The organism is Paraflavisolibacter caeni (genome assembly GCF_025628885.1).
Classification (GTDB): domain Bacteria; phylum Bacteroidota; class Bacteroidia; order Chitinophagales; family Chitinophagaceae; genus Flavisolibacter; species Flavisolibacter caeni.
Genome location: NZ_JAOTIF010000001.1, coordinates 288,357 through 346,027, shown reverse-complemented (window position 1 = coordinate 346,027; position 57,671 = coordinate 288,357). Strand labels below are relative to the sequence as shown.

At 41.9% G+C, this 57,671-nt stretch carries 49 protein-coding genes (2 of these 49 cut by a window edge); 16 read left to right on the top strand and 33 right to left on the bottom strand.

Features of this window, described 5'->3' with window-relative positions:
- The 4 genes in view from OCK74_RS01485 to OCK74_RS01470 are tightly spaced (at most 60 nt apart) and all read left to right on the top strand, a layout consistent with a single transcriptional unit that may run on beyond the window.
- Positions 1–799 carry the 3' portion of an adenylate/guanylate cyclase domain-containing protein gene (locus OCK74_RS01485; protein WP_279295206.1) on the top strand. Its footprint begins 263 nt before the window's first position, so only the last 799 of its 1,062 coding nucleotides appear in the window; the start codon falls outside the window, past its left edge; the stop codon is at positions 797–799.
- On the top strand, positions 799–1,461 hold the full coding sequence (locus OCK74_RS01480) for a peptidase M10 (protein ID WP_279295205.1): 663 nt from the start codon (positions 799–801) through the stop codon (positions 1,459–1,461). The genes OCK74_RS01485 and OCK74_RS01480 overlap by 1 nt, the downstream gene beginning before the upstream one ends.
- Before the next feature lie 60 nt (positions 1,462–1,521).
- Complete coding sequence (locus OCK74_RS01475; RefSeq protein WP_279295204.1) at positions 1,522–2,892, top strand: M16 family metallopeptidase; 1,371 nt, start codon at positions 1,522–1,524, stop codon at positions 2,890–2,892.
- 1 nt (position 2,893) lies between these two features.
- Entirely contained in the window at positions 2,894–4,234 is a 1,341-nt protein-coding gene (locus OCK74_RS01470; RefSeq protein ID WP_279295203.1) for a M16 family metallopeptidase, read from the top strand.
- 15 nt (positions 4,235–4,249) lie between these two features.
- Here the strand turns inward: OCK74_RS01470 and OCK74_RS01465 are convergent, their stop codons facing one another.
- The 15 genes from OCK74_RS01465 to mraZ all read right to left on the bottom strand — a co-directional run bounded on the left by OCK74_RS01465 (position 4,250) and on the right by mraZ (position 23,190).
- Positions 4,250–5,185: a TIGR01777 family oxidoreductase gene (locus tag OCK74_RS01465; protein ID WP_279295202.1), complete on the bottom strand. Its 936-nt coding sequence runs from the start codon at positions 5,183–5,185 to the stop codon at positions 4,250–4,252.
- Between the two features lie 136 nt (positions 5,186–5,321).
- Complete coding sequence (locus OCK74_RS01460) at positions 5,322–5,762, bottom strand: response regulator (RefSeq protein ID WP_279295201.1); 441 nt, start codon at positions 5,760–5,762, stop codon at positions 5,322–5,324.
- A gap of 348 nt (positions 5,763–6,110) precedes the next feature.
- On the bottom strand, positions 6,111–8,003 hold the full coding sequence (ftsZ, locus tag OCK74_RS01455) for a cell division protein FtsZ (RefSeq protein WP_279295200.1): 1,893 nt from the start codon (positions 8,001–8,003) through the stop codon (positions 6,111–6,113).
- A 73-nt stretch (positions 8,004–8,076) separates the two neighbouring features.
- Positions 8,077–9,441: a cell division protein FtsA gene (ftsA, locus tag OCK74_RS01450; RefSeq protein ID WP_279295199.1), complete on the bottom strand. Its 1,365-nt coding sequence runs from the start codon at positions 9,439–9,441 to the stop codon at positions 8,077–8,079.
- A 219-nt stretch (positions 9,442–9,660) separates the two neighbouring features.
- A complete protein-coding gene (locus OCK74_RS01445) occupies positions 9,661–10,719 on the bottom strand; it encodes a cell division protein FtsQ/DivIB (protein ID WP_279295198.1) in 1,059 nt (352 codons plus the stop codon).
- Between the two features lie 74 nt (positions 10,720–10,793).
- On the bottom strand, positions 10,794–12,230 hold the full coding sequence (murC, locus tag OCK74_RS01440; protein ID WP_279295197.1) for a UDP-N-acetylmuramate--L-alanine ligase: 1,437 nt from the start codon (positions 12,228–12,230) through the stop codon (positions 10,794–10,796).
- 97 nt (positions 12,231–12,327) lie between these two features.
- The gene (gene murG, locus OCK74_RS01435; RefSeq protein ID WP_279295196.1) at positions 12,328–13,509 is read right to left on the bottom strand and encodes an undecaprenyldiphospho-muramoylpentapeptide beta-N-acetylglucosaminyltransferase; all 1,182 of its coding nucleotides are present in this window, start codon (positions 13,507–13,509) and stop codon (positions 12,328–12,330) included.
- An 8-nt stretch (positions 13,510–13,517) separates the two neighbouring features.
- Positions 13,518–14,867: an FtsW/RodA/SpoVE family cell cycle protein gene (locus OCK74_RS01430; RefSeq protein WP_279295195.1), complete on the bottom strand. Its 1,350-nt coding sequence runs from the start codon at positions 14,865–14,867 to the stop codon at positions 13,518–13,520.
- 54 nt (positions 14,868–14,921) lie between these two features.
- Positions 14,922–16,259: a UDP-N-acetylmuramoyl-L-alanine--D-glutamate ligase gene (gene murD, locus OCK74_RS01425; protein ID WP_279295194.1), complete on the bottom strand. Its 1,338-nt coding sequence runs from the start codon at positions 16,257–16,259 to the stop codon at positions 14,922–14,924.
- 45 nt (positions 16,260–16,304) lie between these two features.
- Positions 16,305–17,582, bottom strand: a complete 1,278-nt coding sequence (mraY, locus tag OCK74_RS01420; protein ID WP_279295193.1) for a phospho-N-acetylmuramoyl-pentapeptide-transferase — start codon at positions 17,580–17,582, stop codon at positions 16,305–16,307.
- Between the two features lie 53 nt (positions 17,583–17,635).
- Positions 17,636–19,102: a UDP-N-acetylmuramoyl-L-alanyl-D-glutamate--2,6-diaminopimelate ligase gene (locus tag OCK74_RS01415; protein ID WP_279295192.1), complete on the bottom strand. Its 1,467-nt coding sequence runs from the start codon at positions 19,100–19,102 to the stop codon at positions 17,636–17,638.
- On the bottom strand, positions 19,103–21,211 hold the full coding sequence (locus OCK74_RS01410; RefSeq protein WP_279295191.1) for a penicillin-binding protein: 2,109 nt from the start codon (positions 21,209–21,211) through the stop codon (positions 19,103–19,105).
- A 29-nt stretch (positions 21,212–21,240) separates the two neighbouring features.
- Positions 21,241–21,588, bottom strand: a complete 348-nt coding sequence (locus OCK74_RS01405; RefSeq protein WP_279295190.1) for an FtsL-like putative cell division protein — start codon at positions 21,586–21,588, stop codon at positions 21,241–21,243.
- A gap of 45 nt (positions 21,589–21,633) precedes the next feature.
- Positions 21,634–22,647, bottom strand: coding sequence for a 16S rRNA (cytosine(1402)-N(4))-methyltransferase RsmH (rsmH, locus tag OCK74_RS01400; protein ID WP_279295189.1), 1,014 nt, complete (start codon positions 22,645–22,647; stop codon positions 21,634–21,636).
- A 3-nt stretch (positions 22,648–22,650) separates the two neighbouring features.
- Positions 22,651–23,190: a division/cell wall cluster transcriptional repressor MraZ gene (mraZ, locus tag OCK74_RS01395; RefSeq protein WP_279295188.1), complete on the bottom strand. Its 540-nt coding sequence runs from the start codon at positions 23,188–23,190 to the stop codon at positions 22,651–22,653.
- A 218-nt stretch (positions 23,191–23,408) separates the two neighbouring features.
- On the opposite strand from mraZ, the gene OCK74_RS01390 reads away from it, so the two are divergent.
- Positions 23,409–24,632 (top strand): S-adenosylmethionine:tRNA ribosyltransferase-isomerase, encoded by a 1,224-nt coding sequence (locus OCK74_RS01390; RefSeq protein ID WP_279295187.1) that lies wholly within the window; start codon positions 23,409–23,411, stop codon positions 24,630–24,632.
- 18 nt (positions 24,633–24,650) lie between these two features.
- Here OCK74_RS01390 and OCK74_RS01385 read toward each other — a convergent pair whose 3' ends face one another.
- A complete protein-coding gene (locus OCK74_RS01385; protein ID WP_279295186.1) occupies positions 24,651–25,997 on the bottom strand; it encodes a sensor histidine kinase in 1,347 nt (448 codons plus the stop codon).
- Positions 25,998–26,126: 129 nt separating this feature from the next.
- Here OCK74_RS01385 and OCK74_RS01380 point away from each other — a divergent pair, with 129 nt between their 5' ends.
- The gene (locus OCK74_RS01380) at positions 26,127–26,678 is read left to right on the top strand and encodes a YqgE/AlgH family protein (RefSeq protein WP_279295185.1); all 552 of its coding nucleotides are present in this window, start codon (positions 26,127–26,129) and stop codon (positions 26,676–26,678) included.
- A gap of 69 nt (positions 26,679–26,747) precedes the next feature.
- Here OCK74_RS01380 and OCK74_RS01375 read toward each other — a convergent pair whose 3' ends face one another.
- The 4 genes from OCK74_RS01375 to atpD all read right to left on the bottom strand — a co-directional run bounded on the left by OCK74_RS01375 (position 26,748) and on the right by atpD (position 31,844).
- Positions 26,748–28,619, bottom strand: coding sequence for a mucoidy inhibitor MuiA family protein (locus tag OCK74_RS01375; RefSeq protein ID WP_279295184.1), 1,872 nt, complete (start codon positions 28,617–28,619; stop codon positions 26,748–26,750).
- Between the two features lie 247 nt (positions 28,620–28,866).
- Positions 28,867–29,769, bottom strand: coding sequence for an IS110 family RNA-guided transposase (locus OCK74_RS01370; protein ID WP_279295183.1), 903 nt, complete (start codon positions 29,767–29,769; stop codon positions 28,867–28,869).
- A gap of 301 nt (positions 29,770–30,070) precedes the next feature.
- Complete coding sequence (atpC, locus tag OCK74_RS01365; RefSeq protein WP_279295182.1) at positions 30,071–30,328, bottom strand: ATP synthase F1 subunit epsilon; 258 nt, start codon at positions 30,326–30,328, stop codon at positions 30,071–30,073.
- A gap of 16 nt (positions 30,329–30,344) precedes the next feature.
- On the bottom strand, positions 30,345–31,844 hold the full coding sequence (gene atpD / locus OCK74_RS01360) for a F0F1 ATP synthase subunit beta (RefSeq protein ID WP_279295181.1): 1,500 nt from the start codon (positions 31,842–31,844) through the stop codon (positions 30,345–30,347).
- Between the two features lie 405 nt (positions 31,845–32,249).
- Here atpD and OCK74_RS01355 point away from each other — a divergent pair, with 405 nt between their 5' ends.
- A complete protein-coding gene (locus OCK74_RS01355) occupies positions 32,250–32,630 on the top strand; it encodes a hypothetical protein (protein ID WP_279295180.1) in 381 nt (126 codons plus the stop codon).
- 5 nt (positions 32,631–32,635) lie between these two features.
- On the opposite strand, the gene OCK74_RS01350 is transcribed toward OCK74_RS01355, so the two are convergent.
- From OCK74_RS01350 to OCK74_RS01330, 5 genes are all read right to left on the bottom strand, one after another.
- Positions 32,636–33,373: a metallophosphoesterase family protein gene (locus tag OCK74_RS01350; protein ID WP_279295179.1), complete on the bottom strand. Its 738-nt coding sequence runs from the start codon at positions 33,371–33,373 to the stop codon at positions 32,636–32,638.
- A gap of 8 nt (positions 33,374–33,381) precedes the next feature.
- Positions 33,382–34,125: a nucleotidyltransferase gene (locus OCK74_RS01345; RefSeq protein ID WP_279295178.1), complete on the bottom strand. Its 744-nt coding sequence runs from the start codon at positions 34,123–34,125 to the stop codon at positions 33,382–33,384.
- 65 nt (positions 34,126–34,190) lie between these two features.
- Positions 34,191–35,132, bottom strand: coding sequence for an NAD(P)/FAD-dependent oxidoreductase (locus tag OCK74_RS01340; protein ID WP_279295177.1), 942 nt, complete (start codon positions 35,130–35,132; stop codon positions 34,191–34,193).
- 211 nt (positions 35,133–35,343) lie between these two features.
- On the bottom strand, positions 35,344–36,672 hold the full coding sequence (gene ahcY, locus OCK74_RS01335) for an adenosylhomocysteinase (protein ID WP_279295176.1): 1,329 nt from the start codon (positions 36,670–36,672) through the stop codon (positions 35,344–35,346).
- Positions 36,673–36,711: 39 nt separating this feature from the next.
- Positions 36,712–37,908 (bottom strand): GNAT family N-acetyltransferase, encoded by a 1,197-nt coding sequence (locus tag OCK74_RS01330; protein WP_279295175.1) that lies wholly within the window; start codon positions 37,906–37,908, stop codon positions 36,712–36,714.
- Between the two features lie 136 nt (positions 37,909–38,044).
- Between OCK74_RS01330 and OCK74_RS01325 the strand changes: the two genes are divergently transcribed.
- Positions 38,045–40,810: a TolB family protein gene (locus OCK74_RS01325; RefSeq protein ID WP_279295174.1), complete on the top strand. Its 2,766-nt coding sequence runs from the start codon at positions 38,045–38,047 to the stop codon at positions 40,808–40,810.
- Positions 40,811–40,927: 117 nt separating this feature from the next.
- Here the strand turns inward: OCK74_RS01325 and OCK74_RS01320 are convergent, their stop codons facing one another.
- Complete coding sequence (locus OCK74_RS01320; protein ID WP_279295173.1) at positions 40,928–43,582, bottom strand: glycoside hydrolase family 2 TIM barrel-domain containing protein; 2,655 nt, start codon at positions 43,580–43,582, stop codon at positions 40,928–40,930.
- Between the two features lie 352 nt (positions 43,583–43,934).
- On the opposite strand from OCK74_RS01320, the gene OCK74_RS01315 reads away from it, so the two are divergent.
- Positions 43,935–44,822: a dienelactone hydrolase family protein gene (locus tag OCK74_RS01315; RefSeq protein ID WP_279295172.1), complete on the top strand. Its 888-nt coding sequence runs from the start codon at positions 43,935–43,937 to the stop codon at positions 44,820–44,822.
- A gap of 133 nt (positions 44,823–44,955) precedes the next feature.
- Here OCK74_RS01315 and OCK74_RS01310 read toward each other — a convergent pair whose 3' ends face one another.
- Entirely contained in the window at positions 44,956–45,210 is a 255-nt protein-coding gene (locus tag OCK74_RS01310) for a hypothetical protein (RefSeq protein ID WP_279295171.1), read from the bottom strand.
- A 67-nt stretch (positions 45,211–45,277) separates the two neighbouring features.
- On the opposite strand from OCK74_RS01310, the gene OCK74_RS01305 reads away from it, so the two are divergent.
- The 4 genes from OCK74_RS01305 (at position 45,278) to OCK74_RS01290 (ending at position 47,403) form a co-directional block, all read left to right on the top strand.
- Positions 45,278–45,796 (top strand): helix-turn-helix domain-containing protein, encoded by a 519-nt coding sequence (locus OCK74_RS01305; protein ID WP_279295170.1) that lies wholly within the window; start codon positions 45,278–45,280, stop codon positions 45,794–45,796.
- Positions 45,726–46,313 carry a transposase gene (locus tag OCK74_RS01300; protein ID WP_341483171.1) on the top strand — a complete coding sequence of 196 codons (588 nt, stop codon included), beginning with the start codon at positions 45,726–45,728 and terminating at the stop codon, positions 46,311–46,313. The genes OCK74_RS01305 and OCK74_RS01300 overlap by 71 nt, the downstream gene beginning before the upstream one ends.
- Positions 46,314–46,374: 61 nt before the next feature.
- Positions 46,375–46,869 carry a helix-turn-helix domain-containing protein gene (locus tag OCK74_RS01295; protein WP_279295169.1) on the top strand — a complete coding sequence of 165 codons (495 nt, stop codon included), beginning with the start codon at positions 46,375–46,377 and terminating at the stop codon, positions 46,867–46,869.
- A 30-nt stretch (positions 46,870–46,899) separates the two neighbouring features.
- Positions 46,900–47,403, top strand: coding sequence for a transposase (locus OCK74_RS01290; protein WP_279295168.1), 504 nt, complete (start codon positions 46,900–46,902; stop codon positions 47,401–47,403).
- A gap of 296 nt (positions 47,404–47,699) precedes the next feature.
- On the opposite strand, the gene uxuA is transcribed toward OCK74_RS01290, so the two are convergent.
- Both uxuA and OCK74_RS01280 read right to left on the bottom strand, forming a co-directional pair.
- The gene (uxuA, locus tag OCK74_RS01285) at positions 47,700–48,869 is read right to left on the bottom strand and encodes a mannonate dehydratase (protein ID WP_279295167.1); all 1,170 of its coding nucleotides are present in this window, start codon (positions 48,867–48,869) and stop codon (positions 47,700–47,702) included.
- A gap of 24 nt (positions 48,870–48,893) precedes the next feature.
- Positions 48,894–49,706, bottom strand: a complete 813-nt coding sequence (locus OCK74_RS01280; RefSeq protein WP_279295166.1) for an SDR family oxidoreductase — start codon at positions 49,704–49,706, stop codon at positions 48,894–48,896.
- Between the two features lie 199 nt (positions 49,707–49,905).
- Here OCK74_RS01280 and OCK74_RS01275 point away from each other — a divergent pair, with 199 nt between their 5' ends.
- The 3 genes from OCK74_RS01275 (at position 49,906) to OCK74_RS01265 (ending at position 54,473) form a co-directional block, all read left to right on the top strand.
- Positions 49,906–50,973 carry a LacI family DNA-binding transcriptional regulator gene (locus OCK74_RS01275; protein ID WP_279295165.1) on the top strand — a complete coding sequence of 356 codons (1,068 nt, stop codon included), beginning with the start codon at positions 49,906–49,908 and terminating at the stop codon, positions 50,971–50,973.
- Between the two features lie 222 nt (positions 50,974–51,195).
- Positions 51,196–53,814, top strand: coding sequence for a phosphatidylglycerol lysyltransferase domain-containing protein (locus OCK74_RS01270; RefSeq protein ID WP_279295164.1), 2,619 nt, complete (start codon positions 51,196–51,198; stop codon positions 53,812–53,814).
- Positions 53,811–54,473, top strand: coding sequence for an AcvB/VirJ family lysyl-phosphatidylglycerol hydrolase (locus OCK74_RS01265; protein WP_279295163.1), 663 nt, complete (start codon positions 53,811–53,813; stop codon positions 54,471–54,473). The genes OCK74_RS01270 and OCK74_RS01265 overlap by 4 nt, the downstream gene beginning before the upstream one ends.
- Before the next feature lie 32 nt (positions 54,474–54,505).
- On the opposite strand, the gene OCK74_RS01260 is transcribed toward OCK74_RS01265, so the two are convergent.
- The 4 genes from OCK74_RS01260 to OCK74_RS01245 form a co-directional block, all read right to left on the bottom strand.
- Positions 54,506–55,195, bottom strand: a complete 690-nt coding sequence (locus OCK74_RS01260) for a response regulator transcription factor (protein ID WP_279295162.1) — start codon at positions 55,193–55,195, stop codon at positions 54,506–54,508.
- Positions 55,196–55,232: 37 nt separating this feature from the next.
- Entirely contained in the window at positions 55,233–56,513 is a 1,281-nt protein-coding gene (locus tag OCK74_RS01255; RefSeq protein ID WP_279295161.1) for a sensor histidine kinase, read from the bottom strand.
- A 150-nt stretch (positions 56,514–56,663) separates the two neighbouring features.
- Positions 56,664–57,002: a hypothetical protein gene (locus OCK74_RS01250; protein WP_279295160.1), complete on the bottom strand. Its 339-nt coding sequence runs from the start codon at positions 57,000–57,002 to the stop codon at positions 56,664–56,666.
- A gap of 125 nt (positions 57,003–57,127) precedes the next feature.
- Positions 57,128–57,671, bottom strand: the end of a protein-coding gene (locus tag OCK74_RS01245; protein ID WP_279295159.1) for a nitric-oxide reductase large subunit. The gene runs 1,760 nt beyond the window's last position; the window shows 544 of its 2,304 coding nt (coding positions 1,761–2,304); its start codon lies off the right edge, out of view; the stop codon is at positions 57,128–57,130.

Below are 57,671 nucleotides of genomic sequence, written 5' to 3'. Positions count from 1 at the left end.
CTTGTTTTTCATTATTGCCTTCCTATTATTGATGGGCTATTTTGTCTTTCATTACCACCGCGACTTTGATCACTTTATCCATAGCTTTTTTACCAAGATCGTCAGAACACGGACATTCAATATCTTCCTGATAGATATGGGCTTAATGACCCTGCTCTCGATTATCCTCCTTGAGGTCACGGACAAATACGGCCCCGGGCTGTTCTGGAGGATGCTGAGCGGTGAGTACCACAGACCCAAGATTGAAAACAGGATCTTCATTTTCCTGGATATGAATGCCTCTACTACGATTGCTGAACAATTGGGCCACGAGAAATACTTCAGGTTGCTTAGAAACTTTTTTAGCGATATTACAATTTCTGTATTAGCCAACAATGGAGAGATTTACCAATATGTAGGCGACGAAATGGTGCTCACTTGGCTCAATACACCTGAAAACAAAGCGCACAGTCTTAAATTCATCAGGAACTCCTACTTCCTGCTGAAACGAAGAGAAAAATTCTATAAAAGAAAGTATGGAATTGTTCCTGAATTTAAAGTAGGCGTGCATGCCGGGGAAGTCACTTCCGGGCTGATTGGCATTATCAAACGGGATCTTATTTATTGTGGCGACACAACGAACACGACAGCCCGTATTTGTGGTATGTGTGCGGAACTGGAAGAGCCTTATTTATTATCAAAGGACTTTCTGAATGACTTTCAACCTCCAAGTGGCTATAACATTGAAGAAATTGGCAAAATGGAGCTGAAAGGGAAACAGGAACCTATTAAATTATATGCTCTTAAACTGGAAAGCTAATGGGAGAAGTAGAATTAGACGCAGGAAAACAGGTGCTTTTGATTCATTCACACATTATTACGTATGGCAATGCTGCCGACGAACAAATTACCGAACAATTACGTGAAGAAATAGAGACCATGTGGAATGAGCCAGCAGCAACCATTTCCTTTGACAGCACCAACTTCCAGGTGATCTTCAGGATCACCGCTGAACTCAACAAAGACATCCCGGAGTTGGAAGTACTACAGAATGACATTCCCCGTAACAATTATTTCAGGATAGAAGATTTCGCAATTGGTAATATTTCTTTTGTTGATGGCCTTGGTTGCAACAGTGGTTATTTCAAATTGGAAAACTTGTATAAAGGCTCTACCACAGCAGCTCACGAATATGGCCATACTTTAGGACTGGATCACCCGAAAGACCTCGACATCAGGGGAAAAGGAGTGCCCGGTATCATGTATCCCAGGGGCACCCTGGTAGACCCACCTTACCAATACGACCCATCTATACCTGCTGGTGCCAAAGGCGGCACCATGCATCCCATGTTCCGAAAAGTCTTGCCGGAAGACATCCGTAGCCTTAAACTGCATAAACTAAGATTCCACAACCGCTTATCCGTGATTGGAGAATTCTCGAATGTTTACCATTGGCCACATAACCAAAATATGCAGGCGTAAATGCAATAGAGAAGTAATTATCGTAAATTAGGATATATCATTCTCACCTAAACCAATCATATGAAACGAGGTTTCTTTTGCCTTTTGGCAAGTTGTGCCTTGCTCTCTTCCTGGGCACAACCGCGACTCCCTGCAAACTATTATTGGCAAAAATTAAACAATGGACTTGAGGTTGTTGTCATTGAAAACAACCGCGTGCCATTAGCCACCATTGAAATTGCCGTTAAAAATGGAGCTTACACCGAAGGGCCCGAATATAGCGGTTTATCCCACTTGTTTGAACATATGTTTTTTAAAGCCAACAAGGACTATCCCGATCAGGAGAAGTTCATAGAGCGCACCCAAGAGTTAGGGGCTATTTGGAACGGGACCACAGACGTAGAGCGGGTGAACTACTTTTTTACATTTGATAGAGATAGCCTGGAAGCTGGCTTAAAGTTTATGAACGCTGCTATGCGCTTTCCAATTTACCGGGCCGAGGATATGCAAAAAGAAAGACCGGTTGTTGATGGTGAGTTTCAGCGGGCAGAAAGCAATCCCGGATTTCAATTATGGATAGAAAATAGCAAAAGATTATGGGGAGATTTATTTACCCGCAAAAACCCCATTGGAGATCACGAAATCATTAATACAGCTACGCCTGAAAAGATGATGGTGATCAAAGACAAATACTATCATCCAAACAATTCTATTCTGGTCATAACAGGCGATATAAAACACGACCAGGCTTTTGCCCTGGCAAACAAAATATATGGAGACTGGCCCAATAGCGGCTTTGATCCACAAGTGAAGTTTCCTATCCCTGAATTTAAACCATTAACGAAAACAGACTACTTCATTAAGGAATCTTCTATAGCGCAAACACCATTTATAATGCTTACTTGGCAGGGCCCTGAGTATCGTAAAGATTCTGCAGCAACTTTGGCTGCCGACATCTTTTCTACAGCGCTTGAATTGAATGCTTCAAAATGGCAACAGGCCTTGGTCGATAAAGGATTAGCTACTAATGTGAGTGTCAACTATGTCACAAACCGGTATGTAGGACCTATCCAGTTATTTGTTGTTCCCAATCCCGATAAATTAAAGGAATGCTATGCGGAAGTAATGAACCAAATCAACCAGTTTGGCGATCCCAATTACCTGACTGATGAACAGCTGCAAACTGCCAAGGAAGTGTTTCGCCGGAATGAGATACGTCAAAATGAAAAGCCCTCCAGGTTATCCATGCAGTTAACCTATTGGTGGGCGAGTACATCCCTGGATTATTTTACGGACTATGTAGACAATGTAATGAAAGTTACAAGACAGGACATAACTAATTATGTCAATAAATATATGAGGAACAAGCCGTTTGTTGCGGGTATGATCATTAGTCCGGAAATGAATAAAAAATATAATCCTGGCGAATTCTTTAAATCAAAAGACTTGTGACATGAAACATATTCTGAAACATATTATCCTGCTTACAGTATCTGTAGCACCTGTATACCTTTTCGCTCAAATGGGCGAACCATATGAAATGAATATCAATGGGGTTAATGTAATCGTTCAACCCAGCGGCAACGAAATAGTAGAAGTCAGGACGATCATCAAAGGCGGCGTTCAAAATTACCCTGCCTCTAAAGCCGGTATCGAGAGTCTGTCATTAACTGCCCTAACCGAATGTGGTACATTAAAAGACGACAAAAACGCTTTCAAAAACAAACTGGATAAAGCGAGTGCCCAAATGAACGGCTACACAGAAATGGATTATGCCACCTTTAGAATGAACTGTATAAAAAGTGATTTCGAAACAGTATGGCAGTTATATACAGATGCCATGACCATTCCCAAATTTGATACAAAAGAATTTGAGCGCATCAAACAGGATGCTGTTACGGTATTAAGAGCCAATGAATCCAACCCTGATTATGCGATCAGGAGAATGGCACAACAATTGGCTTTTGCTGGTAAAGACTACGCTAAAAACCCACAAGGCACAATAGAGATCGTTAGTAAATTGACATCTGAAGAAACTAAAAAATACTATCAAACCATTTTCAATCGAAATCACTTATTAATAGTGATTGTTGGCGAGATAGATAAAAACGACCTTCAACAAAAGGTACAAAGCTTCTTAGCAAAAATACCTGCCGGAAAACCCTTCACACCTAAAAAAGAATCTTATGCTCCTTCAGCTAATTCAATGAAGTATGAGGAAAAAGAGTTTGCGACCAACTATATTCAGGGTATTACCAGCGCCCCGCAACCGGGTACCCCAGACTATGATGCTTTTATCCTGGCAATGCGTATTTTTTATAACAGGCATTTCGTGGAAATAAGAAGCAAAAATGGCCTTTCTTATGCACCCGCAACCTGGTTTAGTGGAGGGTTAACACCTTACGCCAGTATTTATGTAACCACAACCGATCCCAATAAATACATTGTAATAGCCCGCCAACTGATTGATAAAGTAAAGAAAGAAGGTTTTAAAGAAGAAGAACTCAATAACATAAAAACGGTTTATGTAACCCAAACATATTATCAACAGGAAACCAATAGCGCCCTGGCTGGCGCACTAGCCTCAAATGAGGTGATTAACGGCAACTGGCGAAGAGCTTATACGATAAAAGATGACATGAAAAAAGTAACCCTATCTGATCTGAACCGCGTTTTTAATAAATATATCGGCAATATAACCTGGGCTTACCGGGGCGATCCCAAAAAAGTTGAGACCAAAATGTACACACAAAAAGAATTACCACAAATGCCCCAGGAAATTAAACCTTTATAAAAAAACGGCCTCCACTCAGGAGGCTTTCTTTTGTAAGTTTTGCACGGCCGCTTCTATTGTAGGAAACAGGAATTGAAAACCGGTCTCCTGCACTTTTCTGCAGCTTACTGTCGCGCTTTTCAAAACTTCAATGCTCATTTCACCTAAGACAACTTTAAGAGCTAATTGGGGCACATGAATAGGCACATAGAAACGGCCACTTTCTTTGGCTATAGCAAGCACCAACTCTTTATTGCTGACAGGGTTTGGAGCTACTGCATTGTAAGCCCCCTTCCAGTTTTCATTCTCTATAGCTTCAATATACATACGAACAAGATCATCTATATGTATCCAGCTTATTACTTGCCTTCCACTTCCTAATATGGCAGCAGAACCAAATTGCAATGATTTTCGGAACTCTGGATAAGCGCCACCTTCTTCGCTAAGGACAATACCTGTACGCAGCTTCACAAGTCGTTTCCCTAATTCCATTACAGGTTCAATACTTGACTCCCATTGCTGGCAAGTGCGACCTAAAAAAGAATCATCGGCTTTGTTGCTCTCAACAAATGGCTGAGGGTTTGGCACCTGGGGATCAGGTCCATACCAACCAATTGCTGAGGCACAAACCACAGCCTTCACATGATTTTTGGTTTCTTGTAAGGCTCTTACCAGCAGTCTGCTACTATTCACCCTGCTGTCTACGATTTCTTTTTTTCCTTTATCAGTCCAACGGCTACCAGCTACGTTAGCGCCCGCAAGGTGCACTATATAATCAGCTTGTTCAATAGCTACTTTATCAATTGCCTGGTCTTTTATATTCCATCCGGCATACTTTATCCTTTCCTCATTGTCTTTTGTTTGCTTTGGCTCCCTCGAAAGAATAATGACATTATAGCCTTTGCCTAATAATTCTTTCGTCAAAACAGTTCCAATCAAACCAGTTCCCCCGCTAATGAGTACAGTTGCCATAGTATTTTCTTCTTTTAGGTAAGCAAAGTTCGATGATTAGCATAATTGCAGCCAAGAATCATCTTTGTGACCAGTTTATAAACAAAAATCCCTGTTTGATGGGCAAACAGGGATTCAATACAGTAATTTAAAGCCATCAATTGTTTATAAATTCTTCTAAAGCCCTTTCAGCCAAGGCTCTATATTGTTCTAATTTCAAAGGTTTTGTAAAACAAGCATCGGCTCCCTGCTCCACACATACTTTATTAATAAGAGCTGATTGCGCTGTACTTAATACAATTTTTTTGATATCACGAAACCGCTCTTGTTCATGTAATATCTTCAAAAAGTCCAAACCATCTTGTAAAGGCATGTTATAATCAATAACAATCAAGGAAGGCAGTTGTTCATCTGACAGCCGGTTTAGATAAATCATCGCCTCTCTTACACTGTAGGCTTGTTTTAATCTTACCTCAGGTGAAGCTTTTGAAAAAGAAGAAGACAAAAATAGAAGATCATCCGCATCATCATCTACCAAGAGTATCTTAGCAACTGGGACGGATTGGTTTAACACAGGGATTCTGGCAAGCTTTTGCATCGTTACTTATCTGTATTTATAATGTTCAATTTTCCTGCTTTGTTCACTTTAGCAGGAAAGACCGGCGCAATGTTAGATAAATTTGATGAAACCAAATTTGATTTTACTACAATTTAAATCATAGGTAATGAAAACTTCTCTTATAATTAACTTTCATTAACAATCCTTTAGCATTTCAAAGACCTCTCTGGTTTTAGCACTTAGGCTTTTAAATACCGGGGCACAAACATCTGATTTAATAAAAACCCCCGCTGGAGAAACAGCGGGGGAACAACTAAAAACAGAAGCTTCGATATATTGCTTCATTGAAACAAAGATGATGCTGTTGGAAAACAGCAGGTAAAAAGTCTAGTCTGGCTTTTTACCATCTAAAAATGTATTGATGGTACTAATATGTGAACCACTTTTACCATCGGAATTAACAGTATAGTTACTATAGAAATTTTCAACAGAAGATGAATTGTTGAATAATTCCATATTGCGGCGGATATACGCTGGCACTGTTTCAAACTCATTATTCGGGTCAGCAGCATTCACATTGAACGACAAGTTGCGCAATTTTTGTAGCCGTTCAGCTGATCTCCGTCTTTGTTCTTCGGCTGCGTCTCCGGCTTGACGGAGTTCATCTGCCTGAGCATTAAAAGGTTGAGGAGTCTGGTGGGCCTTTGTATCGTCCGCCGCAGGAATGTCATTTCGAATCACTAATTGCATGTTTAAATCATCATCCTCAATTTTTGCAAAAGGCTTCGAAACCGGTTCTTCTCCAGATTTAGAAGAAGATGCATCTTTCTTCTGATCTGTATAAATATTGGATGGTCTGGCCAGATAACCACCCGACGCTGCAGACGACGGGTTATCTTGAGGGCTTGCAGGATTGCCAGCCTGTGCAATTATATTCTGGTGCAACCTCGCAAATTTTTCATCTAATGCCTTTTTCTTCATTTCCCATTCCATCTTTTCAGGATCAACTTCAGGTTGCCTGGGCTCCTCCTTAATCTTCAATTGCATATGGAAAGATGACTCCTCGTTGGCCTCCCTGGGTTGTTGAACATAAGGACTCTTCTTCTCTTCTACGAAAGGCAATTGATGCATTTCAATATCCAATTCTGCTCTTGGTTCTTCAACTAATGTAGGAGCTAAAGGATCAATTGGTTCTGAAATTATTTCTGCTGTTGGCTTAACAGGTTCATTGGAACCTCCCAAAGTCATAACGATCTTCTCTTCTTTCTGCGGCTCTTGCTTAGCATTAGAAGCAGCTTTCTTTGTAAATGGATCATGATACTGGAAGCCTGTAGCAATCAGCGTAATTCCCAATTTTTGATCCAAGCTGTTATCATAACCCAAGCCAAGGATCACATCAGTATTTTCACCAGCCTGGCTTAACAGGTAGTTCTGGATGATATCGACCTCATCCATGGTAAATTCATGTTCTCCTTCTGCTGAATTGATGTTGATTAGTATCCACTTTGCACCACGGATCTCATTATCATTCAATAATGGAGAGTTCAACGCTTGTTCAATTGCTCTTTGAGCGCGATTTTCACCATCACAGGCTGCGTTACCAAGTATAGCAACACCACCATTCTTCATTACTGTGCATACATCGGCAAAGTCAACATTGATTTGGCCAGTGCTGTTGATCACGTCGGTAATACATTTAGCCGCTGTAGCAAGTACATTATCAGCCTTGGCAAAAGCCTCCCTCATTTTCAGGTTCCCGAACTGGTGACGCAGTTTATCATTACTGATCACCAGCAGCGTATCAACATAGTTTTTCAGGATTTTGATACCTTCTTCTGCTTGCAACTGACGTTTTCTTCCTTCATAAGCAAATGGAGTAGTAACAATACCTACAGTTAATACACCCAGGTCTTTGCAAATCTTTGCGATAATCGGAGCGCCACCGGTACCGGTACCACCACCCATGCCAGCAGTCACAAAGGCCATCTTTGTGTTTACTTCCAACATGCGTTTGATCTCTTCCAAAGATTCCTCTGTTGCCTGGCGGCCAATCTCTGGATTAGCGCCGGCCCCGAGACCTTGGGTTAAATGGGGACCAAGTTGAACCTTGTTAGGCACATTGCTTAAAGCAATAGCCTGAGCATCTGTATTACAGATAATAAAGTTTACGCCTTCTATTTGCTGGCTGTACATGTGGTTTACAGCGTTGCTTCCACCACCTCCAATACCAATAACTTTTATTATGGAAGATTGTTCCTTCGGTAAATCAAAATGGATCATAAAAAATATTTTGTGCGCACACCAGTGTGATTGCAGTTAATGTAATTGAATTGCATAGGACGGAAAACTCTTTTTACAACTGCCTATCCTCTTCTTCTTTAAAAATCTCAATCAGGCTGTTTTTGAACTTTCCCCAGAAATTGTTTACACCACCTCTTCGTGGCCGTTGTATTTCAGCCACCTCTGGTTCCTGTTCCTCCTCCTCTTTTATGGTCTTCAATGTTTCGGGTACTACTACTTTTCTATAATCTTTCTGGAACTGTTTACGATTATGTTCATAATCATCATAACCTTTCAAGATCAATCCAAGACAAGTAGCATAGGTTGGTTTGGCTAATTCTTCAATATGACCTGCAGCTAGATGCTCTGTTGGCAAGCCAATACGACAATTTAAACCTGTAACATACTCAGCTAACTGAATCAGGTGTTTCAACTGGGAACCACCACCGGTAAGAATGATACCTCCATTTAGCATTTTGTTATCCAAACCAACTTGTTTCAGATGGTAGGTAACAAAATCCAAAATTTCGCTCATTCTCGCCTGAATGATATTCGCCAGGTTCTTCACACTGATTTCTTTTGGCGGCATGCCACGCAAACCAGGAATGGTAATGTAGGCATTGGTTTTAGCTTCGTTGGCCAGAGCACTTCCAAACTGTACTTTCATTTGTTCGGCTTGTGCCTTCAGGACACCCAAACCAGTCTTGATGTCATTAGTAATGTTTTCTCCGGCAAACGGGATAACCGCGGTGTGCTTTAAAATACCTTCATAAAAAACTGCCAGGTCTGTAGTTCCTCCACCAATATCCACAATAGCAACACCGGCTTCAAGATCTTCCTGGGCCATAACAGCTGAAGAAGAAGCGAGTGGTTGTAGAACCAAGTCTTTTGTAATCAACCCTGAGCGTTCTACAGAGCGATTAATGTTTCGAATGGCATTCTTATCACCGGTAATGATGTGAAAATTGGCACCTACTTTAACACCTCCATATCCAATAGGGTCGGGAATGTTTTGAAAATTGTCCACTGTAAACTCCTGAGGGATCACATCAATGATCTGATCTCCGGCAGGAATGTAAGTCTTGTACTGATCTGCAATCAGTTGATCAATCTCCAATTGTGAAATTTCATTTTCAGTATCACGACGTACAATGTCACCGCGTGTTTGCAGGCTTTTAATATGATGACCTGCAATACCGACATAGACTTCGTTTACTTCTAGGCTCGGATTGGAAGCATAACAGTTTTCAAGGGCCGTTCGAATAGCTTTAATAGTCTCATCGATGTTGAGCACCTGCCCATGTTTCACGCCGTTAGAGTTTGACCTGCCGAAACCAAGGATCTCAAGCTTGCCAAATTCATTCTTTCTGCCGGCGATCACGGCAATTTTAGTTGTTCCAATGTCGAGCCCAACAATAATCGGTTGCTCGTTGTTCATGTTTATGTTGTTTTTAGTTGTTTTACCAGATATTGATCTGTTATGGCTTCACATCGGATTGGATCTTTTTATACCTACAGGCTTTCTAACTCTTAAGCCTGCAAGCTGGAATACTATTTTGTTTTTGTTTTATGATGACTCCGTTGCTATTATCAGGCAACAGAATTAATAATGTACAACATTGAAAAATGCTAGTCACATACCCAAAACAGTACTCATTCATCCTCGCTTTGGCATTACTGCTTTAGGACGTTTTATTTCTTTTTTCGGCTCACTGGTCTTCACTTTCTTATCCTCAACCGAAGGTGTTTTTATTTTGGTTTTTACAGGTTCTTTTTTAAGAACTGGATTTATATCATGATGAGTCGAACCAGAATCTTCTTCTGATTCAATAGTTGCTGCATAATTTATAGATGTAGAATCAACGCGTTGAGCGATTGAACGTAGTGATGCCTGTTGCAAGCTATCATTCAAATGCATCAATTGACCTGTTTTCAATAATTCTGCAATATTTTTTTTCAACTGAACAGAGTCAACTGAAGAAAATGCACCTTTTTGTATGGCCACAACCTGTCCTTCGTATTGCAAATCGAGCACACTGTACTTATCAATTCCTGTCTTACTTAATACCTGCTTATAAAAAACTAAAAGTCTTCTCAGTTTTTGATCTATAAATTCAGCCTTACCAATACGAATGATATGGCTGCCAATAACCGGGATTAACTCAAACTTTCGGTCTTCCATAATGTCTACCTGAGCTATCTGTGAATTCCAAAAAGTTTCTTTATCCAAAAAGACCGCAATTTGCTTTATTTCATTCAATAAAATGCTGTCTTTAGCCGACATTTTTTTTGCTGCCACAAAATTTGTGAAAACCGGAACTCTGGCACTTACCTTTTTCAACAAGGGCATGCGTAAACCAGATGAATCGATGTAAAATGAATTGCCATTTTTTGCAAACACCCTGGCAATTGGCTGCCGCTCTGTCACTATTACGTGCAACACACTTCTGCTGTCAAAATAAAGTTCAGCATCCTTAATCCACGGATTATCTTCTAACAAGCTCTCCAACCTTGCAAGATTTATCTGGGTCAAGGGTCTATTAATTAGGCGGTCATTTGTTCCAGCTTTAAGAATTTCAGAAATATCAGTTTTCCCAATATAATATTTTTCACCTGTACCAATGATAGATATGGATACTTCCTTGCACTTATGTTGCTGTTCCTTACTATTTGCAGCAACCAAGAGTGAAATGAATCCGCATCCAATGATGGTCACTATTACGATCCAAAATATTTTCCGTATCGTCCTGTTAAAACGCAAACCAGTTGTTTATTAATTTTTTAATTCCTTTATGCCTGTTCAATTATTTTCTTTAATGGCTGCACCAGTGTATCTATATCGCCAGCACCTGCCGTAATGATCACTTCTCCAAACTCCTTGTTTAGCGTTTTTACATACTGCTCCATCCAACTCACAACATCTTCCTTCTTTACAATACTCTTATGCTCTATATCAATATCAGCTAATATCATTTCACTATTTACCCCTTCAATAGGTAATTCCCTGGCTGGGTAAATAGGCAACAAAACCACCTCGTCTGCCAGTGATAAACTTCTGGCAAATCCTTCTGCGAAATCTCTTGTACGTGTATACAAATGTGGCTGAAAAATAACCGTAATCTTTCTTTGCGGAAACAAACTGCGGGCACTTTTCAACAAAGCCTTTAATTCCTCAGGATGGTGCGCATAATCATCAATAAAAACCGGGTAACGATAAGCTCCTTCCTGATGCACCTCAGGTGCTATTATGTATTCAAACCTTCTCTTTACCCCTTTGAAAGCTTTCACTGCTTCTTTGATCTTTTCGCCATCTATTTTAAGGTAATTCGCTATAGCCATAGCAGCCACACTATTCTCTACATTGTGCATACCGCCTATTCTTAATTCAACATCATTCAGCCCTCCGCCATTCCACAGCACATTATATTTATAACCACCATTTTGGATTTGGATGTCACTGGCAAACACATCGGCACTCCCATTTTGTAAACTGTACGAAATTTTGTTTCGAACAGTTACTTCCTTCAATTTGCTCAGGCCGAATTTACCAACCAACAAACCACCTTCTTTAACCCGGTTTCCAAATTCAACAAAGGTTTGCTGTAAACTAGCTTCATCACCATATATATCAAGGTGATCTGCATCCATAGATGTAATGACTGCGATATCAGGTGACAACTTCAAAAAGCTCCTGTCATATTCATCCGCCTCAACAACACATACATTATTTTCACTGCTCCAGAAGTTCGTTCCATAATTCACAGAAATGCCACCCAGAAAAGCATTGCAGCCATATCCAGTATGTCTCAATATGTGACCAATCATTGTAGTAATGGTAGTCTTTCCATGCGTACCAGCAATACAGATATTAAATGACTCACGTGTAATGGCTCCCAACACATCACTTCTCTTCACCACAAGAAATCCATTTTCCTGGTAGAACACTAATTCAGCATGATCTTTGGGAACAGCAGGCGTAAATACGACCAAATCAGGATTTTTAGGAGCCAGATCAACATTCTCTTCATAATGGATTTTGATACCAGACTGTTCCAATTCTTTGGTTAACTCAGTAGGCGTTTTATCATATCCTGAAACAGGAACTCCTTTAGCATGGAAATATCTGGCAAGATTACTCATACCAATACCACCTATGCCTATAAAATAAACGCCTCCAGACTCTGAAGGGGAATCAATTATGCGCTGAATGTCAATTTTCTCTTTCATGAATTTGAACCGTTGGCTCGATTTACTTTACCTGTTAAAATCGAATCTTAATAATCACATTATTAGTTTACTAATACTATCTTACTTTAGTTACTTGCTATTTTATCGTTTTGACGATTTCCTCGGCAACAACTATGTCAGCATTTGAAACCGCCAATCTTGCAATATTTTGTTTTAACTCATCCTGCCCTTGTTGATTCTTTGATAATTCTACAATAGCTGGAACAACTTTATCGATAGCTTCACTGTCTTTAACCATTAGAGCCGCTCTTTTGTTTACCAAGTTCATTGCATTGGCGGTCTGATGATCCTCGGCAGCAAATGGATAGGGCACAAAAACTACAGGTTTTTTCACAAGCGATAATTCGGAAACAGCCATTGCTCCGGCTCGGGATACCACAATATCCGCAGCAGCATAAGCCGTTTCCATTTGTGTTATGAATTCACTTACCCACACATGTTGCTTCCCAGCTGCTCGGTCTTTTGCTTTTTGAGCATAGGGCTTACCGGTCTGCCATATTACCTGCAAGTTGCTGTTCAGCAAGTCATCCAAGTGAAGATCAATTGCTTCATTGATTGACTTAGCCCCAAGACTACCGCCAACTACTAATACAGTCTGCCTATCATCGCCGAATCCAAAAAAACTCAATGCGTCCCGCTTTGACATTGTAGCTTCTACAATACTTTTCCTTACAGGATTACCTGTTATCATCAACTTCTCAGCTGGAAAGAACCGCTCCATTCCATCTGTTGCGACAAAAACCTTTGTGGCTTTTTTACTCAGAAGCATATTGGATTTACCGGCAAACGAATTAGATTCGTGAATAAAAGTTGGAATTCCTTTCGTCTGTGCATATCGCAAAACAGGGAAAGAGGAATATCCTCCCACGCCGATTACTGCATCAGGCCGAAAACCATCCACGATGCTCCTCACCTGGAAAAAACTCTTCAACAATTTGAAAGGCAATCCAAAGTTTTTAATTAAAGAACTTCTGTTGAAACCTGCAATGTCAATTCCTTTTATCTTATATCCTGCCTGGGGCACTTTCTCCATCTCCATTTTCCCCTCTGCTCCCACGAACAGTATCTCAGTTTGTGCATCAATTTTTTTTAAGGCATTTGCAATAGCAATTGCCGGGAAGATATGTCCACCAGTGCCACCTCCTGCTATGATAAACCTCATTCCTGCTCTATCCCCTTTTGACGAGAGAGACGCGCCATGTGTTGAGAATGGAGAGAAGGAAACATTATGCATTTTATTTGACAAATCTTCTTTCATGATCTTAACTATGCTTCGATAAGTTCAGTTTTTTTCTTTCTTGAAGGCTTTTCAACTAATGAAGAAACATTCTCTTCTGATGCATCTTCGTCAACTGGATTATCTATTTCACTTATTTTTTCGTTTTCTAAAGCAACCTTTCCTTCTAATTGTTCAACATTCCTTGCCACACTCAAAATAATGCCAATTGACAAACAGGTAAAGAGGAAACTACTCCCTCCCATACTCACCAAAGGCAGTGTAACACCTGTTACTGGAAATAAATTAACGTTAACAGCCATATTAGCCATGGCTTGTAATACTAATGTGAAGCTTAACCCTAATGCCAGGAATGCGCCAAAGGCATATGGGCACCTCTTGAATAACCTGATGCTTCTAAACAAGAAGACCAGATAAATAAATATTATGAATGCCCCACCCATCAATCCATACTCCTCAATGATGATGGCATAAATAAAATCGTTATATGCTTGTGGTAAAAAGTTTCTTTGCTCACTATTGCCCGGCCCAACACCCAATACTCCACCTTTCGCAATAGCAATTTTGGCCTGATTGACCTGATACATATTATCATTATCGGTCTCTTTTCCACCATAAATAAAACCTTCTACACGACTGACCCAGGTACCAAAACGTGCAGTAATCCTTGAACTTTTTTCTTTAGTGGTAACTTCCTCTCCTCCGGATGTCTGATGTTTAATTACGGCAGACATCACTAATATGACAAGAGGAATCATTGCAACACCTATAACTCCCAATAAATGTTTACCACTAACTCTTCCTATAAACAACAATACCATGCAACTGGAACCCAGGAGCAAGGCAGTAGAAAGGTTGGCTGGTGCAATGAGCATACAAACCAATCCAACTGGCATTATTATAGGAAGAAATCCTTTTTTAAAATCTTTTATAACGGATTGTTTTCTACTTAACAAGCGGGCCAGGAATATGAATAAGGCCAACTTAGCTAAGTCAGAAGTCTGCATCGTTAGATTAATAATAGGAAGCTTTATCCAGCGGCTTCCTTCATTCAGTGTAACACCAAAAAATAAGGTATAAAATAATAATGGTATAGATAGAAAGAACAAGATTTTAGCAATCCTGGAATAGATCGTATAATTAACCCGGTGAGCAAAATAAATAACACAAAAACCAACTACGATAAAGGCGACCTGTTTAAACAGGTATACCTCAGTATTGCCTTTGTACATTTTATACGCCAAGGAACCTGTAGCACTATACACAACTAATAATGACGCAAGCACCAGTAGCAATACAGATGCCCAAATTACCTTATCGCCCTTTGTCCTTGGCCGCAAATTGCGCAACGGTGATTGTATTTGAATTGGTTCGGTCATTTGATCTTTATGTGGTGCATGAAAATTGTGAACAACTGGAGGTTCGATCTACATTTACAGGTTTCTCACTGCTTCTTTAAACTGTGTTCCTCTATCTTCATAATTCTTAAACAAATCAAAAGATGCACAGGCCGGGCTCAATAATACAACATCGCCAACCGTTGCCACTTTGAAGGCATCGTTAACAGCCTCAATAGCACTACTTGTACTTACAACCTTTACCACATCTTTAAACTTCTCTACAATCTTCGTGTTGTCGACCCCCATGCATACGATTGCTTTCACTTTTTCCTGTACCATTTCCATGATAGCGGAATAATCATTACCCTTATCAACGCCACCCAGAATTAGAACTACTGGCTTTGTCATACTTTCTAGGGCAAACCAAGTAGAGTTTACATTGGTAGCCTTACTATCGTTGATAAACTCAACACCGCGAACGGTTGCCACTGGTTCCATGCGGTGCTCAAGGCTTTCAAAGGTCTGTACTGCTTCGCGGATCTTGTCTTTGCGAATGTCTACAGTAGAACCTGCCACACATGCTGCCATAGTGTTGAATTGATTATGTTTACCTTTCAAAGCAAAATCATAGACGCTCATTTCCATTTGTTCGCTTCCTGTTTGCACATGCATTTCGTCGTCTTTAATAAATGCACCTTTTACAACTTCCTGTTTCATGCTAATAGGTAATTTATTTGATTGAATTGAGTTTTCTCTTAAATAATCAGTTATCACTTCGTCATCCAGGTTATAGATAAAATAATCATTTGAAGTCTGGTTCATCGCAATGCGAAACTTGCTACTGATATAATTTTCAAACTTGTAATCGTATCGATCCAGATGATCTTCAGTAATATTTAATAATACAGCTATATCAGGACGAAAAGTTTGAATATCATCCAACTGAAAACTGCTGATCTCTGCCACATACCACTCTTTCGGATCTTCAGCGATTTGTTTAGCAAAAGAATACCCAATGTTCCCCACCAACGCACAACTCATTTCGGCCTGTTTACACATATGATAGATGAGCGAAGTAGTTGTGGACTTACCATTGCTACCAGTAATGGCAATGATCCTGCTATCACCTTTATGCCTGTATGCAAGCTCAATTTCACTGATCACCGGAATACGTGCAGCCCGCAGTTTTTTTACCCACTGGTTCTTTTCCGGTATACCCGGGCTTTTCACTACCTCATCTGCTTCCAGCAATCTTTTTTCATCTATTTCTTTTTCAATGAATTCTATACCAGCTTTCACCAATTCATTGCGATAACCTTCTTTCAAAGAACCTTCATCCATCAATAACACATCATAGGCTTTTGCCTTTGCAAGCAAGGCTGCGCCAATGCCGCTCTCTCCTCCACCTAATATGACTAACTTTTTATACATTGTTTTCATGCGTACGATAAAGGCTGTTTTTCATAGCAATAAACTCTATCTTAGTTTCAAGGTTACTATGGAAAAAATCACTAGTAACAGCGTTACGATCCAGAACCTTGTAACAATTTTTGCTTCGTCATACCCCTTCTTTTGATAGTGATGGTGCAATGGGCTCATCAAGAATACCCGACGCCCCTCTCCATACTTCTTTTTGGTGTACTTAAAATAGCCAACCTGAATCATTACACTTAGATTTTCCACCAGGAATACACCACAGAATATAGGTATCAATAATTCTTTATGAACAATAATCGCCAAGGCTGCAATAATTCCACCTAATGTAAGACTACCGGTATCTCCCATGAACACCTGGGCTGGGTAGGCGTTATACCATAAAAAGCCAACACAAGCCCCAATCATAGCACCAATAAAAATTGCCAACTCTCCCAGGTTGGGGATATACATTATATTGAGATAATCAGCCAATACCAGATTACCACTTGCATAGGCAAATATGCCGAGACAGACTCCTATCAATGCAGATGTTCCAGTTGCCAGCCCATCCAATCCGTCTGTAATATTTGAACCGTTTGAAACAGCCGTGATAATGAAAATAACAACGCCGATATAAAGCAACCAAGTATAATCACGCAAACCATTTGGCAACAACTTGGAATAATTAAATTCATGAGACTTGACAAATGGGATCGTAGTGATCGGCTCCTTTGCTTCAACGAAATATTTGATTCGATTATTTACCTCCCGAGCAATAACAGTTGTTTCACCCGCTTTAGGAACACCTTGATATTCACGCCAGGTTTTCACATTATTATTGAAATAGAGTGTTGCACCAATGATGACTCCTAACATCACTTGTCCGAATATCTTGAACTTTCCAGCCAGCCCATCGTCATCACCCTTTTTATATGCTACGCCTTTTTCCTTAGCCTTTTTCTTTGCCCTCAGTTTCAGATAGTCATCAATGAACCCGATGATACCCAACCAGATCGTGCTCACAATCATCAGGCGGATGTATACTTTTCCTAAATTGGCCAGCAATAAGGTTGGAATCAAAATTGCCAAAATGATGATGATACCACCCATTGTGGGTGTCCCCCTTTTACTGTGTTCGCCAGCCAAACCAAGTTCACGAACAGACTCACCAATTTGTTTACGCTGCAAGTAATTAATCAGGCGCTTGCCATAAACAGTGGTAATGAACAGTGATAAAATAACAGCCACTAACACTCTGAATGTTATGAACTGGAACAGGGATACGCCAGGAAACTGGTATCCTGCAGTTCTAAACCATTCAAAGAGATGATACAACATTATTATTTACAGTTTTAGATTTACAATTTTGGATTAAGTGTTCTACTCTTAAATTATTTTCCTAACAACTCAAACATTTCTTTCAACACTTCCTTGTCATCGAAATGGTGTTTTACACCATTTATTTCCTGGTACTTTTCATGTCCCTTACCAGCGATGAGTAAAATATCTTCCGGCTCCGCCATGCTTACTGCTGTTTTAATAGCCTGTTTACGATCTGCAATTGATACAAACTTTCTACGCGCAGCAGTGTTAAGTCCAGCTTCCATTTCAGCCAGGATTTGTAAAGGATCTTCACTTCTCGGATTATCAGAAGTAAAAATCACTTTATTACTATGTGCACAAGCTACCTCTCCCATCACGGGACGTTTTGTTTTGTCCCTGTCGCCACCGCAACCTACTACTGTGATCACCTGCTCCTCTCCACTTTTCAATTTTTTGATAGTAGCCAATACATTCAGCAAAGCATCAGGAGTATGTGCATAATCTACAATACCTATAATCTTTTCCTTTGGTGAAATGATATAATCAAACCTTCCTTCAGCACCTGTACTATTACTCAGCGTTTGCAAAACATTATATTTGTCTTCGCCAAGGCAAACTGCAGTGCCGTAAACAGCCAAAAGGTTGTAGGCATTGAATTCTCCTATCATACGAAAATGCACTTCCTGATCATTAACCATCATTTGCAAACCAGCCAGACTATTTTCAAGGATCTTCCCTTTAAAGTCGGCCACACTTCGCAAGCTGTAAGTATATTTCTTAGCTGCAGTATTCTGCAACATCACTGCTCCCCTTTTATCATCAATATTGGTGATAGCAAATGCAGATGCTGGCAGTGCGTCAAAGAAACCTTTCTTAGATTTTATATATTCATCAAATGTTCCATGATAATCCAAATGGTCATGCGTGATATTGCTGAATATGCCACCGGCGAACTCTAATCCTGCAATCCGTCTTTGGTGCACAGCATGAGAGCTAACTTCCATAAAAGCATGACTGCATCCCTCGTCAACCATTTGCTTTAATAAAACATTCAAGCTGATCGCGTCAGGCGTCGTGTGTGTTGCCTGAATTACCTTGCCTGCAATCTGATTTTCTACTGTACTTACCAGCCCACACTTATATCCCAAAGCTGTAAATAACTTATACAACAGAGTTGCAATGGTAGTCTTTCCATTGGTTCCTGTTACACCTACCAGTTTAATATGCTGTGAAGGCTGCCCATAAAAGTTATGAGCTATAACACCAGCAGCTTCTACACTTTTCTTTGTTTGTACAAAAGTTACACCCGGATTTTTCTCCATTGGCAACTCTTCATAAACAATAGCCACAGCACCCTGGCTAATTGCTTTTTGAATGAACTGATGACCATCAACAGCAACCCCTTTCACAGCAATAAACAAACTCCCTTTTTGTACTTTCCGGGAATCGATCTGGACATCACTGATTTGCAGATCAGTATTTCCATCAATCGCTTGCAATTGCACCTTATATAATATGTCCGATAAGAGTTTCACTTAATTCAATAAAAGAGTTATTGTCTGATTCTTAGTTATTCTTGTTCCTGGTATAATATCCTGCGCAACCACTTTCCCGCGTCCCTTTACTGCAACCTTCACATTCCTGTTTTCAAGTACATATAATGCATCTTTCAATGTCATGTTGCGCACATCAGGTATGGTCTTACTATTCATCTCTGCCGCTTTCACTACCGGTTTACCAGGATTGGTATAAACGGTGTTCCAATCAGCACGGCGAGCAGAATCTTTATACTTCATACCAACAGTAAGCAAAATGTTTTTGATATCATCACCATAGCCGGCATAAGCATGCAGTGAACTATCGGGTATCAATTGCACTGGTCCTATCTTTTTCCTCTGCACATACATTGCATACAACTTGGTAGCAACTTCTTTGAACACCGGAGCCGCCAATTGTCCTCCATAATGTATTGCAGCATGAGGTTTTGTTTTCACTACTACAATGCAGGTATATTCTGGCTGATCGGCAGGGAAATACCCTACAAATGAAGCCTGGTATACACCATCATAATATTTCACATCTCCACCTGCTACGTGTGCCGTACCTGTCTTACCAGCCACAGAAAATGGAACATCTTTAAAAACATCTTTAGCAGTTCCTTCAATCACAACAGCCTCCATACACTTCCTGGCATCCGCAATAACCTTTGGTTTACAAATATTTTCATCGATTACTTCAGGCAAAAACTCCTTCACAGCCAAACCGTTACTTTGTATCTTATTTACCAGATAAGGACGCATCATTTTGCCTCCATTGGCAACGGCATTATAGAGCATCAGTGTTTGAAGAGGGCTTACTTCTATGGCATATCCAAAGCTCATGGTCAACATAGCATGCAAGCCTTCCTTATTGCGTTTCCATCTTGGGATAACAGGAGGTTCTTCACCTACTAATCCAATGCCAGATTTCCTATCCAGATGAAAGCGGTGCAAATAATTCTTAAAATCTTCAGGCTTCTCAGCAAAGGCTTTGAAAGCCAATTTGCTAAATCCAACATTTGAACTATGGGCAAATATTTCGCGTACTGTTAAAACAGGTTTAGGAGCCCGCTCGGCATCAGTTACATTTCTTACACCAACAAAAGCACGGCCTTCAGAACCTACGTCCACCAGGTCTGATATTTTACTATGCCCAGCATCTAACACTGCAAGCAGAGTAGCTAACTTGATGGTTGAACCAGGTTCATTTGTTTGAAGCGCATAATTCAGATTTTCGTCGTACGCTCCGTCTTTACCATGACCAAGGTTAGCTATGGCTTTGATTTTACCTGTCTTTGTTTCCATTACGATGCATGTGCCCCATTGCGCTTCACTCTGCACCATCATCTTCATCAATGCATTTTCAGCTATATCCTGGATATTGACATCAAGCGTTGTAATTACATCTTTCCCATTCTCAGCTTCAATTTCATATCCCTCAACCGGTACAGCGGCACCACCAGCAATAAATCGAACAAGACGCCTTCCGGTTGCCCCTTTTAGCATAGTGTCGTACGTCCTTTCAAGGCCCACATTCTGTGCATTTTCCCGGGCAAGCCCTATCGTTCTCTTTGCCAAAATGCCAAAAGGGTTCAAACGTTTTGTTTTTACTTCAGCTATAACTCCACTTTTATTTCGCCCCAATCGAACCAAAGGAAATTCACGAAATGCCTTGTATTGATCAAACGAAAGATTTTTCTTCAGCAGGTAGTATCGGTTCTTTTCGTTGTATGCGAGTTGCAACTCTTTCTTATATATGTAGGTAGATTTATCTTCAAAAAAATTAGATAAGGCTATAGCAAAGGAATCTATATTTTCACGAAAACGTTTTCCATTCTTATCGCGCAAACCTTCTGCGCCAAAATCCATATAAACATCAAAGAAAGGAATTGAGGTACTCAGCATCTGACCATCCTCACTATAAATGGTTCCTCTTTCTGCATCCAACTCAACCAGTTTTTGATGCAAACTATCAGATAAACCCCTCCAATAATCTCCTTCAAACCTCTGAATATAGAACGCACGCCCCATCACCACCAGGCTCAGTACAACGATCCCGATGAAACTCAAATACACTCTCCACAGTATGTCGCTCTTTACTTCCAAATTCGCGATAGTTTAATATTGTTGGTTTATTAATTTTCTTCATCCCTTTCATTCACATTTGCACTATCTATCAATACGACCGGCGAAATCGTCAACTCCTTAAGCCCCAAGGGCTCAACTGCCTTCACCAATTCGCTTTGCTTGCTTCTGAACAACACCTCTCCTTTCACTGTTTTATATTCGTATTGCAACTCCTTTAATTCCTTATTTGTCTTACTTATCGCTCTTACCGTTTTATCAGCACTATGACCATTATAGATATATACAACAGCCAGAGCTGCCAGAAAAAGAAAGAACGGTATCTGTCTAACAATTGCCTGGTAATTCAGCAAACGTTTCCAAAAACGAGCATCTCTATCTTTCTTTTGTTTTTTCATTGGATGGTTTTACCAATAATCTGATAGCTCCAGATAATTCGCGCCTTACTTCTTTTCCGCAATTCTCAACTTCGCACTTCTCGACCTCGAATTTCTTTTGATCTCATCATCTGTAGCTTCAATGGGTTTTTTATTAATTACCCTTAATTCATTTTCTACCCTGGTGATTCCAAATGGATTTTCTTCGGGCGTCTCAAAACTGCCATCGCGAAAGAAAACCTTCACTAACCTATCTTCCAAAGAGTGAAAAGTTATGATAGCTGCCCGTCCTCCACTCAGCAACACCTGAGGCAGTTGCTGCAACATTTCCTTCAATGCTCCAAGTTCATCATTCACTTCTATGCGCAATGCCTGAAAAACCTGTGCGAAATACTTATTAGGATTACCTTTTACAATATCCCGCAAAGCCGTTTTAAAGGCATCTATTGTCTGAATGGGTGCTACTCGCCTTGCTTCAACAATTGTCCTTGCTAAAGTTTTTGAGTTTGTAACCTCTCCGTATTGCTCAAACAACTTGTGCAGTTCCTGCTCCGAGTAAGTGCCAATGATATCAAAGGCCGTCTTTTCCTGCCGCTGATCCATGCGCATATCTAATTGCGCATTGAAACGTGTAGAAAAACCGCGGCTTGCCTCATCAAACTGAAAACTACTTACACCCAAATCCGCTAACACACCATCAACTCCCTTTACTCCATGCAATTGCAAAAACCTTTTCATATGACGGAAGTTGTGTGGTATAAACAGGACTCTTTTGTCTTCAGGAAGATTTCTCTTCGCATCCTCATCCTGATCAAACGCAATCAACCTTCCTTCAGGACCAAGCTTTTCAAGAATTGCCCTACTATGCCCCCCGCCGCCAAATGTGCAATCCACATAAATACCATCAGGCCGAATATTCAACCCTTCAATAGTTTCCTGCAGGAGGACCGGAACATGATAACCAGCCTCCAAACTCCCTTTCTCTTCAGTACGACTCTCCAGAAGGGGGATATTGCCACCCTGGCCTAAGTCCAACTTTTCATTGTCCTTCACTCTTTTCTTTTCTTTTTTCGCTTTCATTAGTTAGCCTTCATTTACCATTACTGTTTGCGCCAGGCTGCTGAAGGCATCAGGCGAATAAGATTCAAAGAACTGCTGGTATTTATCTTTTGCCCAGATCTCAATTTTATCAACCGCCGACGCCAGCACTATATCCTTTTCAAGACCTGCATATTCTTTTAAATTGGCCGGTAACAAAAGTCTTCCAGCACCATCAGGCTCAACAATCGTTGCTCCATTTAAAAAAAAACGACGGAACTCCCTCACTTTCGGATCAAAATCATTCAATGTTTTAATCTTGGCGTAAAGTGGCTCCCAGCTTTCCATTGTATAAAGGCTCAGGCATTTTTCAAATCCTCTGTTAACCACAAATCGAGTACTTTCACCCTCTGGTAGTTGTTTTTTAAAACCAGCAGGTAAAAGAAAGCGACCTTTAGAGTCCAGAGTTGCTTCAAATTCACCTAAAAAGCCTGTCATATTAAAAGAGGGAAAAACCAAGTATTGACACAAAATAACACCTTTTCCCACTTTTGGATTAGAGTTTTTTGGCTTTAATTTATCCACAAGCCGAGGTTATTTCACAACCCTTGTGAAACATACGTTTCATGATATAGTATTTTTTCTATCGCAAAATGGATGTGGATTTCATGTGAATTATTGTGGATAAAATGTTTATAAAGCAACTTGACAATAAAATACACAATAGAAGAGGTGTTAATTACAAATAATTTGCTCATTATCAGCCTTTAAATACTGATTTTTGCGACCAATAAAGAAATGAAATGAAGGTTACAGCGCATGAAATCTTTATAAAAGATTACACGTATTCATTGCCTCAGGAAAGAATTGCAGCATTTCCATTACCGGAAAGGGACCAATCCAAGCTCCTGGTGTATAAAAGTGGGAAAATTAGTGATGATGTTTTTTACAATACTCCTGAATACTTAGAACCCGGGGCTACTTTCATTTTAAACAACACCCGTGTTATTGAAGCACGCATTCTTTTTCATAAGCCAACCGGAGGGGTTATTGAAATCTTTTGCCTGGAGCCAACAGATGAAAATAATATTGAAAATGCCATATGCCATACGGGTCCTGTACGCTGGAACTGCCTCATAGGAGGTGCATCCAAGTGGAAACCCGGCCAGGTTTTACAAAAACAACTATTGATCAATGACAGAGAGGTAGTGCTTTCTGCGCACTATATTGATAAACTTGTTGACAGTTTCGTCATTGAATTCAGCTGGCAGCCATCAGATGTAAGTTTTGGAGAGGTGGTGCATGCTGCCGGAGCTATTCCATTACCACCATATATTAAAAGAGAAGCATTGGCAGATGATGCAAACCGGTACCAAACAATTTTTGCAAGGTACCAGGGATCAGTTGCCGCCCCAACAGCAGCACTGCATTTTACAGATACCGTATTCAATAAGCTGTCTGAAAAAGATATTCATCCCTCCTATATAACTCTTCATGTGGGAGCAGGCACTTTTAAACCTGTGAAATCGGAAACCATTGCCGATCATACCATGCATGCCGAGCATTTTCATGTTTCCCTGTCCACACTCGAAAAACTTGCGGCATCGCAAGCCATAGTTGCCGTTGGCACGACCTCTTTGCGCACCCTGGAAAGCTTGTACTGGATTGGCATCAAAGTAAAGAGGTTACAGTATATCGAAGCAGAGGAACTTGTGTTAGAGCAATGGGAAGCATATGAATTGGAAGAAGACAACATCAGTTATATTGATAGTATTAGGGCTATACTAGATTATATGAAACAGCACAATATGGGAGAAGTTTTTTGCCGCACCAGCCTGATCATTGTTCCAGGCTATACCTTTCGATCAGCCAAAGCCCTGATTACTAATTTCCATCAGCCACAATCAACATTGCTGTTGCTAGTGGCAGCTTTTATAGGTGATGAATGGAAAAAAGTATATCAACATGCATTGGAAAATGATTATAGGTTTTTGAGTTATGGGGATAGTAGTCTATTAATACCATAACTATACCGATTGGACTTTTTAAGATTTCGGAATATACTTTGGAAACTCGATGGTAAAGCTACTTCCTTTCCCCAGAGTGCTTTCTGCCCTTACCTTCCCACCATGGGCTTCTACTATGTTTTTTACATAGCTAAGTCCAAGGCCGAAACCTTTAACATTATGGATATTACCCGTATGGGCGCGGTAGAACTTTTCAAAAATGCGTTTCAATGTTTCACGGGACATTCCAATACCGTTATCCTCAATTCTTATGAAAATGCTTTTACCGTTTGAAGTGGTTGAAATGGAAATTTGAGGAGGCACGTTATCCTTTGAATACTTAACCGCATTATCCATCAGGTTATTAATCAGATTAGATATATGAACCTCATCAGCCTCGATCATGTCGTTATCTGCCTGAAGGTTGGTCTCCAACTCACCCTTTTTTTCATCCAGGCGTAATATAAAGTTGTCGGCCACATCTTCAATGATCTGGTGAATATGCAATGGCTTTAAATTTAAATCCACCTCCTGGCGCTCCATCAAAGCCGATTTCAGGATTGTTTCTACCTGACGGTTCATTCGCTGGTTTTCCTCTTTTATGATACCACTGAAATAACCAAGTTTCTTTGGATCACAGATTACTTTATCATTTCTAAGCGCATCAACAGCCAGGGAGATAGTAGCTAGCGGAGTCTTAAATTCATGGGTCATGTTGTTGATAAAATCGTTTTTGATCTCACTCAACTTCTTTTGGCGTAATAGCGTATGAACAGTAAGATAAAAAGCAGCAATCACCACAACAATCAATACAATAGAAAAAATCATTTGCGGCAAAAGGCTTTTAGCCACAATATTTTTAACACTCGGCACCACTATGATCAACATTTCATCAAATGAAAGGTTCTCTGCGGCTGAACCACTCGGAGCGATAAGGGGATAATGATAAGAAAAATGACTAGTAGAATCATCATACCATGCAGCAAACTGGCCAGATTGCCTTTCAAAATACGTAATCATGTTGCTGTTCATTAATGCCAATCCGAATTCGAAAGGGACATCTTCGAGATTGTGGGCGTTGAAAGCAAGATTGATTTTGTCGTAAATTTCTTTAGTGGTAAATCTGTGACCAACGCTGTAGGGCCGCGCCATTTCCAAACTAAAGTCGTCGCCAAAGCCTGGAAATATTTTATTATTAGGCGCTACAGGCGTTGCCTTGTATTGAGCTAAATCCTCTCCTACTTTTGTAGCAACATCTTTTACTTTTTGTTTTACCTGGTCTTGCTTCAGAAGCAGCATATTTTGCAACCAGGATATCTGTATAAAAATGATACCTATCAAAGAAAGGGTAATAAGACCTATTATGATTGGAAAATTGCGTTTCACAAATTGCTGATGGTTGATAAAGTTGTGTTTGCAAAAATATTGGTTCGGCCCTTATGTAATGTTGGCATAAGATTGTTATACCCTACTTTTAACACATAATGTATTATATTAACACTATACTTTAACTATATGATAGAACCTGCGTCCGGTGTTTTGTTAATTGCTGACCCCTTTTTAAAGGATCCAAACTTCATGCGGACTGTTGTGTTTGTTACTGAACACCAGGCAGAAGGTACTGTTGGGTTTGTAATTAACCGCCAATATGAGAATACACTGGATGAGTTGATCCCGGAGATTGAAGGGCATAAAATCCCAGTTTATTATGGAGGTCCGGTTCAGATGAATACCATTCATTTTCTGCATCGTTGTCCGGAGGACGTGCCCGGCGGGCTGGAAATTATGAAGGGCGTTTATTGGGGAGGCGACTTTGACAGCGTAGTAGATGGCATTAAAAATGGTACGATAAACTCATCAAATATTCGCTTTTTTATTGGGTACTCAGGCTGGAGTGCCGGCCAGCTGGAGTCTGAAATGACAGAAAAAACCTGGTTGACTGCTGAAGCTACACGCAACATCATTTTTCATCCCAATGCAGAGGAGATCTGGAAAGAGTCGCTTAAGCAGTTGGGAGGAGAATATGAAATGATGATTAATTTCCCAATAGACCCGCAATTAAATTAACCTCTCCTGCTGTAGCAGGAGAGGTACTACGCTCCTTGGAGCGTAATGGACATGATGTAATTTTTTCACTTACTCCACAATCACCTTCTTATCTTTTGGATATTTCACGGTGTAATCAATAGAGAGTTTTTTCTCAGTTGCGGGCGGCAGTGTAAACTTCCAGGTGGCAATTCCAGTTTCCTTATCCACTTTTGCATCCGGAGCGTGGGTTGCATCCACATCGATTTCCTTGTTTACAGATACAGGCAAGCCATCCTGAACTATGATATTCACTGGAATTTTCTTGGTGTTACGAATAGTAGTCTCGTATTTCCTTGACTCTGTGCGATTACCACCAATCAAGGATTTTGAGCTCATTTCCTTTACCAACCTGCGGGAAACTTTAACATTGTTGTCTTTTCCCAGAGCAATTGAAAGTGTATCAGATATTTCGGCCAGATCGATATAAGATTTGCCGAGGAAGGTGCCCTCAAAGTAAAGGCTGGCTTCACCGGATTGAAGGTCATAATCCTGCCAGTTCACAACCTTGGCTGTGAGGTAAGCTGCAGGATCCAACTTAGGTGCAGAGTAATATTCATACAATGTAGGAATGGAAACGCTCTTGATACCAATGGTGGTAGTTTTGCCGTCTGTCTCCAATGTGTACTTTTCATCTATTTTATAAACGACAGTTGTTGGCTGGTACTGGGTGGATACATCGACGGTTTGAATTGCCTCCTGTTTTACCTGCTTACTTGTCCGGGATGCATCTATCCCGGCAACCCGGCCCTCCAGAGCAGGTGCTCCATAACCTACAACTACTACGTCATCCAAACTATGGGAAGCCTCTTTCAACTGAATGGTAAAATATCCGGGCTTTAATTGTATTTGCCTGGATTGATATCCTACAGATGAAATAACTGCTATGCTGTTTTGAGGAAAGCTTTGCAGCTTAAAATATCCATTGGCATCAGCAGTTGTACTTGTTGCAGTGCCCCTGATCGTAACAGAAGCTCCGACTACAGGTTCACCTCGTTCATTTACCACTCTGCCTGATGCTGTGCCAGGCTGCTGTCCCTTGGTACGCAACCAGGTTATAGAGGGATCATAAAAGTTTAACATCCAGGCCTGAAGGGCAGATGGAGTCGCATTATCTCCGGGATTACCTGTGCTCAATAATAACTCTACGTCTTTCCAGGTTTCTCCACTGCGCTGAAAGACATTAGCATTCATCAAGACACTTAATGGCTGGGCAATGTCATTCACCCGCACATCATAAGTAGGATACCAGCCTGCATCCCGCACAGTATAAAGAAGGCTAAATTTGACATTACGAGATTCTTTGCTATCTATCAATGCTGTAACTACATAGTTGACGCTATCTTTTTTCCTGCTGATCTCAGCCAACTGGGCCCTCATTCTTTCAAAATCGGCCTGTTGCGCCTGTAGCCGCTTCTGTATTTCCAGTTGCTTTTGGTATACTTCTGTCAAACGCAGGCGTTGCAGATCCAGGGCTTCCTTCAACTCTGTTGTTTTTACCCCTGTTTGCCCACCTATGGATTGGTTTTTCACCAACATAGCCTCTTCATTCTTATAAACTTCAAAGAGCTTATTGTCCAACTCTATTTTTTCTTTCAAGGAGTTGCGCTTTTCCAGCAGTTCTCTTTCGTCCTGCTCTATTTTTCTCTGGCTTAAAAAATCTTTAGTTGTTTGAACCGATAGCAGGGTAATATTGGCATCGGCCTTCAACTGGACACTTTGCTGTTCCAATTGATTGCTCAATCCACTGAAGATAACCTCTGTGCGACCCGGTAGAATTGCAACACCAGATGTACGCACCACCTGGGCACCGGAAGAAAATATAGTTACGTTCTGAACAGATGTTTCTGCGTTGAGTTTCCTGTTTTGAGCAAATGATTGGCATACAAGGAGCATACAGAAGAAGAAAAGCGATGGTCTCATAAGTGTATTTTATTGGTTGATGCAGTTAATAAGGATATTACATAACCATTCTAAAAATTTTTACAATAAAAAAGGTACTGTTTTAATTTCCAAAAAATCTGAACTTTATTATAGACGAAGGAGAGGCTTAGTCTCCTGATTTCCGGAGGTTTGATTTACCTTGTTTTCATCAAAGACTGTATCGTTTTTCCAAAGTGTGTAGAGCAGGATCAGCAGTTTTCTTTGCACAGCCGTAGCCCCCACCATCTTAGAGGCTTTGCTCTGATTGATCCTTTGATACACCCCCTTTGAAATTCTGGTTATGCCTGGAGGCAACCAGCGCCGGAAAATGCAAAGCCGCTCTGATTCGGCTGTTGCCTTTCTTTGAAATCCGGCTCCGTTTTTTGATACTGCTGCCCGACTGAGTTTCCACGACATCGTAACCGGCATAACTAGCCAGTTGCTTTGCATTGTTGATCAACTTAAAGCCTTGGGTCTCTGCCACAACAATGGCGACTGTGATCAATCCTACGCCTTTGATGGTCATTAATTTTTCTACTTTTTGCTGAAGCCAGGACTCTGATTGGATCAGCTTTTCAATCTGCTTTACCCATTTTTTGATTTCACTGTCCAGTTTTTTGATCACAGACTCCGTAGAGTGAACAATGAAGGCTAAAGGTTCATTGCCTGCCTGAATCGCTTGCAGCCTGTTGGTAAAAGCGTTTAAGTCTGTATACAATCTGGTCAACTCTCTGAGTTGCTTCAATATAGGGGAAGGTGGCTGCCACAGTTTCAAAGATCTTTCTGCCCCCATTTGTGCAATGGTGCGGGCATCAATGACATCCGTCTTTGATTTAACATTGAGGCTTTTAGCATAGTGCTTTACCTTATTGGGTAGCAGCACGGCTACCTGCAGGTGCAGCTTGCTGAGATGGTAGGCCAGTGGCTCATAATAGATGCCGGTGGCTTCCATGACAAAGACCAGTTCACCCAGGGAGGCTTTGCTCTTGCCTACCCACTTGAGCAGTTGGTTGAAGCCTGTTTTGCTGTTTTGAAACGGCACCACTTCACTGGTGATGATGGTGGCGTTGCTGTAAGAGGTTGCCAGACCGGCAGTAAAGGTGGCTTTGGCTATATCAATGCCGATGCTTTTTCGAACAATGGTTTGCATAGAAGAGAGTTTAAAGGTGAATGACCTTGTTTTCTCCCTCGTCTTGCCTTTTATGATTACACTTGCTTGCCCTGAAAGGCAGCCTTAAGTACTTGTTCAGACTCTGAAGAAACATAAAGGAAATGGAGCATTCCTTTTTTACGGTATAGTTCCAGGGGAACTTACCTAGCCCCCGCTCTCATTTCCTTCTCAGGTCACTTGGCTAGTTTACTATACCAACTTAACCCATTTATCTACTGAGTACAAAAGTAAAAGCCTCCGCTTGTTGCGGAGGCTTTTTTATTGTAAAAGAAGTTGCATCTTATTCGATAACAGTTGCGCCTTCTACCAGAACGGTTGTTTTATTATTCAGCACTTCAACGAAGCCACCCTGGATATCGAAGTTGGATACGTGGTTTTGCTTGTCTCTTAACACTTTCACACGGCCGGCCTTTAAGGCACTCACCAATGGAGCGTGTTTGTCAAGCACTTCGAACGAACCGCTAATGCCTGGCATTTGCACGCCATACACTTCGCCACTGAATAATTTACGTTCCGGAGTTAATATTTCAAGTGTCATAAAATCAATTTGAAGATTATCCTTGTGCCTGAGCCAACAGCTTCTTACCTTTTTCGATAGCGTCGTCGATTGTACCAACCAGGTTGAAGGCAGCTTCAGGATATTCATCCACTTCACCGTCCATGATCATGTTGAAACCACGGATTGTTTCTTCAATTGGAACCAGTACACCTTTCAGACCAGTAAAGGCTTCCGCAACGTGGAATGGCTGCGACAGGAAGCGCTGTACTTTACGAGCACGGGAAACGATTTGCTTATCTTCATCACTCAACTCATCCAGACCAAGGATGGCGATGATATCTTGTAATTCTTTATAACGCTGAAGGATCAATTTAACCCTGTTCGCAGTGTTATAGTGAGCATCACCTACTACCTGAGGCATCAGGATACGAGAAGTAGAATCCAGAGGATCCACCGCAGGATAGATACCTAAGTCGGCAATCTTACGAGACAATACCGTAGTGGCATCCAAGTGGGCAAAGGTTGTTGCCGGAGCCGGATCGGTCAAGTCATCCGCAGGTACGTATACGGCCTGTACGGAAGTAATAGAACCGTTTTTAGTAGAAGTGATACGCTCTTGCATCAGACCCATTTCAGTAGCCAGGGTTGGCTGGTAACCTACCGCTGAAGGCATACGACCCAGAAGGGCAGATACCTCAGAACCGGCCTGGGTGAAACGGAAGATATTATCAACGAAGAACAGGATGTCACGACCACGGCCAGTGCCATCACCATCACGAAAGTATTCAGCGATTGTCAGACCAGACAAGGCCACGCGAGCACGGGCACCTGGAGGTTCGTTCATCTGTCCGAATACGAAAGTGGCTTTAGAGTCAGACAGTTCCTGCATGTTTACCTTGCTCAGGTCCCATCCACCTTCTTCCATGCTGTGTTTGAAAGCGTCGCCGTATTTCATGATACCAGCTTCGATCATTTCACGCATCAGGTCATTACCTTCACGAGTACGCTCACCTACGCCGGCAAATACAGAAACACCAGAGTAAGCCTTTGCGATATTGTTGATCAATTCCTGGATCAATACGGTTTTACCTACACCAGCACCACCAAACAGACCGATCTTACCACCTTTTGCATAAGGCTCGATCAGGTCGATTACTTTGATACCAGTAAATAATACTTCGGTAGCGGTAGAAAGATTTTCAAACGAAGGTGGCTTGGCGTGAATAGGACGGCCATTTACCTTCGGAACAGGAGGTAATCCATCGATAGGATCGCCAGTTACATTGAACAGGCGGCCTTTGATTTCATCGCGGGCAGGCATCGTAATTGGAGCACCAGTATCCACTGTATCTAAACCACGGGTTAAGCCCTCAGTACCATCCATTGCAATACAACGAACACTATCTTCACCCAGGTGCTGCTGTACTTCGAGCACCAGTATGTCACCGTTCTCGCGTTTAATTTCTAACGCATTAAATATTTCAGGCAACTGTCCTTCGAACTGCACGTCCACAACAGCGCCAATGATTTGTTTTACCTTACCAACTTTTGCCATAAAAAGCTTTTAAGAGAAGTTTTTTATAGGAACCAAGGCTGCTACCGCCCTCCTTTCCTTTTTTCAGGGTGCAAAGGTAAGGGTACAAAGTTTATCAGCAAATGATAAATAGAAAGAAGTTGAGGGAATGAGGAGTGGGGGTAGAAAAGATGATAGATTTGAGGTTTGAAGTTTAGGGTTTGGAGTGAAGGGGTTAGGGAGGGGTAAAAATCTGTTTCGAGCTTCAGGTATGCTTCAGGTATGCTTCAACTATACTTCAACTATACTTCAACTATACTCCAGGGATACGGTTGGAATACTCTAGGTATACTCTAGGTATACTTAAGGTATACTTAAGGTATACTGAAGCAACGAAGGATGAGTTGGGTATTTGGACATATAAGTATTTTAAATAAAATTAACAGCTTGTTTAGAATTGATGGGATGACATATTCCGGAGACAGGCATCTCCCCTTCCCTAACTTTGCCGGATATAATTTTATGAGAAAAGCATTAGCACTGGCATTAATTGCTACCAGCCTGGCCATTATGGCGCATCTGACTATGCCCTCAAATGAAGCATGTCTTAATAAAGCCAGAAAGGAATTCAAAGAAAACAAACTTCCAACCGTTACCACCGCTCAAAAAGTCAACACTCAACTTTTAGCCGAAACCCTGGAAACCAACTTTATGGAAAGCCTGGTGATTGAAGACAGGTTTTTATATAAAGAAATTTTCCTAGATAAAGGAACCAGAACAAGCATTGGCTGGGGCGCCTTCGGATGGGTAAATATTAATTTAAAGTAAGGACATCATATTTCATATAAATAAAAAGGATACTTATAACCGCTCTTCAATAAGATAGGTATGGCCACATTAAAAATTTTAACGCCGCCCGAGGTTTCTCCTTCCAATTTACCTACATGAGCATGTCCGTGGAAAGCGGCGTCTACTTTGCGACGGTTCAAAGGTTCTGATAAACGGGAGGAGCCCAAAAAGGGATAAATGGGTTCCGGTTCACCGATCACTGTTTCTTTGATGGGGGAATAATGCATTATGGCAATTTTCTTACTGACGGAGTACTCAGCATCCAAGCGTGCCAATGCCCGGTCCAAATGCAAAGCTTCATCAACGGCTTCCTGAACAAAAGCCTTCATAGCACCTTCACCAAACATTGAAAGCATATGTTTATCAAAACCACCTCCAAAGCCTTTGACCCCGGCAATGCCCACATCTTTAATGGCAACGGCTTCACCATCAAGCATGTGCACACCTTCTTTCAGCAGAATTTGCCTGATCAACTTATGACGTCCTTTTTCGTGGTCATGATTCCCCAAAACTGCCACCACAGGGATGGTACAGGCCTTTAGTTCTTCAACCAATACCTGAGCCTCTACCTCATCACCAGTATCTGTCAGATCGCCACAGATCACTAATATATCTGCCTGCGCAGAAACTTCCTTGAAATAGTCTACCCACTTGCCTTTATCTGTTTCCCGGATATGTATATCACCAACAGCTGCTATGCGCGTTTTTGCTCCATTCTCCATAAGCGGTTTTAAACAGTTGTTATTGTATATGATTTATAATTCCATTCTTTAACATCTACCTGATACTGTGTTTGATCAATAACAGGGCCACGGCAAACCCTTTCTACGGGTTCAGGCAATTCATATTGTTCATAGGCACGGGACATCAGTTCATCAAACAGCCATTTGGGTATGATCTGGCGGTATTCGGAAGGATATACAAACTGGAACTGGATCAATTGGGCCAATAAGATATGCCAATGTTGATCCATATGTCTCATCAGGCGGTGCCAATTGAAATTTTTCCCAGTTTTCAGCCATAGGTGATTCACGTCTGCCCCGTCGTAGCGTTCCCGGTTTTGGACATACAGCTTACACCAAACCAACTCTTCGGGGGCAAGTAGCAGCACATCCAATCCCATAAAGCGTGCTTTTGTTGCATGTTCAAACCAGGAATCATTTACCCGACAAATGTTATTTACCGTATCAAAAATGACATCGATGAAGTATTCTCCGTGGAAGATCTTGGCCAGCCAACGTACATCGGTGAGCTCTGTACGGTAACCTTTTTCAGAAAAGGTTTTCAGTATCCTGGGATAATCACGTGATTTACAAAACACATCCAGATCTTTTGTATCGCGGAAAATACCTGTATGATGAAAAAGGGCAAAAGCTCCGCCCAACAAAAAAGGTGATCCACTTTCCTTTAGTATTTCAAGGGCTTCCTTATAAAACGTATGCGCCTCTTTCCTTTGCTCTTCAGTTACTATCATAGTTTTAATTTTTTGCTCATCTATAAACATATCCATGCTTTATGATAAGCTCGTGAAATAGATACTTAAAGAAACGTGCCAATCAGGGGAGAGATATGAAGGTTTTGGAGGGTGATTTCTTTTTGCAATTCTTTGTTGATTATGATGCCGGCCTTTGCACCTTCGGCGGCGGCTACTACTACGAAATGCATATCCTTGTCGGCATCGCCGGCTACATAAAGACCAGGTGTGGATGTTTGCTGATAGCGGTTGGTGACTATAACTCCTTTTTTATTTATTTCACAATCAAAGGTTTCTGCAAGATTACATTGCTGCTCATAACCATTCACAAAAAATATTGCATCGCAGTCCTGTTCTTCCCCGTTTTTGAATACCACCTTTTTCAATTGACCGTTCTCTCCTACTACCCGAGCAATTGGATTGGTTTTGATTGTAATGTTGCAGGCAGCCAACTCTTCTTTTTCATGTGGTTTTATTTTATGCTTTCCATCTGTATACAAGGTAATATCAGGACTCCAACCCTTTAATGCAAGCGCCAATTCGCTACCATTTTTATCTCTTGCATATACGCCGATCTTTTGATTACTCACTTCCCATCCGTCGCAATAAGGGCAATGGAAAATAGAAGTGCCGTATAGTTCTTTAAAACCTTCGACATCCGGGAGTTTATCTGTTAGGCCTGTAGCGATCAATAATTTCTTTGCGTAATAAATATTACCATCTTCATCCTGAACCTGAAAGTTTCCCTCTTCATTTTTACGAGCCTTGACTACTTTTTTATTCATCAGCTTAACGCCATACTTATGCATTTCCTGGCGGCATATCCTGATAAAATCTGCCGGCAAAATACCATCGCGGGTGAGATAGTTATGCATTCCATGCGAGTAGCGGTTGCGGTACTGCCCCGTATCAAAAACCAATACTTTGCGGTGGCATCGACCGAGCACCACTGCGGCGTTCAGACCAGCGGGGCCACCACCGACGATTATTACATCCAATAATTCCATTTCGTTTGATTTTAAGCATTTACACCATAGCCATAACAGTTGGGCAATAAGTGCTTAAGAGAATTAGAAAGTAACAAACTTGGTGCTAAGGTTTTCTTCTTCCTACATTAAATGCAGAGGGAACGATTTGAATGACGAATGGGAAGAGATGATAGATAATAAAGAAGCCCTCATGAGATGTGAGGGCTTCTTTATTTATAGGAAAACTTTATTAGTACCTGTAATGTTCTGGTTTGAATGGACCGTCTTTTTGGAGGCCGAGGTAATCGGCTTGTGCATCGGTCAGTTCGTCCAGTTCCACACCAATTTTGCCCAGGTGCAGGCGTGCAACTTTTTCATCAAGATGCTTAGGCAGAACGTATACTTTGTTTTCGTAGCTGTCTACGTTGATCCACAATTCGATCTGGGCCAAAGTCTGGTTGGTAAATGAGTTACTCATCACAAAGCTTGGGTGACCAGTAGCGCAACCGAGGTTTACTAAGCGGCCTTCAGCCAGGATGATGATGTCTTTACCTTCAACGTTATAAATATCAACTTGTGGCTTGATAGTGTCTTTGGTATTACCATAATTTTCGTTCAACCATGCCATGTCGATTTCGATATCGAAGTGGCCGATGTTGCAGACAATAGCTTTGTCTTTCATCAGGCGGAAGTGCTTTCCAGTGATCAGGTCGCGGCAACCAGAAGCAGTAACTACGATATCAGCTTCTTTCACTGCATCGATCATTTTCTTCACCTCAAAACCGTCCATAGCAGCCTGCAGGGCACAAATCGGGTCGATCTCGGTAACGATCACGCGACAACCGGCACCAGCCAGGGAAGCGGCAGAACCTTTACCAACGTCGCCATAACCTCCAACAATAGCTACTTTACCAGCCAGCATTACGTCTGTAGCGCGGCGGATCGCATCAACCAAAGATTCTTTACAACCGTATTTGTTGTCAAATTTAGACTTGGTTACAGAGTCGTTTACGTTGATGGCAGGAACAGGCAGGGTGCCTTTAGCCATTCTTTCGTACAGGCGGTGAACACCGGTAGTTGTTTCTTCAGAAATACCACGAACGTGTTGTACCAACTCAGGATATGTATCCAGAACCATGTTGGTCAGGTCGCCACCATCGTCCAGGATCATGTTCAGCGGACGGTCAGCAGCACCGAAGAACAGGGTTTGCTCGATACACCAGTCAGCTTCTTCCAGGGTTTGGCCTTTCCAGGCAAACACACCAATACCAGCAGCAGCAATAGCGGCAGCGGCATGGTCCTGAGTGGAAAATATATTGCAGGAGCTCCATTTTACTTCAGCACCAAGAGCTACCAGGGTTTCGATCAGTACAGCGGTTTGGATGGTCATGTGCAGGCAACCGGCGATGCGGGCACCTTTTAAGGGCTGGCTGGCGCCATACTCGGCACGCAGAGCCATCAGACCGGGCATTTCAGCTTCTGCCAGGCGAATTTCCTTACGTCCCCACTCGGCCAGGCTCATATCTTTCACCTTATATTTAAGGCTAAAATCAATGTTTGATTTAGTTAATGATGACATTTATCTCTTTTTTAGGGTTGCAAAAATAGAATATATAAATCAAATGGATTGAAGCCTTTTCTCCATAACGTAATCGTTCATGAAGAAACCATTACCGATGTCAATATCTTCAGAACGAATTGCTTCAAAGCCCATTTTTTCGTAGAAGGTCTTTGCTTTATTCAGGCGATTCACGTTTAACTGCAGGATCTGGGCACCCTTGGTGGTGACCTCATTGATGATCTGGCTAATGATAGATTTGCCTGTGCCCCTCCCCTGGTGAACAGGAAGCACATACAGTTTGTGCAGCCTAAAAATGGAAGGCTCGGTCTCGCTATAGGAGGCAAAACCTACCGGCACACCTGCATTATATACTATAATAAACTGGTGTTGCTCATCCATTTGCCTGCGTATTGCTGCCGGGCTGTACATGATCTCAAGCATGTACATGATCTGGGGCTGGGTAAGTATGGTCGAATAAGTTTGAGGCCAAACCTGCATGGATAAGGTCCTGATGAGATTGATATCACTTATAGATGCATTCCTGAATGTAAGCACGGGAGATTGTGTAAATAACCGGAGCGAAGTTATATGATGTTGGTGCAATAATTTACGGCTGAGGGTAACGGAGATAAAGAGTGAGCCGAGCGCCCCACCAAACAGCAGCAACTCTGAGACATATTGCTTCACCCAATTATTTTCACCCAGGAGCAGGAACAAATCGTAGGTACCATGCATGAGGGTAGCCCCCAGGAAACTATACCAAAGCAGTTTTTTCCTGTTGGGCCAGTCGAACTTTGATTTCCCGAGGTAATAACCCATAATAACGCCGAAAGTGGCATGGGCAGGCACGGAGGTAAACATACGTACGAATGCCACGGGAAAGCCATGCAGCCATACATAGCCCACATTTTCTAATGTAGCAAAGCCCATGCTTACCATAACGCTGTACACAATGCCGTCGAGCGGCTCATCAAAGGTGGGCCGTCTATAACAGTAGAAGCGGAGTACTATGAATTTAAAACCTTCCTCCACTGCTGCTATCAATAAATAAGAGGTTAAAAAAACAGAAAAAACTGTATCGTCGGGGTCGTTAAAAAGAGAAGTTTCCAGAATACCAGCCGGAACAATGGTCAGCATGCCATAAAAAAAGCTCATCAGCAGATATTTTGTCGGCTCCTGGTCGTAAACGTCCTTATAGAAAATGAATAAGCATACTGCTAAACTTGGCGCTATGGCCAGGGCCATCAAAAACATGCCATCACATTTATAATAAATTTAAGAAATCATTAGCAGTTTAGAAATGGAGTTTTAAACCAATTAAAGATTTTGATGTTTCAGGATTAACTTCAAACTTTAAACCCATAAATTCAAAAGATCCAACTTAAATTTCATGATTCGAATTCAGGTACTGGCACTCATCCTTCTTTCATATATCAGTTTACAGGCTCAGCAGTTTGGCGCTTTTCCACCCTCAGTAAAATGGAAACAGATCTCAACAGATACTGCAAGAATCATTTTTCAGCCCCAGGCAAAAGCGCAGGCTCAAAGCATCGCTGCCATCATTCATCAACTGGCAGCCCAGCAACCCAACCCCTTGGGTGACCGCCTGAGAAAGATCAACATCATATTACACAGCAATACCACGCTGGCCAACGGCTATGTGGGATTGGGACCTTACCGAAGTGAATTTTACCTGGTGCCTTCGTCCAATACAGTAGAAATGGGCAACCTTCCCTGGCACGAGCACCTGGCAGTGCACGAATACCGCCACGTACAGCAATACAACAACATGAACAAAGGACTGGCTAAGGCTTTCCGCCTGATCTTTGGAGAAGAAGGACAGGCAATAGCCAATGGCATAACTATCCCGAACTGGTTCTTTGAAGGCGATGCCGTCCATACGGAAACAGCTAACACGCCACAGGGCAGAGGGCGACTCCCCTATTTTTTGAGCGGCTACAACAGCGTATTCCTGGAAGGCAAGCAATACAGGTTGATGAAGATGCTGAATGGATCTTTAAAAGATTATGTACCCAACCATTACAACTTTGGCTATATGGCCGTGAATTATGGCTATGAAAAATACGGCAGTGACTTCTGGGGTAAGGTGATCAATGATGCGGCTTCTTTTAAAGGATTAGCTTACCCCTTCCGGCAGGCTATTCAAAAACATGCCGGTGTATCGTACCGAAGCTTTATCAAGGATGCACTGCAACACAGCCAGCAAACCTTACAACCGGACAAAGGCTACACCACTCCCAAGGATAAAACCGTTACCAATTATTATTTCCCTCAATTCATATCTCCAGATTCCATCATTTACCTGAAAGAAAGCTACCGGTCATTACCAGCTTTCTATGTGCGTACCCAGGGTGAAGAACATAAAATAAAACTACGGTCCATTTCAACAGAAGACTGGTTCTCCTACCGCAATGGAGTAATCGCCTACACAGCTTTTGCCACTGATGCCCGATGGGAACTGATTGATTACAGTGATATTGTTTTACTTGACATTCAATCCAAGAGAGAGCGTAGACTGACCAGCAAGGGGAAATATTACACACCGGACATTTCACCTTCGGGCAAAAACATCGTGACTATTTCTGTGAATGACTCTACGCAAACCGAGTTACAGCTTTTAGATGCGGTGACAGGCCAAGTACATAAAAAGGTGCCAGCACCCAAAGGCACTTATTTTTTACATCCCCGCTTTTTAGATGATGAAAACATCATCTTTATAGAACGTGCTCCGGATGGCTCTATGAGTTTGCACAAGAGGAACCTGGTGAATGGGAATAGTGAAACATTACTGGAAGCGGGCTATAATACTTTGGGACACCCGTTTGTCCAAGGGGAAACCATTTATTTTACATCCTCAGCTTCGGGCAACGATGACCTGTATGCGTTGAGAGATGGAAAGTTTTACCAACTGACTTCCGGACAGACGGGCCATTATTATGTTGGCGCCTCTGCAGATAGTCTTGCCTGGGCCAGTTTTACAGCAAAAGGATTGAGGTTACAAACGGCATCCATGAAAACCTTGCCATGGACCGAAGTGACACCTGCCACATTAAGAAGGCCGGTAACTTCGTATGATGTTGCCACAGTATCGAGTAATGTCTTGGCTACACCTACACGTGATTTCCCTGTAGCCCGTTATGCAAAGTCTACGCGATTGTTGAATATTCACAGTTGGCGTCCCTATTATGAAGACCCAGAATTTACGTTCAGTATTTTCAGTAATAATATCCTGAACACTTTGTCCAGCGAGCTATTTTACCGTTACAATCAAAATGAAGAATCGCATGGAGTAGGTGTCAATGCAATTTATGGAGGATGGTTCCCGCAGATCACGACAGGTGCGGAATATACATATGACCGTCATGTTTATGCCAATCGCAGGCTCATACTTATTGATCAATTTGAAGCAAGGGCAGGATATTTTATTCCATTAAATTTTTCAAAAGGCAGAACATACAAGTATTTTGGTATTGGAAGCAATTTTGTATGGAGGCAACTGGAATCGAAAACCAAGGGTATAGAACTTGCTGACGGGACCCAGCCTTATATACATAACTATATTAGCTTTACGCAGCAACTACCCAAGACACGGCAGCATATCTATCCGAAGCTTGGATATAGCCTATCCGCTGCACACAGACAACAGTTAGACTATAATGGCTACCAGGTTAATGTTAATGGACAAGTATACCTGCCCTCTTTTGGTAATCACAGTATTGTACTTTCAGGCAACCTTCAACAAAGAAATGAAAAGGGTGTTTTTTTCTCCGACATGTTCCCCTATTCGAGAGGGTATAATGACTTTGGTTTAGATTCCGCCAAGATGTATAGAGCCTCGGCAAATTACCACTTCCCTATTGCTTATCCTGACTGGGGTTTTGGCGGGCTTATTTATTTCCAGCGTATTCGGGGAAATGCCTTCTATGATTTCAGCGAAGTGTATTCAAGGGATAATAAACAGAGCGCCTATATGCAAAGCACAGGAGCAGAACTGTTTTTTGACGCCAAGGTTTGGAACCAACTGCCGGTGACGATTGGTGTCAGGTATAGCTACTTGCTTGATCAGCAGTTTGCGGTTAATGGGAACAGAAATGTTTGGGAGGTGGTGCTGCCGGTGAGTTTGATACCGAATTAGGGAAAAAGTATGACACTGCGGTAGTAAATGCTCTACCTCATCGGCAAAGAGCATTTACTACCCAAGGAGTTCCGAAAGGAAATCCCCTGCAGCGCCACAGAAGAACAGGGTAAACATCTATTTTATTCTTACAACCGATAAAGCATTGATCACCGGCACACCGGCCAATGCGCTGAATTTAATTTCAATACCTCTGCCGTCTCTTACATCAATGATGTACTTAAATGGTACAGCCACCGCTTCGCCAAACTGTTCTTTCAGATTTAATTGTCGAAGAAAGCGAGAGCCATTGATATCCACATTAAAAATTCTTTTCACGGCTTTACCAACTGTCGCATCGGCACTCAGGTTGTATAGAGATTTCTGCATCTGAGCCTCCGATAACAGTTCTGCAAAGTAAAGGCTCACTTCGTATTGACCGTCTGGCACATCAAAACGGTATGAGCCGGGATCAGTTTGTTGTGTCTGAAATAGGGGCTCATCCTGCGTACAGCCAATTTCACGCTGCGATGCCGGACGACTGCCTGCCCGGTATCTTTTACCGGAAGTATAACCCCAGCTTCCCTTACTGTATTCCTGGTCAGCCAGCCAGGTGCATTGATTCTTCTCATCATAATAAGAATAATTCGAACCGGCATTTACATGGATAGCAGGAAACGATTCTGGATGTTTGCTCAACGGAAAATCCCAAAGCCTGAATTGAATTGTTGCTGCATCTTTTATCACATTGCCACCGGCTGTGCAAACCGCTTCAAGCAGATTGCTGCCATTAGTAAATGGCACTTCGAAAACAGCTTTATGATCAACAACTGATTTTTTTTCCAATAACTGTCCTTGCAGAAACAACTCAATTTCCTGCTGATTCGAATAGATGGTTACTGGCTGTTTACAGAAATTTTCATCCGTTCTAGCTGCACAGCCTTCTCGTTGAGCCCAGCCTTTGGAAGCAATGGACACCAAAGGGGTTTTCTGTAAATAAGCCTGGTATAAGAAGTAACAGTCTTTGAGCTTACGGTCTAAGGTTAACAGGCCTTTATTATTTACATGTGGCGTGGCATCAACCCTTGGTTCTGCATAAAAGTCGACAAATGCCCATACAAATGCCCCGGCAATAAAAGGTCGTTCCATGATGGCTTTAAGGTAATGCTCGTGGTAGATATTCTGGTACTCCATCGAAAAGTCGAAGCGCTCAGGTGCGAAGCTGCGTACCCGTGGGTCGGCACCTGCGCCATATTCTGTGATCATTACCGGCTTGTCTGGATATTGTTTATGAAAGTTATCCATGAATCGTTCAAAGTCACTTAGCTTTTCACCATACCAGCCTTCATAAATATTCCATCCGCAGATTTGAGGTAAATCAATCAGGCCTGCATCCCGATAACCTTCGAACCATTCGGCATTAGGAATCATAGTAAAACGGTTTTTGTCTTCTACGTGCAGAATACTGTCAATTGAAACAGCCAGGCGGTTTAATAGGCGCATGTTTTCAGGCTTCTTCGGCTTGTTGTTGTTCAGCATTTCGTTCATGTAGGCCCAAACAAATATGCTGGGATGATTGTAGTCCCGACGTACCAACTCTACGGCCATGTTCAAACAGTTAGTGCGGAAATCTTTACTATTTTCATGAATGTAATTGACAATTGGAATTTCCTCTGTTGCAATGATGCCCAAACGGTCGCATGCTTCCAGTATTGCTGGATCCTGCTGGTAATGTGCAATCCGAATACAGTTGCCGCCCATTTGTTTCAACAGTTCAATATCATGTACATGTTGTTCGTTGCTCAAAGCAAAGCCTTGGTGTGTATAAAATTGATGGCGGTTTACTCCAATTAATTTCAACGGTTTTCCGTTCAGGATAAATCCTTTGGCCGCATCAAAAGTATACCAGCGTAAACCAAGCGGATGGGAAACCTGGTCAATAAGACGGCCATTCGAATCTGTAATTTCTGTGGTAACAGTATACAAATATGGCGAATCGGGGCTCCATAAATGGGGAGTGGGAATCGAAAGTCCGTTTTGCTCAGCCTGAAATAATTGATCTGGTAAAATTGTAACTGCAGTTGATTTTGTTGCCACCATTTTGCCGCCAGCATTAGTAATGCGTGTATGCAGGAATATTTTTTGTTTGGTTGTTCCATCGTTTTTTATCGTAGCACGAAGCCGGCATGTTGCTGCTTGTTCTGTCACAATCGGTGTTTCGATGAAAACACCATTAGAGCCGTTGTTGAGCAAGTCAAAATGAACGGTATTGGTTGTAATCAGGTATACATCCCGGTAGATGCCTCCCATAAAAGAGAAATCGGCGTCCAGAGGCGGAATATCTTCATTATGCCTATTATCTACCTGCACGGTTAATACATTTTTTTCACCTAATCTTATCAGCGAAGTAATTTCAAAACAGAACGAACCGTATCCGCCTATATGTTTTCCAGCTGCAATACCGTTTACAAATAATTCACAAACCTGATTGGCTGCTTCAAAATACACGAATATTCGATGGTTCAGGTAAGTAGAGTCAAACGAAATTTCTTTAAGGTACCAGGCGCTCCCCCGGTAGTAGCCATACTTTTCATCCTCACCATCTTCCGCATTAAAACAATGTGGGAGGTTTACCTGCTGCCAGTCTTCTTTTTCACGAAGCATTTCCTGCAATCCGGCTGCATTACTTTTATGAAATTTCCATCCGGCGTTTAACGTTTGCACAATGCGGCTGCTCTGGGCAAAAACGGCTATTGAAAAAAAACTGAAAATCAGGAATAAGATTAGTCTCATATTCTATACTATGATTAAAGTTCCCTCCCACGCTGGAAGTGACGTTGAATGATTTTAGCAACGTTCCTGATTGGCAGGACAATTGCCTGTGTCCTTAATGATCAACTTGATTGATCGCATGAAAATAGATTAAGCTTTTGTTTAAATGTGCAAGTAGCTATGATCAAACGATTGCGCTAGTTTGTTTGAAGATTATCATTAGTACAGAATTCGATCTATGGTGTTTGATGTAGGACGAAAAAGGTGGGCCTGACGGCCAGGGCAACAAACCTGATTCAACTAAAAGGCTATAAAATAAAATCTGGTGAACTTGAATTAATTTAATTTAACGTTGAAACGAATACCTACTAACATGAATGAAATCAAGAAAGAAGACATCAAACAAGAAGTGTTTGACCTTTACGACGATTATGCCCACAACCGGATTGACAGACGCAGGTTTGTGCAACAGTTATCCACCTACGCAGTTGGAGGCCTTACAGTAGCTTCACTTATGAGTTTCCTGATGCCCGATTACAAGGGAGCCATCCAAATTAAATCAGACGATCCCCGCATCAAATCAGAATACATCACCTACCCCTCTCCCAAAGGAGGTGGCACCATCAAAGCACTCCTGTCCATGCCTGTAGATGCCAAAAAGAAACTGGGCGGCATTGTCGTTGTGCATGAAAACCGGGGGCTGAACCCGCACATTGAAGATGTGGCCAGAAGGGCCGCCCTGGCCGGATTTATCTCGCTGGCTCCTGATGCCTTAACGCCATTGGGCGGCTATCCCGGCAATGATGACCAGGGCCGTGAGCTGCAAAGCAAGCGGGACAGAAATGAAATGCTGGAAGATTTCATCGCTGGCTTTGAGTACCTGAAAAACCACAAAGACTGCAATGGCAAAGTGGGTGTTGTGGGTTTTTGCTTTGGTGGCTGGATTGCCAACATGATGGCGGTGCGCATTACGGATCTGGCGGCAGCTGTTCCCTTTTATGGAGGGCAGCCAGCGACCGAGGATGTGCCTAAGATCAAAGCCCCTCTCCTGTTGCATTATGCCGCCCTGGACACCAGGGTGAATGAGGGCTGGCCAGCCTATGAAGCAGCGTTAAAACAAAACAAAAAGGAATATAAGGCCTATATGTATGAAAATGTCAACCATGGCTTTCATAATGATACCACGCCCCGGTATGACAAGGCAGCGGCTGAACTTGCCTGGAAGCGTACCATTGACTTTTTCAATGAGCACTTAAAGTAATGAAAAGCAATAGTGGATGATATTGCGCCAATGTTGTCAATGACGCAGTATCATCCACTAACTATTCATCATCTACCAATTGATGGCCATGGTCGGGACGCAAGGGGAAAAGAATTTATTTAAGATCAATTTTTTATTGTAGGGTAATATCAAGCAATTCTTCTTGGAAAGCATCAAATACTTCCTTCAGCTTGCTTTTGGCATCGGTTCCATAATTGATTAGAAAAGCATGGGCTACTTTTTTGTTGGGAAAATAAAAGAGATTTCCTGTGTAACCCAAGTCTCTACCAGAATGCCCTATGCCTGCATTGTCACCTCTATCTATAAACTTTTTCATGATTCCATAGCCATACTGATTGGGGAAATCGGGCTTGCCGTAAGTTTCCATAATCTGTAGCGACTTTGGACTAATACCGAATTCAAAAAGGTAGTATGGTAATTGTGGGTAAGTAGTTATGAAAGACAAGAGATGTTTAGATTACCGCAAAGCCATCAAAGAAAGTGAACAGCAATTGCTTACACTGGAACGACGCCAAACGAAAGCTTTGTTACGCGATCGGATGCGTTTTCTGCGCCTGCTGAAAAGTGGGGAATGTACCTCTCAGGCTCAGGCCGGAAAACTCATCGGACTAGGTCTGAGAGGAGCAGAAAAACTCTGGAAAAAATACAGCCAGGGAGGCGTGAACGCTTTACTTAGCTATCCTTATCAAGGTAGAAAAGAAAAGATCAGCGAAGCCCAAAAGCAGCAACTGAAAGCAGAACTGGCAAAGGACCAGAGTCAAAGCCTGGCTCAGGTGGGTCAGTATGTGGAACAACAATGTGGGGTGCACTATACCACTCCTGGCATTTACTACATGCTCAAACGCCTGAAAGTGAAGAAAAAGACCGGTCGGCCCGTGTACCATGACAAGGATGCAAAGGGGGAGCGAGCCTTTAAAAAAAAGCTTTCCCACCCTAAAAAAGCGTTATGGTAAGCGCACCTACTTTGAGGATGAAATGCGTAGTGGCACCCGCTCGCAGAGCAAAAGAAGATGGCCCCCTCAGGGGCACCGTCCGCTGTGCCAGGTAAAACTGGGCTATGAGTTCACTTACCTGTATTGTGCACTGGCTCCTGCTACAGGGGCGTTGATTGCCTTAATGCTGCCGGAGATGACCCGGGCGTGCTTTGAAGTGTTTGTGGATCATTTTCAAAAGCAAACCAGGCAGCTGCATGGTCATCACCCGGTAGTGCTCATAGCGGATAAGGCGGGCTCGCATCAAAGGGAAGTCTGTGCGCAAAGGAGGATTGCCTTGCAGCATCTACCCAGGGGCTGTCCGGAGTTAAATCCTGTAGAGCGATTCTTTGAAGAGTTGCGGAAAGAATTGGCCGATCACCTCTTCGATAACCTAAGGCAAGTGGAGGATTATCTAGCCCGGATACTGAAAAAATACTGGCAGCATCCAGAATTAATTATCAAACTATGCCACTATCCTTATATGCGAACAACTTAATTTAAAACGGTATAATACCAAATTGACTTTGGTTTGGCGTAGTATTTTGAGTAGATAGGGAATGACAGTGATCGATTACCACAAAGCGATTAGAGAGGCTGAAAAAACCTTGCTTGAAAGGGAAAGAGAACAAAGCAAGGCATTTTTAAGAGACCGTATCCGGTTTTTGCGGTTGCTAAAAAGCGGGCAATGTCCTGCACTGAAGCAAGCTGGCCAACTCATAAGTCTTAGCCTGCGAAGCAGCCAGCGGCTATGGAAACTATACCAGCAAGGAGGCCTGGCGGCTTTACTAAGTTATCCTTACCATGGTAAGCCCTGCCGGTTAAGTAAAGAGCAAACGGCGCAATTAAAGGATTACCTGAGTCAGGATGGCGTCCAATTCCTTCATGAAGCAAAGGCCTATATTGAGCAGCGTTTTGGCCTTCGTTACTCTAGAAGCGGTCTGCATAGGCTCTTTAAGAGAATGAAAGTGAAAAAGAAAACCGGCCGTCCTTCCAATTACCGTAAGGATGAAAAGGGCGCAAAAGCTTTTAAAAAAAGTTTAGAGCGATGGTAAAACCCTACCGGGGCCGCTACTACTTCTTTGATGAGTTGCACCGGTACAAGAACGGAGGTAAAGCGACGCTGGACTCCACAAGGTCATCGTCCGGTATGCAGAATAAAACTGGGTTATGAGTTCACCTATCTATACGCAGCCCTGGCTCCAAAGAGCGGAAGGCTTATAGCATTGCTGCTACCGGATATGAGCGGGGATAGCTTTGAGATTTTCTTTACCTATTTTGAACAGCAAGTGGATAAGCTCCACAGGAGAAGGAAAACGTTATTGATTCTGGATCAGGCATCAACCCACCAACACAGGGAAAAGAAAAGTAAGGTGGTCATAAAATATTTACCCGTTGCCTCTCCTGAGCTAAATTGCGTAGAGCGCTTCTTTGAGGAACTCAGAAAACCCTTAAGTAACCACATTTTTAAGGGTATAAATGAAGTGGAACGTTTTGTCTGTAGGGTATTAAAAAGATGGTATCTGCATCCTAACCTTATTATTAAATTATGCCTTTATCCCTACATGTTATATGACAAACCAAAGTAAAAATGGTATAAGATCCTATAATAAAACTCCTATATAATTTAAGGCTTTGTAAACAAAATTCCAGTTCACCCTATTCTAGTTCCCATCAAATAACCACATATATAGGCAAACCTTACAAAATTATATTACACACAGGTACAAGACTATTCCTATTTTGACATTTATAAATGATATTTTGATTATTCGAGAAGGAGGTCGTATCTGTTTTGTTCATCAAATATCCATTTAAAAAAGTACATAAAAAAAGTGATGAGCGGGTTCGCTCATCACTTTTCAGTTTATTGAATTATGATTAATTAAAAGATCGACTTCGCAATGCCCATTTCCAAGCCTCTTAATTCTGCCAAGCCACGCAGGCGGCCTATACAAGAATAGCCAGGATTTGTTTTCTTTTTCAGGTCATCTACCATTTGATGGCCGTGGTCGGGACGCATAGGGAGGGATACTTTTCTCCTGTTTTGCGTGAACAGCAGGTTCTTCATAACACCGTACATATCTACATTACCTTCAAGGTGGTTGGCTTCGTAGAAGTTACCTTCTTCATCGCGTTGTGTGCTTCTTAGGTGAATGAAGTTGATCCTGTCACCCAGCCTTTCTACCATACCTACCAGGTCATTCTTTTCGATTACGCCGAAAGAGCCGGTGCAATAACAGAGACCATTAGCTGCATTTGGGATCGCTGCAAAGAATTTGTTTACATCCTCTTCCGTGCTCATGATGCGGGGCAGGCCGAGGATAGAATATGGAGGATCGTCCGGATGAATGGCCAGCTTCACACCGGCTTCTTCAGCTACGGGTGCGATTTCGTTAATGAAATAAAACAGGTTGCTGCGCAAACGCTCTGCATCAATACCATTATAGCGATCCAGTTCTTTCTGGAATTGTTCTAATGTAAAGCTTTCTTCAGAACCAGGAAGACCAGCAATGATGTTACGTACCAACAGTTTCTTTTCTTCCTCACTCATGGCATCCAGGCGCTTCTTTGCTTTTTCGATTACATCTGCAGGATATTCTTTCTCTGCGCCTGGTCTTTTCAACAGGAATACATCGAAAGCAACGAAGGCGGCCTTTTCAAAACGCAATGCCTTTGAACCATCTTCTACAGTAAAAGACAGGTCAGTCCTGGTCCAATCGAGCACAGGCATGAAGTTGTAGGTAACGATGTTGATCCCGCATTGCCCCAGGTTTCTTACGCTCTCTTTATAGTTTTCAATGTATACTTTAAAATCGCCTGTCTGCGTTTTAATGTGTTCGTGTACAGGAACACTTTCCACTACTGACCATTTCAAACCCACTTCTTCAATCATGTTCTTACGCTTCATGATCTCTTCCACAGTCCAAACCTGTCCATTGGGAATGTGGTGAAGTGCAGTAACAATGCCGGTAGCCCCAGCTTGTTTGATGTCCCATAATGAGACCGGATCGTTAGGCCCAAACCATCTCCAGGTTTGTTCACATAAATACATAGGAATATAAATTTTTAATTGATATTAAATAGAAAATGCATCAAAGCCACCATCAACAACGGCCACTGTGCCAGTAACAAATTTAGAAGCATCGCTGATCAGGTATTGAATGGTTCCAAACAGTTCTTCAGCCTCGCCAAAACGGCCGAAAGGTGTATGGGCCAGAATTGTTTTTGCCCTGTCGGTATGCGAACCATCGGGATTGGTCAGTAAGGTCCTGTTTTGTTCTGTCAGGAAAAAGCCCGGAGCAATGGCGTTTACCCTGATACCAGGTCCTGATTTGATGGCCAGTTCCGCAGCCAGGTATTTTGTAAAATTGGTAATCGCAGATTTTGCAACACCATAGCCAACTACACGGGTAAGGGGACGCAGTGCAGACATGGAGGAGAAAAACACAATACTGCCTTCTTTCTGCTTTGCCATTTCCTCTGCAAATACCATGGTCGGAATCACTGATCCAAACAGGTTCAAATCCACTACTTTTTTGAAAGCATCCAGCTCCAGGTCGAAAATAGTTTTATCAGGCGAAATAGTTGCCCCCTGCATATTGCCACCAGCGGCATTGAGCAGCACATCTATTTTTCCATACTGCTGCAGAATGACAGCCTTATTTTCTTCCAGGATCTCTTTGGATAAAACATCTGTTACCAGGAACAAAGCATCACCGCCTTTTTCTTTAATACCGGCAACGAGTTTTCTTCCATCTTCCTCGTTCCTGTCTAGAATAACGATTTTAGCACCTTCTGAAGCCAGGTATTCCGCTATCCCTTTACCCAGGATGCCGGCGCCACCTGTCAGTACTACAACCTTGTTTGAAACATCAAATAATTTGGACATTACGCAGTGTTTTATATGGTAAATAATGATTGTGTTAACGTAAACACACAAATTTTTAAGAGGGCAAATATATTTGGACCCACAAGATTTTCCAACTTTATTTGGAAAAACTGACAAGACTCATATCAAAATGTGTTTACGTTAACACTTTCCAATTTCTTATACTTATTTTTGCAACTTATCACATTTTTGAGCAAGGATGGAAGAAAACAAGAATATCAGGATCATAGACATCGCGAAAATGGCAGGTGTCTCCATTGGGACTGTAGACAGGGTCATTCACAACAGGGGGCGTGTGTCGCAGAAAAAGTTGGAAAAGGTGAAGGCTATCCTGGAACAGTTCAACTATACGCCCAATATTATTGCGCGCTCCCTGGTTTCTAAAAAAAGCTATAAGCTCATTGCTTTGATTCCCTCTTTCGCTGAAAATGAATACTGGATGTATGTTGCTCAAGGCATTACCAAAGCTGCAGAAGAAGTTCGGGCCTATGGTGTAGTGGTAGAACAGCATCATTTTAACCAGTACGACAAAACATCTTTTGACCGGGCTATCGAAGCCATTAAGTCCATCGAATTTGACGGGATTGTCATCGCCAACTTTTTCAAAACCAGTGTGATCACTTTGTCTGAATTCCTGAATGAAAAGGATGTTTCTTACGTATATATCGACGCCAACATTTACGATCAGCATCCCCTTGCTTATTATGGAACCAATTCTTACGATAGTGGCGCCATTGCTGCGCAAATGATGCTGGAAAGGATTGATCACAACAAAGACATCCTGGTTTCCAAGATCTCCTACCAACAGGATGAGCTTTCCAACCAGGTGTTGAACAGGGAAAAAGGCTTTCTGGATTATCTCCAGAATGCCCGGTACTCCGGAAAGATTGTAGATGTCCGCCTGAAAGTTGAAGATCCTCTGTACAATTTCAATACACTGGACCAGATATTCCGGCAACATCCGAACGGGGCCATTGCCGGTGCTATTACCTTCAATTCTTCCTGCCACATCCTTGCTCATTATCTAAAGGAAAAGGAGATCAGGGATATTTATTTAGTGGGTTACGATCTGATTGAAAAGAACCGGGCCTTGCTTAAGGAAGGAACCATCAAATTGCTCATTGGCCAGCGGCCGGAGTTGCAGGGGTTCAACGCTATAAAGGCCTTATCCAACAAAATCATCCTGGGTGTGGATCCTGAAAGGATCAATTTCATGCCTATCGACTTATTGATCAAAGAGAATGTTGATTATTATAAAGATTTTTAAGGCTGACGACCACCTTTCCGTTAACATCTGGTTAACCTCTTTTTAAGCCGTTTTAAAAATACAGTACCGAGCTTTGTTTCAGCTTTGATGCTTTTCATGCTAATGCCCTTTTTTCAAAGTCACCGGTAGTTTTTAGTTACAAGTGTACACCGGGAGATTGATTCAGTCGGTTAAAAAGCCGGTTTTCTAATCGGCTTTTTCAATTTAAATGGTGAAACTGCTATGACAACTTTGTTTTTAAAAAACGGGACATTGAGCCGGTTTGCAAGAATGGTTGGTGGTTATTCAAAAACATACTGGAGAGAGGCGATTGCACTACTGGTATTGTTGATCAGCATTTACTTTTTGCGTAAGGAGCGACATGAAATGGCGACACTTTTGCCTCATTTGCAAAAGGCCGACCCAAACTGGTTGCTCATCGCTGCTGCGGTTACCATATTGTTCATTGTATTGCAATCAGGTATTTATATCAACAGCTTCCGGGCTATCAAGAGCAGTATAAGCTGGAAGCATGCAATTGAACTTTTTTTAAAGCGCAACCTGCTGGCTGTCTTTTTACCGGGAGGTGGTGTCAGCGCTCTTGCATACGTACCCTTCAATATAAAAAAGGCCGTTGGAACGAAATCAACCATTCACCAGGCATCTGGCATTTTTGCATTTGCCGGGATGCTTTCCACATTGATCGTTGGTCTACCTGTGCTGTTTCTTAATATAGGTGATTTTAAAAGCCAGGCTATTACAGGCCTGGCTATCACCACTTTGCTTACCCTACTGGTCATACTGTTATTTACTAATTTGAAGAATAAAGGGTGGTGGCACCAGTTCCTGCAGCAAAGGTTTCCCGGCCCATACAGCCATGTCAATGGTATTATTGATGCAGGGGTGGATCACAAGCAATTTGCCCTGGCTATTACGAATTCCGTTGGTGTAGAACTTTGCGGGATTATTCATCTATATATTGCCATGCTGGCCATAGGCGCTCCGGCATCTTTACAAGCAGCAGGTATCGCCTATATTGTTGCCACCTTACTGATGGTAGCATCACCATTCTTAAAAGGTTTAGGTGCGGTGGAATTATCCATTGCCTATATTTTGAGCCGCTTTGGTTATGTGCCGGTACAGGCATTGTCTATTGTTATCATTTACCGGGTATTCGAATTCTGGCTTCCGTTAGTAGGTGGCTTGTTTGTTTTTTTACTGAAAGGAAGAAGTATTTTCTTTCGCATTTTCCCGGCTGTTTCTATTTTCCTGTTGGGTCTTATCAACATTATTTCCGTGATCACGCCACCCGTTGCGCAGCGTATTCACCGGGTGAGGCTACTGATGCCTGGGGAAGCTATTCAGGCTACCAACCTGCTGGTATTGTTTGCAGGATTTGTGCTGATCATTACAGCCGCCTTCCTGGTGAAAGGTCAGCGTAATGCCTGGCGACTTGCCCTGGTAATTTCATTTATTTCACTGACGGGCCACCTTATTAAGGCTTTTGATTATGAAGAAGCATTGATAGCAGGAACTGTCTTTGTCATATTGCTCTTTACACAAAAGCATTACCGCGTAAAGAGCAATCCGAAGCTTATACGCATGGGCATTCAAATGGCGGTCATCTCTTTAGCTGTGGTGCTGGTTTATGGCTTTATTGGGTTTTACTTCCTTGAGAAGAGACATTTCGGAGTAGACTTTACATGGCAACAGTCGCTGATAAACTCCATACGAGGCTTTTTGATGTTACAACCAGAAGGCTTGCAGCCATTGACAAAGTTTGGACGTGAGTTTCTTGGATCATTTCATGTACTAGGATTAGGTGCATGGTTGTTCCTGTTTTATGCGCTGATCAAACCTTACCTGCGCATGACCCAACCGCAGCTGACGGCAAGAGAAAAAGCAGAGCAACTGGTTCAACTATATGGACACTCTGCCCTGGATTATTTCAAGCTGACCAATGAGAAGTTGATCTATATTTCCAAGCATTATGATGGGTTTATCTCCTATGCGATGAGTGGTGGTTTTGCTGTTGTGTTGGAAGAACCGGTGTGCAGTGAAGCAAACAAAGTTCCATTGCTCAAGGAGTTTGAAGAACATTGCCGTAAAACAGGGTTGAAAATAGCTTTTTACCGTGTAGATGAAAGCAGTCTTAACTATTTCTCCAAGCTCAAAATGAAAAAGCTTTTGATTGGCCAGGAAGCCTTATTGGACGTTACTGCATTTGATTTAGGCGGGAAAAGCAAGAAGGCATTGCGCAATGGGTTGAATAGCTTAGAAAAAAAGGGGTACTACGCCAAAGTTTGCACACCACCGCACAGCCCGGAGTTCCTGGCTCAATTGAAAAATGTATCAGATGAATGGCTCCATACATATCATCAAACAGAGCTTGCTTTTGCACAAGGAACGTTTGATGAAACGATAATCAAAATGCAGGATATCGTAGCTCTTTTTCATGATGGGTCAGTAGTAGCCTTTCTCAACATCATTCCCGACTATGCACCGAATGAATGCACTTATGACCTGATACGTAAGGTTGCAGATGCACCCGGAGGCTGCATAGATGGATTAATTGTGCAATTGATTGAATATGCCCAACAAAAAGGCCTGCGCAACCTGAATATGGGATTAGCGCCATTGTCGGGAATCAAAGAACCAGAGAATGCCGCAGAGCAGGTAATGAAATATGCCTATGATCGCTTCAAGCGCTTCAAACAATACCAGGGAGCAAGAGAATTTAAAGAGAAATATGCATCGGCATGGTTAAACAAATACCTGGTCTATGAAAATGATTTTGACCTGCTGCTACTGCCAGCTACCTTAAACAGAGTTATGAAACCCAGCAAACTGAATAAATCATGAGACAGGTCTTCCTTTTATTTTTTGTATTGTTCACCGTAGTTGCCCGGTCACAAAGCCCGATGCCAGTGGTCACGCTCAAAAGTATAGATACCGGCAAACCTCTCATTTTCTTTATTAGTGGTGATGGCGGCTGGAAAGGCTTTGCTCCTACCCTTGCAAAAACATTCAACAACAAAGGTTATCCAGTAATGGGTTTGGATGCCAAATCTTATTTCTGGACCAGGAAAACACCGGAACAAGCGGCTAAAGATATCGGCGCTTTGCTTGTCAGTTTTTTGAAAGAAAGCAAAAACAAAAACTTTATTCTGATGGGTTATTCCTTTGGTGCGGATGTGGTTCCATTTATTCAAAGCAGGCTGCATAAGGAACTTACACCAAGTCTGATGCATACCGTTTTATTATCGCCATCACCAAAAGCGGATTTTGAAGTGCATATCATGGAAATGATGGGCATCATCAAATCGAACGGCCTGTCAGTGGCAGAAGAGATCAGCAAGTTAACCTGTCCTGTAACGCTGGTCTTTGGCAGCGATGATTCCAATCAATTGATGATCCCCAATAAGGCCAATTCTATTCACTCCATCTACTTACCCGGCAATCATCATTTCAACGATAATATAAATTTGTTAGTCAATAGCATTATTCCGGAGATCGATTAACCAGAGATAGAATAGAAATGTTGGTTTGCTTCTTATGGCATATTAAACCTGTAGCCTGTTTGGTGAATGGTTTCGAGAAACGCAGATGGCTCTGATTTTAAATATTTGCGCAGGCGTGCAATAAATACATCCATGCTTCTTCCCAGGAAATAATCGTTTTTGCCCCATACATGTGTCAGTATTTCTTCCCTGCGCATGATCTTATCAGGATGCTGACAGAAGAATTCAAGAAGCCTTGCCTCCCTTGAGGTTAAAGTAATTTCCTCATTCCCGGCTATTATCTTCATTTCGTCAGGAAGAAAGCGAAGTTTCCCAATTATATATTCCTTTGCAACCTGCGAAAACAACATTTTATTCCTTCTTAAAAAAACATACATGCGGCTCAATAGTTCCTTCATACTGAAGGGTTTTGTAATGTAATCATCTGCACCTGTTTCAAAGCCTCTCAGCTTGTCTTCTTCCATTGACTTTGCAGTCAGAAAAATAATAGGAACCACATCATTTTTCTGCCGTATTTTTTTCGCCAGGCTAAACCCATCGCGATTGGGCATGTTTACGTCGAGCAAACAAATGTCGGGCTGTTTCTTTTGGAACTGCTCCCAGGCCACTTCGCCGTCTGGGCAATTGATCACCTCAAAGCCCTCTTCTTCCAAATTGTCTTTGATGATAAAACCCAATTGCAAATCGTCTTCAGCTATCAATACTTTAGTCTTTTTTTCCATGATCATGAAGAAGCTATAAGGAAGGTAATATACAAAGCTATTTTCTAAAGCCTATACCGTTGGGAAGCTTAATAATAAAGTTACTGCCTACCTCAGGTATACTTTCTACTGAGATCTTTCCCCCATGAGCATCGATGATGCGTTTTACAAATGGCAACCCCAATCCAAAACCTCTTCCCGGAGACTGCTCACCATTAGTCACCCGGTAAAATTTCTTAAAAATTTTATGCAGATGCTTGTGCTCTATACCTTTCCCATTATCCTTTATCGATAATACAAATGTCTTGTTCTCATTGTTTGTACTGATGATCAATTTGGGATGTTCTGCATATTTCAATGCATTTTCAATCAAGTTGGTCACAACGATCAATAAATAACCACGATCAGAGAGTACCTTATCGTTTACTGCATCCAAATGAAGTTCGATTGTGGCCTTCTTATCACTGATCAAAGGCCCTAAATTATCCAATGATTTTTCTATGACAGGATGCAGGAATACTTCAGCTTTGTTCAACTTCAAATGGTTTGATTCTGCATAAGCATAATGCAACAGGCGTTCTATTTGGTCCTGCAGATATTTTCCCTGGTATTTCACAATACCTGCATATTTCAAGAGCCGCTCCGGCCTGTTCCCGATTTCCGGATTTTCCAGGGTCTCTGCTGCCAGGTTGATTACAGAGACTGGTGTTTTAAATTCGTGTGTGAAGTTGTTGATAAAGTCCTTCTGCGTTTCGTTCAGGAACTTTTGCTGGTAAAAGTAGTAAAGGCTCCCTCCGAACAAAATCAAAACCACTAATAATAATGCGCTTGTAATGAGCCAAAAGTTCATTAAGGATAAAATATATTGCTGTCTATGGGGGAAAAACAAGGTTATGTGCGGATAGGTTTCGTTTGATAGAGGCAACTCTACTTTATAAGCATTTTTGGATGTAGCTGAAGGCAAAAATGCCTGGAATACATACCGTCTTAGCCGGCTGCTATACACCCCCATAAAACAGTCTGTAAAAATATTTTCATCTTCTAGTTCTGCATGCATGTAATAGGCCAGGGAGTCATTGTTCACAGGTTCAGTGATGCGTACAAAATAAGTCTGGCTATTTTTCCTCCAAATCAGGTCGCTCAGAAGTGTAGCAGGATCAATATCGCTGTTGATATCGTCGTAAAAGTTACGTACCGCCTTGGCTATGCTGTGGTCAAACTCTTTCTGTTCAAAATTATAAACCTTTTTCAGCCATATCAGCTGAAATATAATGATGGCTGCAATGACCAGAGTACTGATAAAGATCGTCAGGCGTATTGTTTGTGAACGCAAAATCATTATATTTCATTAAAGGTAAACTGACCTGCTCCTTTCACAAAATTATCGACGGTTCAATTGATTTCTGGTTCAAGGATGTTATCATACTAAAGGCCTGCACTATTAGTGCAAGCCTTTGCCATTTTACTAATTGCAATTCAGGAACATTCTTTATTTGGATTTAGGGGCAGTCGAATTTTTATGTTGGCTGTTATGGTGTTTCACATGAGACTTATGTGTTTTCTTAGTAGCCGCAGTGCTTTTATTTGCTGAAGGTTTTTGATTGGCAGTACTTTTCATTTCCTGCTTTTGTTTCATTTCAGCCTGGTTATTTGCAGCAGGAGTAGTACTGGGTTTAGCCTCAGTTGTCTTAGCTGGCGCAGCCTTGTGTTGTGCAGCAACGGCGGGTTGTTCCTGTTTAGTTTTTGTCTTAGCAGTTGTTGGAGCCTGCGCGTGAACGGTACCAACTACAAAGAACATGGCTAGTACAGGGATGATCAACTTTTTCATTGTTATTTGTTTTAAGTGAGTAATTTTTTTGCTCACATAAAATTAGACAAAGCATCATGCTTCCAGCATTTTCAAGCCGCCGTTAACCGGTGTTTAACAGCCATTAACAAATGCTAAAAAATCCATTAATCCAGAATTGCTTCAACTGTTTTCTTACGAACACCTGTGCCTTTCAAAAGTTTAGTTTTATCCAGTGACCTGCCTGTTGCCAACCCTACGACAAACCATGCCAGTCCAATAGTACCTGCTGCAAATAACAGATCACCAAAAGCACGCATCCAGCGTAAGTTCTGCATAACCGGTTGTTGCAAGAACTCAGCGGAACGGGCATACCACATACCATGCTCTATACTGGCCATCGTTTGCAAAATACCAACTGGCAACACGCTGATCACAACCATTAACAACAAGCCTATATTAATGCTCCAGAAGGAGAACTTCAACAATCCATTCTTCCATGCATACTTATTGTATATGCCTCTTAATACAAACAGCATTAAGCCTATCCCCAACATTCCATATACGCCAAATAATGCAGTATGTCCATGCACTGGTGTTGTATTCAAACCTTGCATGTAGTATAGAGCAATTGGAGGGTTGATGACGAAACCAAAAATACCAGCGCCCAGGAAGTTCCAGAAGGCGACAGCGATGAAGCAATAGATTGGC

Coding starts and splice junctions, on each gene's coding strand:
- OCK74_RS01255 (WP_279295161.1), bottom strand. CDS start 56,513: ATGATTTTGCGTTCACAAACAATACGCCTGACGATCTTTATCAGTACT.
- OCK74_RS01300 (WP_341483171.1), top strand. CDS start 45,726: ATGACAAGGATGCAAAGGGGGAGCGAGCCTTTAAAAAAAAGCTTTCCC.
- OCK74_RS01430 (WP_279295195.1), bottom strand. CDS start 14,867: ATGACCGAACCAATTCAAATACAATCACCGTTGCGCAATTTGCGGCCA.
- OCK74_RS01295 (WP_279295169.1), top strand. CDS start 46,375: ATGACAGTGATCGATTACCACAAAGCGATTAGAGAGGCTGAAAAAACC.
- OCK74_RS01340 (WP_279295177.1), bottom strand. CDS start 35,132: ATGGAATTATTGGATGTAATAATCGTCGGTGGTGGCCCCGCTGGTCTG.
- OCK74_RS01270 (WP_279295164.1), top strand. CDS start 51,196: ATGACAACTTTGTTTTTAAAAAACGGGACATTGAGCCGGTTTGCAAGA.
- uxuA (WP_279295167.1), bottom strand. CDS start 48,869: ATGTATTTATGTGAACAAACCTGGAGATGGTTTGGGCCTAACGATCCG.
- OCK74_RS01475 (WP_279295204.1), top strand. CDS start 1,522: ATGAAACGAGGTTTCTTTTGCCTTTTGGCAAGTTGTGCCTTGCTCTCT.
- OCK74_RS01305 (WP_279295170.1), top strand. CDS start 45,278: ATGAAAGACAAGAGATGTTTAGATTACCGCAAAGCCATCAAAGAAAGT.
- ftsA (WP_279295199.1), bottom strand. CDS start 9,441: ATGAACAACGAGCAACCGATTATTGTTGGGCTCGACATTGGAACAACT.
- OCK74_RS01275 (WP_279295165.1), top strand. CDS start 49,906: ATGGAAGAAAACAAGAATATCAGGATCATAGACATCGCGAAAATGGCA.
- OCK74_RS01325 (WP_279295174.1), top strand. CDS start 38,045: ATGATTCGAATTCAGGTACTGGCACTCATCCTTCTTTCATATATCAGT.
- OCK74_RS01370 (WP_279295183.1), bottom strand. CDS start 29,769: ATGCAAACCATTGTTCGAAAAAGCATCGGCATTGATATAGCCAAAGCC.
- OCK74_RS01480 (WP_279295205.1), top strand. CDS start 799: ATGGGAGAAGTAGAATTAGACGCAGGAAAACAGGTGCTTTTGATTCAT.
- atpC (WP_279295182.1), bottom strand. CDS start 30,328: ATGACACTTGAAATATTAACTCCGGAACGTAAATTATTCAGTGGCGAA.
- OCK74_RS01260 (WP_279295162.1), bottom strand. CDS start 55,195: ATGGAAAAAAAGACTAAAGTATTGATAGCTGAAGACGATTTGCAATTG.
- OCK74_RS01460 (WP_279295201.1), bottom strand. CDS start 5,762: ATGCAAAAGCTTGCCAGAATCCCTGTGTTAAACCAATCCGTCCCAGTT.
- OCK74_RS01465 (WP_279295202.1), bottom strand. CDS start 5,185: ATGGCAACTGTACTCATTAGCGGGGGAACTGGTTTGATTGGAACTGTT.
- OCK74_RS01390 (WP_279295187.1), top strand. CDS start 23,409: ATGAAGGTTACAGCGCATGAAATCTTTATAAAAGATTACACGTATTCA.
- OCK74_RS01265 (WP_279295163.1), top strand. CDS start 53,811: ATGAGACAGGTCTTCCTTTTATTTTTTGTATTGTTCACCGTAGTTGCC.
- ftsZ (WP_279295200.1), bottom strand. CDS start 8,003: ATGATCCATTTTGATTTACCGAAGGAACAATCTTCCATAATAAAAGTT.
- OCK74_RS01330 (WP_279295175.1), bottom strand. CDS start 37,908: ATGTTTTTGATGGCCCTGGCCATAGCGCCAAGTTTAGCAGTATGCTTA.
- OCK74_RS01250 (WP_279295160.1), bottom strand. CDS start 57,002: ATGAAAAAGTTGATCATCCCTGTACTAGCCATGTTCTTTGTAGTTGGT.
- OCK74_RS01470 (WP_279295203.1), top strand. CDS start 2,894: ATGAAACATATTCTGAAACATATTATCCTGCTTACAGTATCTGTAGCA.
- OCK74_RS01315 (WP_279295172.1), top strand. CDS start 43,935: ATGAATGAAATCAAGAAAGAAGACATCAAACAAGAAGTGTTTGACCTT.
- OCK74_RS01345 (WP_279295178.1), bottom strand. CDS start 34,125: ATGATAGTAACTGAAGAGCAAAGGAAAGAGGCGCATACGTTTTATAAG.
- OCK74_RS01320 (WP_279295173.1), bottom strand. CDS start 43,582: ATGAGACTAATCTTATTCCTGATTTTCAGTTTTTTTTCAATAGCCGTT.
- atpD (WP_279295181.1), bottom strand. CDS start 31,844: ATGGCAAAAGTTGGTAAGGTAAAACAAATCATTGGCGCTGTTGTGGAC.
- rsmH (WP_279295189.1), bottom strand. CDS start 22,647: ATGAAAGCGAAAAAAGAAAAGAAAAGAGTGAAGGACAATGAAAAGTTG.
- OCK74_RS01405 (WP_279295190.1), bottom strand. CDS start 21,588: ATGAAAAAACAAAAGAAAGATAGAGATGCTCGTTTTTGGAAACGTTTG.
- OCK74_RS01375 (WP_279295184.1), bottom strand. CDS start 28,619: ATGAGACCATCGCTTTTCTTCTTCTGTATGCTCCTTGTATGCCAATCA.
- OCK74_RS01350 (WP_279295179.1), bottom strand. CDS start 33,373: ATGGAGAATGGAGCAAAAACGCGCATAGCAGCTGTTGGTGATATACAT.
- murG (WP_279295196.1), bottom strand. CDS start 13,509: ATGAAAGAAGATTTGTCAAATAAAATGCATAATGTTTCCTTCTCTCCA.
- OCK74_RS01310 (WP_279295171.1), bottom strand. CDS start 45,210: ATGGAAACTTACGGCAAGCCCGATTTCCCCAATCAGTATGGCTATGGA.
- murC (WP_279295197.1), bottom strand. CDS start 12,230: ATGAAAGAGAAAATTGACATTCAGCGCATAATTGATTCCCCTTCAGAG.
- mraY (WP_279295193.1), bottom strand. CDS start 17,582: ATGTTGTATCATCTCTTTGAATGGTTTAGAACTGCAGGATACCAGTTT.
- OCK74_RS01380 (WP_279295185.1), top strand. CDS start 26,127: ATGATAGAACCTGCGTCCGGTGTTTTGTTAATTGCTGACCCCTTTTTA.
- murD (WP_279295194.1), bottom strand. CDS start 16,259: ATGTATAAAAAGTTAGTCATATTAGGTGGAGGAGAGAGCGGCATTGGC.
- OCK74_RS01290 (WP_279295168.1), top strand. CDS start 46,900: ATGAGTTGCACCGGTACAAGAACGGAGGTAAAGCGACGCTGGACTCCA.
- OCK74_RS01280 (WP_279295166.1), bottom strand. CDS start 49,706: ATGTCCAAATTATTTGATGTTTCAAACAAGGTTGTAGTACTGACAGGT.
- ahcY (WP_279295176.1), bottom strand. CDS start 36,672: ATGTCATCATTAACTAAATCAAACATTGATTTTAGCCTTAAATATAAG.